Below are 57671 nucleotides of genomic sequence, written 5' to 3' on the forward strand. Positions count from 1 at the left end.
CATGTATTAGGCACGCCGCCAGCGTTCGTCCTGAGCCAGGATCAAACTCTCCGAAGAATGTTTGATATAGCTCTTAAAAGTTTAAAACTTGTTTTGTATTTTCTCGAAAGAAAAATACGCTTGGCGTCTTGTTTCGTTCAGTTTTCAAAGAGCATTTTTTAAAGCGCCTCTCGTAAGAGCGACTTTATTATCTTACCACATCGTCCAATGTGATGTCAATAAGTTTTTTAAAAAATTTTCCGCCGCTTGCGAAAACGGAATGTCTCGCAGCGACGTTTATAAATATATCACCATTTTTATATATGGTCAATACTAAAAAAGCTTTTTTACGATAATTATTTAATAATCATTAGTTACTCGATAATAACGATGAAATATCCCATGTCCCTTTGTTTCAACTTTTTCCACATTAATAATATTTTTCTCAACAAGATATTCTAAAAGCACTTCTAAATCTACCGAATAATATTTAAGGTCCGGATGCTGAGTTAACTCAGAAATGGACCAGGACCCATCTTTACCTTTTAATATATCTACAATATGCTGAGAACCTAAAGGAGTTCTTGAATGAATTAGAAACTCGCTTGCCAGAAATAAAAGTTCAAGTCTTTTCTCAAGTGATTCCTGGCTTGTAACCAATTCTTCATATAGCTTAAATATTTCCGGCCTTATGTGCCTTACCTGATTCCAGACAGTTACTTCAGGATAGAATCCCTGATCGATAATTTCAAGACGAGCCAAATGATGCAGCGAATGAACTATATGATTGTATGCATCAAGAAAATGTCCGTTCTCAAAGAAGGATTTTCCATCTAAATATCTTCTAATCAGTTTAGCAAACTCCACTCCCATTTTTACTTTTCTACCATAGAAGGGGAATTCATGAAGCTCTTTTTTTAATCGCTCAATATATTCATTTCTGTCGAATACAATTTTCCCATTAAAAATCCATTCAAAAATTTTCCGGTTTGACCCAAGCATTATCCATTCTTCCAGCTGTGATTGATGAACGATATGCAGAGCAGCTTTTTGATCCTTATATAGATAATGCTTAATAGAAACTGCTTCTTCTGCTTCATTTACTATAGTAAGCAATATATAGTCAAAGCTGTCGGTAGACGATGTATCATTCGGATTTTTTTCGATAAGTAAAACTCCCATTGTTGATGGCCAGCTGGCTCTTTCCTGATAAATAGGCCGCAATATGTCTTCCATTCTTAACGCCTCCAAAAAAGCTTAATTCAGCTTTTTATGATTCATGATTATCCCACAAAACTACATTCGATAAAAACACCTAGATTCCTGTATTTAATTTATTTCAGACAACTTATTATGATATAGTTAATTATCGGGAGGGACAACTATGGCTAAGTATTCAAATAAAATAAATAAAATTCGTACTTTCGCTCTGAGTTTAATCTTTATCGGTTTTTTTGTCATGTATGGAGGAATCTTTTTTAGAAAATCCCCGCTCATTATGACGATATTCATGGTGCTGGGACTTCTGTTCATTATAGCGAGTACTGTGGTTTACTTCTGGATTGGAATGCTTTCTACCAAAACCGTTCAAGTCCGCTGCCCTAATTGCGATAAAGTTACAAAGGTTCTTGGCAGAGTTGATATGTGTATGTATTGTAATGAACCACTGACTCTAGATAAGAGTCTTGAAGGCCAGGATTTTGATGAAAAGTATAACAAAAAACAAAAAACGGATAAGGTACAATTGTAAGCTGGCCTCTGGCCGGCTTTTTTTAATGGCTGCGTTAACGTTTATTGTTGATTTTGGCACTATGTTGATGGATCGGAAGGTGCGAGACTCCTGCGGGGAAAACGGGTCAAGAGAGACCCCACAGGCGTACAACGCCGAGGAGGCTCCCGGACCGAGTTCCCTTCGCTGCAATCAACAGGTAAGGTTAACAGAGCTAATCAATATTCAATAAAAAAAGATCCGTCATTGGAGACAGATCTTAAGCACTTTCGTCTAGTGAGCTTCTTTTGCGGAGCAATCGGCACATACACCGTAAACTTCTAACCGGTGGCTGTGAACTTTAAAGCCGGCTACGTGTGAGGCAAGATGTTCTACCTCATCAAGGCCCGGATAGTGGAAATCCACAATTTTATTGCAGTTTTGGCAGATAACATGATAATGATCAGTGGTTACAAAATCAAATCTGCTGGAGGAATCTCCGTATGTCAGCTCTTTGACTAGACCAACTTCACGAAATACACGCAAATTATTATAAACGGTGGCAACACTCATATTTGGGAACTTGCCTTCTAACGCTTTGTAAATATCATCGGCAGTCGGATGTGTCATCGAATTAATAAGATACTCAAGTATCGCATGACGTTGCGGAGTAATTCTGACCCCAGTTTCTTTTAAGGCATCTAACGCTTCCTTCAATTGAATATGGGACACCGCCATGCACCTCATTTCTAAATAGGATTTATTTTCAAATTATAATATTTATAAATAGTGTACATGGAATTTCGCATTTTTGTCAACTTTCCTTACTGCTGGCAAGGGTTTAGCCTTCTCTATCATTTTATTCATCCGCCTTTAAAAAATACGGCTTTTCTTATTATTCATGCAAATTAGCTTCCGGTAGTTTTAACTTAAAATTTACATATCTCGCTGCTACAAACAGGTAATCTGAAAGGCGGTTTAAATAGGTTAAAACCATAGGATTCACTTCTTCCCCTATTTCTACTGCATTACGCTCAGCTCTCCTGACAATCGTGCGTGCGAGATGCAGGGCGGCACCTGCTGGGTGTCCCCCGGGCAGAATAAAATTGGTTAACGGAGTTAATTCAGCCTCCATTTTATCAATGGATTCTTCCAGCTCATCAACATGACTCTTTGTTAGTTCCCAGTTAACTTTTTTTCCTGAAGGTGTCGCCAATTCGGCCCCTGCATGGAAAAGGGCTGTTTGTATCCGATGGATGGTTTTTAGTATATCCTCTTTACCGCTGAATTCTTCATGCTTTAAGTGGCTGATGCCAAGTCCAATAGCGGAGTTGGCTTCATCACAGGTTCCATAAGCTTCCACTCGTAAATCCGACTTACTCACTCTCTGGCCGTATATTAGGGAGGTCGTCCCTTTATCTCCTGTCTTCGTGTAGATTTTCATGCATTAATATCCCCTTTCTAAATCAATTAAGTTTATAAATTCATTCGAACCCTTTAGATATTCTTCTAAATTATTTACAAAAATTGCAAACGCCCTCGGTAAATAGTTTTTTGAAATGCTTGAAATATGGGGGGACACTGTGACATTGGCCATATCCCAATAAGGATGATTTGCAGGCAAAGGTTCCTCATGAAATACATCCAGCACAGCATGAGCAATCTGACCGCTCTTTAATGCATGCAGAAGAGTTTTTTCTTCTACCAGGTCTCCTCTGCCTATATTGATAAATACACCTGAGCTTTTCATCCGGCCAAAATGTTCGTCTGTAAGCAGATGTCTAGTTTCTGCAGTGCTTGGCAGAACAGATACAATATAGTCTCCCTGATCAATGATCGATAATAAATCACCTATCTTATATAGCTTATCGATATGATCCGCATTTTTTCCGCTTCTATTTACTCCTATGGTATGCATGCCGAACGCTTTAGCTAACCTGCCAATTTCACTACCTATAGCCCCGGCACCATTGATAAGTATCGTTTTTCCCGTTAATTCTCCATAAGAAAGATTACGGTCCCATTTGTGCTCTTTTTCTTGTTCCCTAAGCTCTCTCATTTTCTTTTCAACTTCAAGAATTCTTCCTATGGTATATTCCGCCATAGGAATTTTATGTATGCCTCTCGCGTTGGTAACCCTAATATTCTTTTCCTTGATAACGTTCAGGGGCATTTTCTCCAATCCAGCTGAAACAACCATGATCCACCTTAAATTAGTTCCATTTAGAATATGTGAATCCTGCAAATCTTCTCCATAAGTAACCAATATTTCGCATTGAGATAAAAGCGGATCATTCACTTTCAGCCCATTTTGAAAGTGGAAGGTTAATTCGGAAAATTTAGCAGTCATTTCCTGCTGCAGATGCTCTGGAGGCATGAAAGTAAATTGAATCAGCATTGTTTATCCCCGCCTATTAAATAAATGTGTAACCAGAGTGTATCACGCACTATTTCTGAAGAAAACTTTAGAAAAAAAAAAGCGGGCCAATTCGGCCCGAATAGTGTTTCCCTGAGGAGGTATTCCTGTTAAAAGGATATGCAGATATAGTCTTTTGGAGTGGACAAATACCCTTTTTCCTGAAAAATAGGCTTTTTCTTATATTATTTTAATCGTTCAGGATTTAACCCTTCAAGCTCAGGAATAACAAACAAGCCGTCTTTTCGAATCAAGATGTCATCAAAATAAATTTCTCCGCCTCCGTATTCCGTCCGCTGAATAAGAACCATATCCCAGTGAATGGAGGAGCGATTTCCGTTATCAGCATCTTCATAAGCTTCACCTGGAGTAAAATGAAGACTGCCACAGATTTTTTCGTCAAATAGAATATCCCCCATTGGCTCTTTTATCATTGGATTCACGCCAATAGCAAACTCCCCTATAAAACGGGAGCCCTCATCTGTATCGAAAATTTGATTGATCTTCTCGGTTTGATCCGAAGAAGCTTCTACTATCTTTCCGTCTTTAAATGTTAAAGTCACATTTCTAAAGGTGATTCCATGATAAGGACAAGGAGTATTGAAAGCGATGGTTCCATTCACACTATCTTTGACAGGAGCAGTAAATACTTCTCCGTCAGGTATATTATTTTCTCCAGCACAAGAAACGGCAGGGATGTCTTTAATAGAAAAAGAAAGATCCGTTCCTGGTGATACAAGCCGGACTTTATCCGTCCTTTCCATCAACGCTTTTAATGGCTGCATAGCCTGATGCATTTTTTTGTAATCAACCGTACATACATCCAGCAAGTAATCTTCAAACCTTCTTGTGCTCATTCCTGCTTTTTGGGCAAGACCTTTAGTCGGATAATTCAATAAGACCCATCTTCTGTTATTAACATAATAGAAAGTGGCAGGTTTCATAATTTCTCCGCGAATTCGATGCTTTTCAGCAGGAATCTCACTAAGTTCCGAGTCATTTTCCTCTCCGATCACAACGATAACGGCATCCACATCTTCATACTTCTTCATCATCCAGGCTGCCTGTGTTTCTAACTGGTCTCTTGAAAAGCCCATCGATAAATGCTTGCTGATTTCTTCATCCATTAATTCAACATACGGGTAAGCTCCCAGCCTGTACGCCTCATCAATCAACTCCAGTATTAAAGGCTGTGTGGCTACACTGCCTCTAATGAGTACTCGTTCTTTCTCTTTAATGGTGACTGAGTGTGTCAGCAGCAGCTCAGCAAGTTTTGTTAAGCGCGAATCTCTCATCGGTTCTCCCTGCTCCCGTTATAAATTTTCTTTTATGTATTGTAAGGCATCATCGACATGTCCTTGAACCTTAACTTTTCTCCACTCTTTAACAAGAATCCCATCCTTATTAATAATGAATGTAGAACGTTCAATTCCCATATATTCTTTGCCAAAATTCTTTTTCAGTTTCCAAACATCATATGCTTTGGCTGCCTCATTATTTTCATCTGCCAATAGAAGAAAAGGCAGTCCATATTTCTCAATAAACTTCCCATGCCGGTTAACCGGATCAGGACTAACGCCAAGGATGACGGTATCTAGGTCTTCGAACTCTGCATGTTTGTCTCTAAAATCACATGCCTCGGTTGTACAGCCGGAAGTCATATCTTTTGGATAAAAATATAAGACCACATTTTTGCCAGCAAAATCTGAGAGACTGACTTTTTTGCCGTTATTGGCCTCTAATGTAAGAGCTGGCGCTTTATTACCAATTGAAAGTGCCAAAATAATTCCCCTTCCCTGCAGCTAAAATCCTGCTGTCCCCATTTAATGAATGTGTTTGCTGCTTAAAGTGCAGTTACCTATTACACATATGGGATTACATACTCATGTAAGCGTAACCAAATTCTAAAGATTGTACAACTAGTTTTATAGAACTATATACATGAAATCATTTCTGAAGTTACTTTTTTTCGGGAGGCTCTACATAAAAGACAGTTCTTACTACAAAGGCCGCAGGCAGCGTATAGCCTATAAAAGCCTGGACAGAAGCAATAAGGCGGCCAATTCCTACCGGTGAAAGGTCTCCATACCCCACCGAAAAAAAAGTAATGGAACTAAAATAAAAAGCGGTCTGCAGCTTATAAAAATAATTCCCCTGAAGAGGATGTCCCATTTCATGCAACACTGTATAGTTTTCCAGCTCCAAAAGCAAGTAAATCATTCCAAATCCGATTGTAACCGTGCCGTATAGCAGAGCCATCCATAAAAAATTCCTTAAGGTTAAATGCCTATCTATTATATATAAAGGAGAAAAAAGACTTTTAAGACTGAAAATCATGCACATAATAACGGGAATTAGAAAACAATAGATCATCCTATTAATCATCCTAACCTGCATTTTACTAATATGTACTGCCTTGCTCCATTAGATATTCATAGTTGGAAAATTAAGCCTGGTACATTACTCTATCCCCTATTTTGCCAAAGTGCTAAAATGAATGAGGAAATAGAGAGCTTAAATTACTGGAGGGCATTATGAATTTCACTAAATCTGAACAATTACATATTGAAGCACAAGAGCATATAGTAGGCGGCGTAAACAGCCCGTCCCGTTCCTATAAAGCCGTAGGAGGGGGCGCACCTGTTGCTATGGAGAAAGCGAAAGGCGCCTACTTCTGGGATGTAGATGGCAATAAATATATTGATTATCTGGCCGCATACGGGCCAATTATTACAGGGCACGCACATCCGCATATCACAAAGGCGATCACTAGGGCAGCTGAAACAGGAGTATTATACGGAACTCCTACCCGCCATGAAGTAACCTTTGCAAGATTGCTTAAAGAAGCTATGCCAGGACTTGAAAAGGTTCGTTTTGTTAATTCAGGAACCGAAGCTGTTATGACCACCATACGAGTTGCCCGTGCTTATACTGGCAGAGATAAAATAATTAAATTTGCCGGCTGCTATCACGGTCACTCAGACCTTGTACTTGTTGCCGCGGGTTCAGGGCCGTCGACACTGGGCACCCCTGATTCAGCTGGAGTCCCTAAAAGTATCGCTAAAGAAGTAATAACTGTACCCTTTAATGAAATTGAACCTCTTAAGGAAGCTCTTGATAAATGGGGACATGAAATAGCCGCGATTCTAGTCGAGCCTATCGTAGGCAACTTTGGAATTGTAGAGCCTAAGCCAGGATTCCTGGAAAAAGTGAATGAACTAGTGCATGCTGCAGGCGGACTCGTGATTTATGATGAAGTCATTACTGCATTTAGATTCATGTACGGAGGGGCACAAGACCTGCTCGGAGTTCAGCCCGATATTACTGCTTTAGGGAAAATTATTGGCGGGGGACTGCCTATTGGTGCTTACGGAGGCAAGAAAGAAATTATGGAAAAAGTCGCCCCATTAGGTCCCGCTTACCAGGCTGGAACAATGGCAGGCAACCCGGCTTCAATGCTTTCCGGCATCGCATGCCTTGAAGTGTTAAAAGAAGAAGGTGTTTATGAAGAATTAGACCGCCTGGGAGCTTTGCTTGAAAACGGAATACATAATGCGGCAGTAAAATACAACATTCCTATTACGATTAACCGTTTAAAAGGAGCTCTCACCATCTATTTTACAAATGAAAAAGTTGAAAATTATGAGCAGGCAGAAAATACTGATGGAGAAATGTTTGCTAAGTTTTTCAAACTGATGCTGCAGCAGGGAGTGAATCTGGCTCCATCTAAATATGAGGCATGGTTCCTTACCACCGCACATACCGACACAGATGTTACTGAAACAATAAAAGCGGTTGAACATGCATTCTGCACCCTTTCAAAACAATAATATCAGAATAAATATACAAAATTTATACAATAATTAAGCTTCCGATTCCGGAAGCTTTTTTTAGTTATTTAAGATTGAAAGCGTTTACACAGCGCCTTGATACACCTTCCCTCTTTAGTTTTTTACTTAAATAGGTATTCAGACCAATGCATAATAATTGATTTATTTTATTTTAACTGGTAATATAAACATACAATTCTGAAAATTTTCTATAAGTATATCCTATTAGGAGGTGAATGGCACTTATAAGGCTCAGGGAGTCCTTATAAAGCCTGACCAATGACTGAAACGTGGAATCCTGCCTTTTTTAAAGAATATTACAAGCATGAACATGATGCTTGCGGCATAGTAGCTTGTATCGAAAAAGAACAAATTCCGACAAGAGAGAATATATATTCTTGTATTAATGCATTAGTTACCATGAACCACCGAGCAGGATTTATTAATAATGAAGGTGATGGAGTAGGGATACACATTGATATACCTAGAGCCTTGTGGAAGAAAAAGCTGGCAGACGCTGGCCAAAATCCAGATTTTGCTTATCACGAAGCTTTTTTTGTCGGACACTTCTTCTTTAACAAATCAGAGGATAAAAAACGTTTAAAGGATACTATTAAAGAAAAATTGATTGCCGAGGGCCTGCATATTTTATTTGAAACAGACAAAGTCCACAACCCCGAAGCACTGGGCCCCATTGCACTTCAGGAAAATCCTTTGTTCTGGCAGATCGCGGGGCTGGCAAACACCGCTTCAAATGCAGAGCGCTCTAAAATACTATTCGAACTCATACCCGAAATTGAAAAAAATGAACATATTCATGTTGCCTCCCTAAGCCAATATCATGCTGTATATAAAGTCATGGGCGCTGGTGACATTCTTCCGAAGTATTATGATGATCTTGCTGATCCGCTTGCAGCATCTACAATGACACTTGGACATAATCGATATTCTACAAATACTCTATCAAGCTTTTTCAGAGTACAGCCATTCAGTGTATTGGGACACAATGGAGAAATTAATACCATTGCCAAACTTAGAGATGAAGCGAAAATGATAGGGGTCCCGCTCGTAAAAAACGGAAGTGATTCCCAGGATCTAAGCCGTACGATTGAAACTCTTATTTCTAGACATGGTTATACTCTATTTGAAGCGATGGATGTATTATTCCCTCCTATCATTAATGAAATGAAAGAGTATCCAGCTCACCTGCAGGATTTGTACACTTATCTGAGAGAAGCCTGGGGCCATTATGCACAAGGTCCGGCTGGAATTATATCACGCTACGGAGAAGAAGCAGTGTTCTCTGTAGATGCTCTTGGGCTTAGACCCCTCTGGCAATTAAGCACGGAAACCTCTTTCCTGTTCTCATCAGAGCCTGGGATCATTTCATCATCCGAGTACACTGATGATCCTAAGCCTTTAGCGCCCGGTGAAAAAATTGGACTCAAATGGGAAAATGGCCGTATACGCGTTTATGCATACAGCCAATACCAGGAAGAAGTATATAAGCTGATTTCAAATAAACTTGTGCTTTCAAATGACCGCAGCAGACTGTTCCCGCCTGCTGTCGAAAAAATAGTAACACAAAACACCGTCGAGAAATTGCATAATGGTCAATATAAATCCTTCGGCTGGGAAAGAGACCATATTCAGCTTGTAGAACAAATGGCCGAAAAAGGAGCCGAGCCAATCAGGTCCCTTGGCCATGATGCTCCGCTGGCCGCAATTAATCCTGAGAGAAAAAATATTGCTGATTTCATCAAGGAAAGCGTTGCGGTTGTAACCAATCCAGCTATAGACCGGGACAGAGAAACAGAACACTTCTCCACCCGCACTATAATCGGAAAAAGGCCTTCGTTATTTGCAGCAGAAAAAGCCGAGTCGGTAGTGGAACTTCTTTCTCCTATTGTTATTGAAGGTATGCATGGCAGTAATTGCAGCCCTATTATAAAACAGCCGAGCTACGAACAGATTGTACATCTCTTTCAAAAAGATAACCTGGCTGCCGTAATATCAGCAGTGATCTTAGAGGACGAGTCTGTTAAGGATGGGATTACTAGAATATCTGAGGAAGCTTCAGCTGCAGTAAAAGAAGGAAAAGTTTTAATCGTTCTTGATGACGGGGAAACACATCAGGAAGGAAAGTATTGGCTCGACCCTCTGCTCGCTGTGTCAGCAGTAGATCGTTCATTGACTGAACAAGGTCTCCGGAGAAATTGTTCTCTATTGTTACGCTCTGCTTCCATTCGATCTCTGCACGATATGATCGTTGCTTATGGCCTGGGCGCCAATGTCATTAATCCGTACTATATGTTTTTGACTGTAAGCGATGAGCAGCCAAAACCTTTGGTTAATCTATATACTGCCCTTGTCAAAGGCTTGGAAAAAGTGATTTCAACAATAGGTATCCATGAATTAAGAGGATACGGAAGGCTCTTTTCAGCGATCGGCCTGCACGAGGAGTTAGCTGAAACTTTGGATATCGTTAATTTCTTTGGATCCAATTCATTGTCCCATAATTTTGCTTTCTTAAAGGAAGATGCTATTAAGCGTGCAGTGGACTATCACAACGAAAAAGAACGAGCCGGAAAAACGTTTCATCTGTTCCCCCGCATTTGGAAAGCGATCGGCGAAGTTGCAGCTACAGGAGATTACGCCGCGTATAAAGAAAAGATTTCAGAACAGGAAAATGAAAACCCTACAACAATCCGCCACCTTACAGGTCTGAGGACTGGGGCCCAGTCATTGGATCCTAAGGGAGTAGATATAAGTGTAGGAGAACACAGTCTGCCATTTATCATTTCATCTATGAGCTTCGGCTCTCAAAATGAAATTGCCTTCAGAGCATATGCAGAAGCTGCAGACCGCTTGAATATGATCAGCCTGAATGGTGAAGGCGGAGAAATCAAGGATATGCTTGGCAAATACCCAAGAACAAGGGGCCAGCAGATCGCATCAGGAAGATTTGGAGTTAATGCAGAACTGCTCAATTCCTCAAACCTGCTTGAGATCAAAATAGGCCAAGGCGCAAAACCAGGTGAAGGCGGACATCTTCCAGGTTCAAAAGTTACTGCTAAAATTGCTGAAGCAAGAAACGCTACCATTGGATCAGATTTAATTTCACCTTCTAATAATCATGATATTTATTCGATTGAAGATCTTGCCCAGATGATCCATGAGCTTAAAACAGCTAATGACCAGGCAAAGGTGGCCGTCAAGGTTCCAGTTGTACCGAACATTGGGACGATTGCAGTAGGAGTAGCTAAAGCAGGAGCTGACATCATTACTCTATCCGGTTTTGACGGCGGTACGGGTGCAGCAAGAATTCATGCACTTCAGCATGTGGGTCTTCCAGTCGAAATTGGCGTAAAAGCAGCACACAATGCTTTATTGGAGGCTGGAATACGAGATACTGTTGAGCTGTGGGCAGATGGTGGAATAAAAAGTGCCTTTGATGTGCTAAAGGTAATGCTTCTTGGTGCTAACCGCGTTGGCTTTGGTACTCTGTCGATGATTGCCGTCGGCTGTACAACTTGCAGAGGCTGCCACTTGGATACATGCCATGTTGGCATCGCAACCCAGATAGAAACAGAAGCACAGGCAAAGGAACACGGCTTACGCCGATTCGTACCTCGTAAATTCGATCTGGCAGTTCAAGGTCTTTCCAATCTGTTTACAGCATTTGGCACAGAGCTGAAACAACTGGCTGCCACAGCAGGCATCAAAAACCTTCAAGACGCTGTAGGAAGATCGGACCTTCTTGTTCAAGTTAAAGGAAACGAAAAACTGGACCTGACATACTTGCTTAAACCGCTTGAGATCAGCCAGATATCCTTTAAAGAAACAGCTGCTGCTATTGAATCAGAAGCCTTGCAGGTTGCTGCTGGTGCTGAATATCTGGACGGAAGAACGGAAGAACTTCATCAGTCCAGAGACTTCGAAGCCGTCACTTCCGAACAGCGTGTTCTTGCAAGCAGAGTTTCCTGCCACCGTGTAAGAAATAGACTGGACGGCTCTTATAAGAAACTTCCGGATATCAAACTTGCCTATAAAAACTCCATACCTGGAAATGGTCTGGGTGCCTATAACAGCTTCGGGATTGATATAGCTGTTTCCGGTGGAGCACAGGATGGAATTGGGAAAACCTCCTTTGGCGGTAAAGTCATGATCTTTAAGTCCAAAGGAAAAGATGGCCAATTCTATAATGGCTCTGTCGGCAAAGGGTTCGGATATGGTGCTCAGGAAGGTCTTCTTATTGCACAGGGCAATGCCGATGCCCGGGCCGGGATCAGGCTTTCAGGTGCTGATATTATTATAGGCGGCCAAATGAAAAAGCCTCTCCCTGAAAGAGAGCATGGAAATATTGGCGTAAATTCAAATATTAAAGGATTTGCGTTTGAATATATGACGAACGGCAGAGGCCTTGTGCTGGGTGATCCTGGGCCATGGATATGCGCCGGAATGACTGGAGGCAGCGTTTACCTTAGAATCCAGCCAGAAATGGGTTTAACTAAAGAAGCGATTGAGCGCCGTATAGCGCTGGGTGCTAAGGTCTCTGCCGGCCCCCTTACAGATCAAGGAGTAAATGATGTTCAAGAACTGCTTGGACAATACATTTCCCTTTTACAGCAGCAAGAGCAGCAAGAGGAAGCAGAAGAATTAACAGCCCTTCTTAGAGTGCCGGCTAACCACTTTATTCAAATTCAGCCGGTAAAAGAACAAGCAGACCCTTCTGTATCCACTGAATGATTTTTTTTTAGGAAAGTCCACCAGGTTGTTTTCACAAGCAGCCCTGGTGGATTTTTTATGTTTAGATTAAAATATGTACAGATGAAATTATAGGCTTTTTTCACCAAAAAGGAATTTAGCTATTGAACTAATCCTCCAAACCTTGTATATTACATTATTGTCTAATAAAAGAATTCATGAAGATAATATACATACAATTTGTGAATTTGTAAGGAAAGGACATGTATACATGAAGCTTGGCGCCCGCATTTTAAAAACGGGAATCGCAATTATTTTAGCTATATATGTTACCCAGTTTTTTGATATGCCATCTCCAGTGTTTGCTGCAATTGCAGCCGTATTTGCAATTCAGCCGACTATATACCGGTCATATATAACCATTTTGGAACAGGTTCAGGCCAATCTGGTTGGAGCTTTTATTGCAGTAACCTTTGTGCTTTTATTTGGGAATGAACCATTTATTATCGGTTTGGCTGCTATCATCGTTATTTCTCTTAACTTAAAATTTAATATGAAAAATTCCATATCCATAGCACTTGTTACTCTTATAGCAATCATGGAAAGCCAGAGCGGCGACTTTTTGGACTTTGCTATGTTACGATTTTTAACCATATTAATTGGAATTATTTCAGCGTTTATCGTTAATTTAATTTTTCTCCCTCCTAAATATGAAACTAAAGTATTTACAAGAATATCTTCTCTTACCGAAGATATTTTCAAATGGATACGGATTAATACCCGCCATGCCAGCGATCATGGACAGTTAAAAAATGAAATTACTCATTTTAAAGAAGAAATTATTAAATTAGAACAGCTTTATATCATGTACAAAGAAGAAAGAAACTACATTAAACATGAAAGCCTGGCTAAATCAAGAAAACTTGTAGTGTACCGCCAGATGATTTCCACGGTAAAGCGTGCCCTAGATACCCTAAAGAGATTACATAGATACGAAAACGAACTTCAGCAAATGCCTGAGCACTTCCAGCAGAAAATCCAGGAGCAAATGGATCTGCTCATTTATCAGCATGAACAGGTCTTGCTGAAATACACTGGAAAAATTAAATCACACAATATAACCCTTGAAGAAAGCGAATATAAACAGGAGCTAGTCACCCTGCTCATTAAAGCTCCAAATGAACCTGACAGTGAAGGACACAGCCTCCTCTACCACATGATCCCACTGGTGGCATCCATCATAGAATACGAAGAAGACATAAACCACCTGGATATGCTCATAACAAGCTTCTACTCCTACCACAGCGAAACAAACGAAGTCACAATCTCTGAAAAAGAGTAGAAAAAAACCTTGCCGCATTGGCAAGGTTTTTGTTAAATTTTTGGGGGACTGTCCCTATTTCCCGATGCCGTGATACCTTGCGGAACTGGATCTTTGGCGGGGACTGTCCCTATTTCCCGAAGGTGGGTACGGCACCTCTGTATATTAGACAATCGTTGTCTGTTGCCTGACCTGCTCACAAATCTGATTTTTTGCTCCCATTTTCGAAAATTTGCTCGTATCCTCTAATTTTGATCGCAACTCTTGAGAAGTTGCTCGCATGACTCTAACCTGCAAGCAAATCTGATTTTTTGCTCCCATTCTCGAAAAAGCTGCTCGCATCTTCTATTTTTTGCTCGTATCTCTTGAGAAGTTGCTCGCTTGATTCTAACCTGCTCGCATGTCCGACTTTTTGCTCCCATTCTGGAAAAGCTGCTCGCATCCTCTATTTTTTGCTCGTATCTCTTGAGAAGTTGCTCGCTGATTCTAACCTGCTCGCAATGTCCGACTTTTTGCTCCCATTCTCGAAAAGATGCTCGTATCCTCTATTTTTTGATCGCATCTCTTGAGAAGTTGCTCGTTTTTCTTCTGCCCGCTCATAGAAAATCGGTTTTTTCTCAGTGATTGTCATAAATCTTTTCCCCTAAAGTGTTTAACAACAATTAACCTTCTCCTCTTTTGCTTCCAAACTGCCATCCGCTGGCATAAAGTCAAACAGCCCACGGAGAGAAATTCACTCTCCATGGGCTGTTCGTCTTTTGTTATGCCGGTCAGGTGTCTGCTTTTCTTACAAGATTGAGGTTATACAGTATAAAGATTATCATTCTGCCTTGTACGACTACTCCGGGGAAAAGCACCGTTCTCCGCTTTTCTTTCTGTCCAGCTCCAAGCTGACACCCTCGAGTCATAAGCCTATCAGTCCATGAGAAGGAAACCGCTTCTCACGGTCTGCTCGTCCTATGCTTGTCGGGTGTCTCCTCCCACTAGTGCTTCGGACCGCTTTACGCTTTTCTAGCTGTCCAGCTGCTGTACCTGGAACAGTCTGTAGTATCCGCCTTGTTTTTTCATGAGTTCGTCATGTGTTCCTATTTCAGCGATTTCTCCATGCTCGATTAAAACGATTCTATCGGCATGTGTGATTGTCGACAGTCTGTGCGCCACAATGAATGTGGTTCGGTCTTTTGCCAGTTCTTCCAAGGCTTCTTGGATGAGGTGTTCACTTTCTAGGTCAAGCGCGGAGGTAGCCTCGTCTAAAACTAGTATAGGCGGGTTTTTAAGGAATACTCTGGCTATTGCTACCCTCTGTTTTTGGCCGCCAGAAAGTTTGACTCCTCTCTCGCCCACTTTGGTTTCATATCCTTCATTTAGATTATTGATAAAGTCATGGGCATTTGCGGCGTGAGCTGCTCTATGCACTTCCTCCTCGGAAGCCTCGGGCTTGCCCATTAGAATATTGGCTCTTACTGATTCACTAAATAGTATGTTATCCTGCAGGACCATGCCTATTTTGTCTCGAAGGCTTCTGACTTTGTAATCTCTTATATCCACGCCGTCTAATAATATTCTTCCACTTGTTACATCATAAAATCGCGGCAGCAAGCTGACTAGCGAGGATTTCCCCCCTCCGCTCATTCCCACGAGCGCTATAGTTTCCCCTTGTTTTACATCAAGGGAAACGTTTTTTAGGATGGCAGCTTCGCCTTCATTGTAGGAAAAGGATACATTTTCAAATTGTATATGCCCTTTTATATTAACAGCCTCTTTTGATTTAGGAGAATCTTCTATATCGTATTTTACATCCATAAATTCAAAGACCCTGTCCATTGAAGCAAAGGCTTGAGTGAGGGTCGTAGACGAATTTACGATCCTGCGAAGAGGATTGTAGAGCCGGTCTATATAGGCAATAAAAGCCACCATAGTTCCTACTGTTAGATCACCGTGAATAACCAGATAGCCTGAATACCCAATTACAAGCAGTGGAGATATATCTGTTATCGTATTAACTACACCGAATGATTTTGCGTTCCATTTTGTTTGGTTCAATGCTTTTGTAAGATAGTTATGGTTTTGTTTACTGAACCTTTCCTGCTCATAATTTTCAATAGCAAAACTCTTGATGACAGGCATTCCTTGTACCCTTTCATGCAGATAGCTTTGGACCTCGGCAAGGGCCTGTGACCGCTCTCTTGTAAGGCTTCTCAATCTCCCAAAGAAATATCTGACCGATAAAGCGTAAAAAGGGAACATAAACAGAGAAACAAGAGTCAGCTTCACATTAAGAGTGAACATAATGGCTGCCACAAAAATGATGGTGGCTAAATCCAGCCAGAGATTCATCATTCCAGTCATAACAAACTCTTTGGTCTGCTCTACATCATTAATAATCCTGGATATAATTTCTCCAACCCGGTTATTAGAATAATATTTAAAGCTTAATTTTTGAACATGTGTGAAAAGATGGTTTCTTATGTCATACAAGATCTTACTTCCTGTCCATTGAGCAAAATATTGTCTGAAGTATTCAATAGGAGGACGCACAACGACAAAAATGAAGGCAACGATTCCCATGGCCCACAATAATTGATCAGTCTTTTCGCCTGTTGATAATTGTTTATTGCCAATGACATCATCGACAACGTATTTAATTAAGTATGGAAGCAAGAGTGGAATTCCAAATTTGACCAGACCTATTGCGATAGTCCCGACGATTTGCCATTTATATAGCTTTACAAATTGCATATAACGCCTTATGCTGCCCAAGATGCTCACCCGCTTTTTTATAAATTCATTAGAAAAGCCTGTTGTACAACCAACAGGCGTAAGAAACTCCAAACACTATAAAATTAATTTTGAATCATAGAAAGATGATATTTGTCCTTTTTCATTTTCGATATGTTAAAAACCGTTCATACCAATTATCAATAAAGTCAGGAGAAAATGGGCCTTTTCTCTGTCTGATCCAATAAATGAGCTGGTCCATATTCCGCCTTAATATCTTATCTATGACTTCTGGATATCTCATTTCTCTGCCATGAAGCTCATATTCATCTTCATCTAATATGTTAAAAGTCATATCAGGATATACCTTAATATCGAGGTCATAATCAATATACTTTAAGGCCTCCCCGTCATATACAAAAGGTGAACTGAGATTACAGTAATAATAAACACCATCTTCTCTTAGCATTCCAAGAATATTAAACCAAAGACTGGAATGGAAGTAACAAATAGCCGGCTCTCTAGTAATCCACGTCCTGCCATCAGATTCCGTTACCATGGTTCTGTCATTTGCAGCGATAACAAGACTTTGTGTGCCCTTTAAGACCGTGGTTTCTTCCCAGATTCGATGGATCCGCCCATTGTGTTTATAGCTTTGTATTTGGATTTTTTCTCCTTCTCCGGGAATCCCCATATTTCTCTCCTCTACTTTCTAAAAATACAGTAAAACTCTCACCTGTGATTTTTTATATGTTACTGACTTTCTGCCAAAACTAAAATAAATATTATTTTAGGTTCTCCCGCTTACATAGCCTTTTACTTTGTACGTTTGTTTATATTCTACTATTATAACGATAAAAAAATTTTTTTAAAACAAAAGAGTCATTGAAATTCAATGACTCCCTAAAAAACTTCATTATTCACTTTCGGCTTCCACTTTTCTTTAAATATTGATATGGGACTGTTGGTAGGATCGAATAACTTCCTCTGTCTGATCTTCAAAGATCTGTTGAATTTCACTCAGGTTATTTTTCATTATCATGATTTCATGCTGCAGGGATTCTAATTCTGCTTCTTCTTCAAGTGAACGGAGCTGCTGTTCAATTTCCTGGCAGCGCTCAATTTCTGATTGTAAGAATAACAGTCTTTCCATAGTTTTTAACTGTTCATTCACCAGCCGGTCAAAATTACTCAAATTGTAGTCCTCCCGCCATAAGCTCTTATACCATATCTATTCTTTCCAAGCATCCTATTCCCTTTGACTTATTCTGTTAGGTTTATGGAAGTTTTGTCGATTCATGGACAAATGAGGATTCTCGCAAGAGGAAAAATATATTTTTGAGGGTTAAATTCAATTTTACAGTGGTTCCAGATATATATTGGCTGCTTGAATAACAGCTTTTTATAGACATTTCGGTAAATTTCAACACCTTTGTCCATCTGAGTCCCAGAAGTTCCACTTTTCATTAAGATAATGACACAGGAAAGGAGGTGACATAGTCACCTCCTAATATCATTAAGACTGTTGTTGGTTGTTTACTCGTTGCGCACTTTGAGCTTGTGCTTGAGCGTTTTGTTGTCTCACTTCTTGTGCATTAGTTTGACGCTCAGTTGCAAATTCAGTGCCGAATTGACCTTGAGAAGCAGAAGCACCCATACCTTGAGAAGCTTGCTGGTTTTGTCTTTTTACTTCAGCAACGTTTGTTTGACGCTCGCTTGCAAACTCAGTGCCGAATTGGCCTTGAGAAGCTTGAGCTCCCATACCTTGAGAAGCTTGAGCATTTTGTTGTTTAACTTTTTGAACGTTAGTTCCAGCTTGAGATTGTCCGAAGTTGTTTGCCATGTTTATCACCTCCACGCTCATTAATGTAACCAAGATGCGCGAGGTATATCCTGTTTTTCCGAGTAAATTTTATCCAATTTAAACGAGCAGCGAACGTCCGCCATCCACAATGATCGTCTGACCGCGGATCATACTTGCTTCTTCAGAAATTAAGAACATAATGGTATGAACCATATCTTCAATTTCAACCATCTTTCCAGCAGGTGTCTGGCTCGCGGCATCTTTGAGAAGTTCTTCACGGTTTGGAAAATGCTTGAGAGCCTCGGTATCAATCGCTCCTCCTGAAACTGCATTCACACAGATATTCTTAGGTGCTAATTCCACAGCCAGATATCTGGTCAGTGCTTCCAAGGCAGCCTTTGAAACACCGACTGAAGTATAGTTTTCGAGAACACGTATAGATCCGAGAGAACTGATGCTCACCATTTTTCCTCCGCCGTTTTTTTCCATAAGCTTTGCGGCTTCTTGGGCACAGAACAAGAACGCCTTGCTGTTGATATCCATTGTCCAGTTCCAATGGGATTCCTCCAGCTCCATAGCGGGCCTTAATACACCTGACGCTGCATTGCTTACGAATACATCTAATCGTCCGAACACATTTTCAATTTCCTCAAACATTCCTCTTATTTTAGCTACGTCCCCAACATTTGCTTTTACAAGAAGAGCTTTTCTTCCTAAAGTCTCTATTTCAGCTGCTACTTCTGCTGCAGCCGACCTGCTTCTAGCATAATTGATCACTATGTCATACCCTTCTTTTGCCAGCCTTAATGCTGTCGCTCTGCCAATTCCTCTGCTGCTTCCTGTAACCAAAGCTACTTTTTGTGTCATCATTTATCATCCTTTCAAAAGTTCCATGAATAATGGCCAGTTAATTTTTAAAAAATAATCCTATTAACTGATAGGAGGTAATAGTATGTACATCGGCCGAGATATGACCGAGCTCTCCATGGTTCCTAAGACAGAATGGAAAGAAAGTGAATTAGCTTATTTTCATCAGTCCCTGCAACAAATGGTACCTTATTTAAATTCAGAAGGACAAGCAATTCATAAGGAAATTGTTAAAGAAATGAAAACCGTGAGGGTTTAAGCAGAGGTCAGGCTGATTATACTCACGGAACTCGAATTACTTTTGATTAAGAAAAAGTGCTGCAGGCTGTTAAGGTTATTTTTTTTCTAAGTAGGCCTTCCATATTTTCTGATGTGAAACAGGAAAAGCATAATGTTCGACTTCCGTTTCAGCAACCCATTTCATTTGCTGTGAAATCAACATATCCTCGGTTATCCCTTCAGCCGTACCGAGATACACATCCATTTTCCAAACAAGATGGGAAAAGATGTGCTCAATGCTTATGAGATGTTCGCCCAATTCCGGGATAACGTGTATCTGTTCCTGAAATTGCTGCCGGAAAGACTCCCTTTTCGTTGTGAGAGAGGCATGATCCTCATAATTAGGAAATTCCCACAAGTCAGCAAGCAAACCTTTAGCAGGTCTTTTTCTGATTAATATCTCTTGACGGCTATTGGTAATAACTGCGGCTGCAATGGGCACATCCCTGCTCCTTTTTTTAAGATTTTTCACTGGGAGCTGGGATTGTACGCCTTCAGCATACGCTTCACAATGGTCTCGAACCGGACATAATAGACAGGCCGGAACACCAGGTGTACAGATCATGGCCCCTAATTCCATTAATGCCTGATTAAAGGCAGAAGTATGGTTATCATCGATTAATCTTCTAACGGCTTCTTCAAAAATTTTTCTTGTTTTTGGCTTGGCAATATCCTCTTCTATCAGCAATATCCGCGACAGAACCCGCATAACATTGCCATCAACAGCCGGCTCCGGCCTTCCATAAGCGATACTTAAAATAGCTCCTGCAGTATAAGGGCCAACTCCTTTAAGTTTCGAAATCTCCTCAAGTGTATCTGGGACAATTCCATTATATTCTTGGGCAACTTCTCTCACTGCACTTTGGAGATTTTTTACCCTAGAATAGTAGCCAAGCCCCTCCCATGCCTTTAGTACCTTTTCTTCATCTGCGTCAGCTAAACTTTGGAGCGATGGAAACCATTCCATAAACCGATTAAAATAGGGAATCACCGTATCCACCCTTGTTTGCTGGAGCATAATCTCTGATACCCAGACTTTATACGGGTCCTGATCCTTTCTCCAGGGCAGGTCTCTCTGCTCCATTTGAAACCAGGAAATTATGTCCTCGCGAAACTGTGGAATATTTATTTTTTCAAGTACATGCAAATTATTCAATTCATCTTTCCTCCAGGATGTTAACTTTTAGCTAGAAAGGGAATATATCAATATGATTTCAATCATTTTTAACAATTAATATTCATTTCGAATATGGTGTTATACCTTGTTTTTTCCGTTTTAGGTTCAACGTGGATAATTCAATTTCGAAACATACAAGATAGTAATAAAGATTAATGAATCAGATAAGGCTTCTTAACTTCATCATTACGAATTGTACTGGCATTAAGAAGTAACAAGTATTGTAAGGAGGTGGCCTTTTGGATACAGGAACACATTTTGTCATGGGAATCGCCATTGGGGGCCTGGCAACACTGGACCCTGCAATCGGAGAACATTCTATTACATCTCAGGCTGTTTTGTTCGGTACAATATTAGGCCAGCAGGCTCCTGATATTGATACCGTATTAAAACTGCGGAATAATGCGGTTTATATAAGAAATCATAGAGGCATAACCCATTCTATACCAGCAGTTCTTTTTTGGCCGCTGTTAATATCTGGTTTCCTCGCGCTTATATTTCCCGATGTTAATTTTCTGCATTTATGGATGTGGACATTCTTTGCCGTTGCGCTTCATGTATTTGTTGATCTGTTTAATGCATATGGAACACAGGCGGTTCGGCCATTTTCATCAAAATGGGTAGCGTTCGGTATCATCAATACCTTTGATCCCGTTATTTTTGGAATTCATATAGCAGGCATCATTCTCTGGGGATTCGGGCTTCAGCCAGGTATAACGTTTTTAACCATGTATTTTATAATAGTCATCTACTATGTCCTTAGGTTTATTGAACAGAGAAAAGTAAAGAACGCTGTTTTAAAAATCCTGCCAGATGCCAAAAAAATTATTATTTCACCTACTTTAAGATTTCATAGGTGGCGTATAGCCATACTTACCGAGAAACATTTCTATGTAGCTAAATCGCATAACCGGGCATTAACCATTCTAGACACCTTCGAGCGTATTCCTTTGCCTGACAGCAAAGTGCTGAATGCAGCAAAGCATGATAAAAATCTATCAGCCTTTTTGTCCTTTTCACCTGTGTACCGCTTTGAAATAAAAGAAGGAAAGGACATCTCAGAGGTCCGTTTTATCGATTTAAGATACAGAAGCAATGGTTATTATCCCTTTGTCGCCGTCGTTCATCTTGACCGGGACTTAAATATTATTAATTCTTATACTGGATGGATTTTCAGCGAGGAAAAACTAAGAAAGAAATTGGATATTCTGCCGGGCTGAAAGACAAACCATTATCGAAGAAAAGGTTGACTCAGGGAAACCAGAGTCAACCTTTTTAATGCACACTATCTTCTGAATCAAGTAAGTGCTTATATTTGGGATTATTAGCCATAAAATCGTGCAGGTTTTCTCCGTAGCTTTCAATGAATTGTCTTACATATTTCTCAGTCATCTCACTGCCCCGGTATTCATGTCCTGCTTTAGCATATGTGGCCTCAAAATCCTCCCAAAGCAATTCCACCCATGTTTTCGCTCTAGCGGAAGATAATTTTTGATTCTTCTCAAGAAGCAGATTCGTAAGCACCTCGATATAATTATTCATACATTATTACACCACCTGTTCCTTATTTTATTAAACATACTTCATTTTGATTAACTCATACTAAGATTAGGCCAGCAGCATTGCAGCTAAGAAGGAGGACAAGTATATGAGCAATAAAGACAGAATCTTCCCGAGTGACGTCCATGGCAATGATGCAGGACCAAGAGCAAAGGCTGAGTACGCCTCTAAACGTGCGGACGGAACCATTAATACTCATCCACAGGAACGTATGAAAGCTTCTTCTTTGAGAGCGCGTTAGAACTTTAACATTGACGGAGAGTGACTTTGTATGAAAGGCTTTCATCATCGGCCGGCCCCATTTAAGCATCGCCATGGTCCAAGACATGCCAAGGCGAGAACTTTTGGCACTGAAAAGCTTCCACAAAATATTCCTGATCTTGATCCTATAACAGAGGGTACACTGAAAAGCTGACCCCTTCACTTTTTAAACCGGCTGTCTGGCCGGTTATTTAATTTCCTTCAACAGTGATATAGGAAGTGCTTCCTCTTGATTGCTCCCGCTTATGCGATATCCCCAGGCAAAAACCCCGTTTAAATATTGAATTTTAAAGTATTCACCGGGGGCACCCTCGATTTCATATAATTCGCCTGCCTTAAACTGTTCCGGATTTAACAGATAAGCTTTGGCCATCGCCGCCTTCCGCTCTAGCACGGCATATTCATTTACCATACCCATCTGTTCAGCTTTTCTTGCTTTTTCACTAAGAGAATTTATTTCCTGCTGTAATTCATATGCTGTTAATTGACTATATCTTTTTTCACTCATAAGTTCCCCTTCTTTCAAGTGCATGGCTTACTAATTTGAGATATCTTCTATTCCTTCATCCATGAACCGGTCAATAAGTTCTGCGGAGAAACCTTTTCGGTATAAAGCCTGCTTCATCTTTTGCCGGTATTCATAACCTGAAAATTTCTGATATCTTCTATGGGCTTTCATCCCCTGAACAAGGATAGCGTCCCATTCATCGTCTGTATCTTTTTCAAATGAGATCCCTTTTACTGCTTCCTGGATAATATCAGAGGAAAATCCTTTTCTCATAAGAGCCATTTCAGTTTTTTGCTTAACTTCCCGCTCGGATGAATTTTTTCCCTGCTTAATCGTTTTTGCTGCTAACTTTCCTGCATTTTCAACTTCTAATTCAAAAGAGTACTCCTTTAAGCCCGTATGAATGTCTTCTTCGGAGATGCCCTTTTCTTTCAGCTCTTTAAAAATAATTCCTTTGCCTTTTATACTGCTGTTCATTTGGGTGCGGACATAGGAAATTGCAAATTGGGTGTCATCTAAATAATCAAAACCATACAGCTTGTGGATGACTTCCTGGATAATATGTTCTCCATACTCCTTTTTCTTCAAAAGGTTCCTTATTTCCGTTTCGGTCCTCATTCGATGGGATAAATAATGAAGAGCATAATTCAACGCTTTCTGAATATCCTCATGAAAACCGATTTCTATGAAATCAAACTCATTTATTTCTTTGCCTTTTTTTAAGTCAAATTTAATGAGGACATCTTCATCAACACTAAAAGCATATTCCTCGCCTTTTCCTTTATCAATAAAAACATTAAAGCGATCCACTCGTTTTTTTTGAGCGGTTATTTTAGAGATTCGGGCCATAGATAACACCCCCTGCTTTTAATGTACCATATTCTTAAAGGGTTTACTTCTTGAAAGCACGAATAAACAATCAGGAGGTTTTGATATGAACATTGTACTTGCCGGAGGGACGGGGTTCGTAGGTAAACAGCTGATCGGCTTACTGTTAAACCAAGGACATCAGCTTTATATACTTACAAGAAATCCGGAAAAATATAAAGAAGAAAAGTCGATAAAATATATTGAATGGCTGACAAGCACCAGCCATCCAGAAAACAGCCTTCAGAATATTGACGCCATCATTAACCTGGCTGGGGAATCGTTAAATGCCAGAAGATGGACTCCTAGGCAAAAAGATAAAATCATAGCCAGCCGGATTTCAACCACAAAGGAGATCAACCGCATCATCAGTCTACTAGACAGGAAACCCGAAGTTCTAATCAATGCAAGTGCAGTCGGCTTCTACGGAACTTCTCTAGATCGCACATTTGATGAAAATTCATTAGAAAGAGGCAGCGATTTTCTAGCAGAAACGGTTTATTTATGGGAATCTGAGGCGAAAAAGGCTGAATCACTTAAAGTGAGAACGGTTTTAGCCAGGTTCGGAGTTGTGTTAGGAAAGGAAGCTGGCGCCCTGCCAAGAATGCTTCTGCCTTATAAACTTTTTGCTGGCGGAAAAATCGGAAGCGGAAAACAGTGGATGTCCTGGATTCACGTTGAAGATGCTGCCCGGGCACTTCTATTTCTGGTAACTAATCGAAACTTAAGCGGGCCGGTCAATCTTACATCACCCAGTCCAGTGCAAATGAGTGAATTTGGTAAAACAATAGGCAAAACAATAAAAAGACCGCACTGGCTGCCCGTTCCAACTGCTGCCTTGAAGCTGGGATTAGGTGAAATGAGCATGCTGGTCCTTGAAGGGCAAAAGGTCATTCCCGGGAAATTGTTATCGAAAGGATTCTCTTACCGCTATCCTCAACTAACGGAAGCACTTAAAGATATCCTGATTAGGAATTAAGAAGTATGATTTCCTCAAGACAGGGAAAAATGGCTACTATCACTCGAAAGGAGATGGAATTTATGGAAAAGAAGCGAAATGACAAACAAAAAAGCCATTTAACCAGTGCCCAGGAAGTCACCTACAAAAGGGAATTTAAGAAAGCAGACCGTGCAGCGGGCTTTACTAAATAACCAGTCCTAATTACCATACATAAGGCAGGGCCTTAGGGAAAACTCTATTAGGAGGAAGACAAAAGTCTTCCAAGCCCATCATTTGGAGGAGGCATTCTAATGGCACGTTCCCGAGGTCGTAACCATAGCAGAAACAAGCAGAATTTACCGCTGACACCAAAAGAACTGAAACATGACGGTATTGATGTAGAGTTTTCTGAAAGCTTAGCCGACACAGATGATCTTGAAGCTCAGGCTCGCTCCAAAGCAGCGGACCAGAGGGCAAAAGCAAGAAATATACGAAACAAATAACGAAGAGCAGGGTGTATCCCCTGCTCTTTCAAGTTTTCTTGGTTCCCTTTTTTATAAAACAAGATAAGATTCTGAATTCTCTGCAATTTTATCCACAGGTATTTGTATAAATGTGGATATATTGAATAACCCCCTGGGGCTAAAGATTTATTTTATAATGGTTATCCACAACTCCCAGACGCTCCCCTTTGTGGATAATGTGAATAACCTGTTGATTACTTTGATTTTCTTACAATGAATCTGTGGATATGTAAGTGAATAACGCTAAGATATCAGCGCCTATTTTTACCCGTTCAACTGCAGATTCCCTATAGAAAGCGCTGGGTTCTCCCGGGTCGATAAACCCTCTAAACCGGGATAGATACAAAGAATTCTTCGTATAGTGATATTACTGCTCTTTTTTCATCCACTTCTTTTACACCAAACATCATGCTGACTTCTGATGAACCCTGGTTGATCATTTCAATATTAACACCTGACCCGGCTAGTGCCTTTGATGCACGGGCGGTCGTACCAACATTGTGCCTCATCCCTTCACCAACCACCATGATAAGGGCAAGATCTCTTTCAATCTTCACTTCATCAGCTTCCAGCTCATTAAATATTCTGCTTATAATCGCCTCTTCGATTTCTTTACCAAAACCATCCTCACGTAAAATAATAGAGATATCATCAATACCCGAAGGAGAGTGTTCATACGAAAGATTATAATCTTCCAGGATGTGGAGGAGCTTTCTCCCAAATCCGAGCTCCCGGTTCATCAAATACTTGCTCACATAAATGCTGCAGAATCCCTTTGCGCTGGCAATCCCGATGACAGGACCGTTTGTATTGGTTCGTGTATTCACAATTTTGGTACCTGGTGCAGATGGGTTGTTGGTATTCTTAATGTTAACAGGAATTCCTGCACGAAAGGCAGGTATTAATGCTTCATCATGGAGAACACTAAAACCGGCATAGGATAATTCTCTCATTTCTCGATAAGTCAGCTCTCGGATTTCTTTCGGATTTTTGACAACGAAAGGATTGGCCGAATAAACAGCATCCACATCTGTGAAGTTTTCATATAATTCCGCTTTTATTGCATTAGCAAGAATGGAGCCGGTAATATCCGAACCACTTCTTGAGAAAGTAAGGATCTGACCGTCTTTACTGTATCCAAAAAAACCAGGAAAAACGAGAATTCCGGATCGCTCTTTTAGAGAAGAAAGATTTTCGTAAGATTCAGGGAGAACCTGAGCATTTCCTGGCTGGTCAGTTACGAATAAGCCGGCTTCAAAGGGGTTAATATAGCAGGCTTCCTTTCCCTGCTCCTTAAAATATGCAGCTAAAAGCCTGGCATTATTGTCTTCTCCGCTTGCTTTTACTTCATCTATATATCTCTCTTCATTCTTGAAATCTTTCTGCAGTTTGGTTTTAATATCTGCTTTAATTTCACTGACTATATCCGTCCGGATCCCCACTTCCTCAGCAATAGAGGAATATCTATTAACGACTTGTTCAAGCAGTCCTTCGTTAATCTCACGGTACTTGAGAAAATACTCTGCATTTTCAATCAGTAAGTCCGTTACTTTTTTATCTGATTGGCTTCGTTTGCCGGGAGCAGATACAACCACTATTTTCCTTGCTGTGTCAGATAGTATAATCTGTAAAACCTTTTTAAACTGTTCTCCTGATGCTAATGAACTCCCGCCGAACTTTACAACTTTCATTTTTACAACTCCCGCCTCAAATATTCTGACAAATTAAACTTAATTATAATCCTTTTAAGGGAAGAATCAAGAGTGAATCCGTTACAAGAAGGCAAATGTTTATTTCAAAAGGACAAAGCACGTAATATGCCAGTAATTAGGTGTTATTTCTTTTTCAAACAGGGTAAAGATAAAGACATAGAGAAAATTAAAAGTACAGGAGGAGAAAAATGGTTATTGTCTATATAAGCCTGGCTGTTATATTGCTATCTCTCGTATTTCTTGGGGTATATGCATTTAAAACTTTTAAATCCGTTAAACCGGCTATCAATTCTCTCTCAGAGACAGCTGCACGGCTTCAGCAGAAAACAGATACCATTAAGGTAGAATCTACTCAATTAACAGAAAACCAGCAGCAAATTATGACAGACATCCAAGTGAAAAAGGAAGCTGTTACATTAACGATCGAGAATGCAAAACAAACACCAAAACCAATTATTCAGCTCTGGAAAAAGTTCAAACCAGCTGCTGAATCAAAGAACAAACAAAACAGTAAGACAAAAAAGCTGCTAGCAAGCTACGGGCGGGGATAATTTCCCCGTTTTTTTTTGCTTATAATGAGAAGTAAATTGTCTAATTATAGGAAAAGATGGCATTATTACGGTAAACCCCCTGAGTTGTCTCTTTTTTGTAACAAAAATAGCAACCCTCTGAAACACTCCTGTTACACAAGATTGGTATTCTATTCCTACGAAACAAATAAAAGGAGAATACAAGTTTTGAAAAAAATATCTATCTATGTAAGTATGATTATGATGTTGACATTTGGAGTCTCTGGAGTTGCTTCGGCTGGATCGAATACATATCAAGTTAAACAAGGAGATACCCTTTGGGGAATCTCAAAAAAATACCATATATCAGTAGGACAGATAAAGAGCTGGAATAAGCTTTCTTCTGACCGAATTAAACCAAAACAAATCTTAAAACTATCTGCTGCTAAAACGGCTGTTAAAAAAGCACAGTCTGCACCTAAGGTAAAGGCAGCTTCATACAAAGAAATCACGGTTACAGCAACAGCTTATACAGCAAGCTGCAGAGGCTGCAGCGGAATCACTGCTACAGGCCTTAACTTAAAAAAGAATCCAAATGCTAAAGCAATCTCTGTAGATCCGCGCATTATCCCATTAGGATCTAAAGTATATGTACCTGGCTACGGATATGCAGTAGCGGCTGACAAAGGAAGTGCAGTTAAAGGGAATAAGATTGATGTCTTTATTTCCAGTAAATCAAAAGCCATTCAGTGGGGCAGAAAAACCGTTAAAATTAAAGTAATGAAATAATATAGATAATAGTCGAGTATACAGCCTGCTGAAAAGCAGGCTTTTTTATTTTGGGTTACTAGAAACCTATCATTTTATTTATTATTTCCCAGTTTGATCGATATTGACTGGCTTTTTGGATTTAGGATTACTTTCTGGACTTCATATGCTTAGGTTTTTCAGTTTTATGCTTTTGTTTTTTAGTTTTATGCTTAAGTTTTTTGATCTTATGATTATGTTTTTGAATTTTATGAATTTGTTTTTCGGTTTTATGATTATGTTTCGGGTTCTTTGCTTATGTATTCAAATTAATGATTATCTCATGGGTTCTACGCCTATCTTTTCGAGTTAATGACTATCTCCTAGATTCCACCCTTATCTCTAAGGATAATGCCTGCTCTCCTAAGTTTTGTGCTAGTATCTTTTTCTCTGCTTTACCTTTTTCAAAAACAGGATATCCCATATAACAGTTTCATTGTAATATAGAATAAAACTCTTTTAAGAAAGGATTACTCCTCCATGGCTCAAGTTCCAATAAATAGATCAGCAAAAAGACGGAAAATCAGTCTCCTCCTTTACTTGATTCCACTAACAATGCTGATAGTCGTCCTCCTGTTTAATTTTTATCCTGTTAAGAAGATTCCTCAGAAGCCTTTTTTTGAAAATAGCAGGCCTCTTGTTATTGCACACCAGGGCGGCGAATTGTTAGCTCCTTCCAATACGATGGCAGCCTTTGATAATGCTGCAAATTTGGGAGTAGATGTACTTGAAACAGACCTTCATATTACGAAAGACGGCCATTTGGTCGCTATACATGATGCTAGTGTAGATCGAACGACGAATGGAAAGGGACTCGTTGCTGATTTAACTTTGAAAGAAATTCAATCCCTCGATGCGGGTTATTACTTTAAAGATTTGAACGGAAATTACAGTTTTCGAGGCAAGGGAGTATATATCCCAACTGCAGAAGAAATCTTTAAGAAGTTTGGGCATATGCGGATTGAGATGGAGATAAAAGATGATAATCCAGACGAAAGATTAGATGAAATGAATGAAAAATTATGGGTATTAATTAAAAAATATCATATGGAGGATAAGATTCTGGTGGCATCATTTGATCAGAATATAATCTCGAGCTTTACAAACTATTCGAAGGGTAAAACGGCCATAGCGGCGGGCAGCCAGGAGGTTAGAAAATTCGTCATATTCCATAAGTTTTTCCTGCCTAATCTGTACAGTCCCCGGGCGGATGTCCACCAGATTCCAACGGCTCAGAGCGGCTTTGATCTTACGGAAGAAAAGGTAATGGACGGTGCCAAGCGTAGAGGACAAAACATACATTATTGGACAATTGACGACAAGGCGACGATGAAAAAACTGCTTTCTTCCGGTGCAGATGGTATTTTAACCAATAGACCCGACCTGCTTTTGCAGCTAGTAAAGGAATAAAATATATTAGCCCTATCATTATGAGATAGGGCTTTGTTGATTAGATGCTAATTGACCTTTTTAAACAAAAACAAGGTTTGATCGTCATATATTTGGTCCTTTTGCTTACGTCTTATTTCGTTATAAAGGGATTGAATAATTTCTTGTGCAGATTTCGATTTATCCACCTGTGACAACAATTCTTTCAGATTATCATTTGAATCTACACCGCTGTTCAGCCGCTCTTCTGTAATTCCATCCGTATATAGTAAGACCATGTCTTTACCATGTAACTGATATTCTTCCGTTAAATAAACGGTATCTTTTGATAACCCCAGAACTGCTCCCCTGGCATTTATATCGAACATCTCGTTTTCTTCATGCTTGTATATGATTCCAGGTTCATGACCGGCGGAAGCATACTGGAACCTGGAAGTCATCACATCGTAAGTACCCATGAACATGGTAACAAACATGGACGGATCCAGATATTTGGCACAATACTGATTCAATTCGTCTAAGATTTCATGAGGAAGAGTATGTTCTTCACTTTTATCCATCGCATATTTAATCATTGACATTAAAATCGCAGCTGCCATTCCTTTTCCTGAAATATCAGCAATTGCAAACCTGATTTGTTCACCATTGCTTACAACATTATAAAAGTCTCCATTTAATTTGCGGATTGGGATGGAAACGACTCCTAAGTCGGTCTGATGCGGCAGGACTAATTTTGAAACATCCGTCAGCAGTGATTTTTGTACATGGGATGCCAGTCTGAATTCAAGCTCAATTTGTTCATGCTCTTTTTTTAACTGTTCGATTCTTAGCTTGTCTGTTATATCAGAAAATGTAATAACCGTACCCGTAATGATACCCTGTTCGTACATAGGGCTGATGGAATACTGAATGGGCATCTCTCTGCCGTTTTTTAGATACAATGTATCCTTTTCCACAACTCTGGAGATTCCATCCTTCAAAGTTTGATTTGCCGGGCAGGTTTGTTCCACTGTTCTATCTGCCATCAGACTCTCTGCCATCCGACCAGCTGCTTCCTGGGGGTTCAGCCCAAGAATCTTCCCTCCTGCTTCGTTTATAAAAAGAATATTCCCTGATTGATCGAGTCCTGCTATACCTTCTGTTACGGAATTAAGAATCAGCCTATTTTGATTGCTCAGACTTTCCACCTGGTTCATATACCGTTTCCTGTCCGTAATGTCTGTCCCGATGCCATATACCCCTGTTACCTTCTGATTTACAATGATTGGGATATTAATAATATTGGCTTCAATTAATCTACCATCATTTCTAATGATGGAGATGTCATAGTTCTGGGCGATTCCTTCCATTGCCTGTTCAAAATGCCAATGTGTATATTCTAGATCATCCGGATGTATGAGTGCAGAATAATTCATTTCAAGCAGTTCTTCCTGGTTATATCCTGAGAGTAATTCGAGCGCTCTATTTGCCGATGTAAAATTGCCCTCATTATTAAATGAGTAGACGGCAGACGGGTTATATTCAAATAATGAGCGGTAGCGCTGTTCGCTCTCCTTCAGCTGTTCCCTCGCCCAAACCCTTTCTGATATATCAAAGGCAATCCCATAAACACCTACAATATTTCCATCCACAATAATCGGCAGATTCGAAACCTGCACGGGCCGATGCTCCCCATTTTTTTCCACGAGTGTGGTCTCATAATGCTGAGGCACTCCCTTTTTTGCCTTCTCAAAATGAGCAGCCGTTCGTCCTAAGTCTTTCGGCGCCACAAATGGAACAAATGACATAGAATTAATTTCTTCCTGGGAATACCCGGTTAATTTATTGAAGTTATCATTGTGGCTGATAAAGTCTCCATTAATGTCAAATGAAAAAACCGCAGCCGGGTTATAATCGAATAAGGATTTATACCACTGTTCATTTATTTTGTATTTTTCTTCAATTAGTTTTCTGTCGGTAATATCACGGGAAACTGTAATACATTCTTTGATTTCCCCTGTTTCTTCGTCCACAATAAAATTCCCTGTGGTTTCCAGCCAAATGTACTGGCCCTCTTTACGTTTAGCTCTATGAGTCAGTTTGTATTCCTGATTACGGCCCATGTCATGCTTATGCTGCTGAAATATAGAGGCAATATCTTCCGGGTGAAAGTGCTCATAGCGGGAATGGCCGATTAGTTCTTCAGGTTCGTAACCTAATAAATGTTTTGAGGCAGGTGACACATATATGAATTTTTCTTCATCTGTCGTATGAAGTGCTATCATATCCAGAGAATTCTCAGATAAAAGCCGAAATCTTTTTTCACTATCATACATTCTTTTTTCTATTTCTTTTTTCTCTGAAATATCTTTAGCAATCCCATAAAAGCCTATTGTCTCATTTCCTTCCATAATTGGTACATATATGACTAATGCAATCAGCATATATCCCCTTTTATGATGAAAGTACACTTCGTACTCTTCTTTTACATTCGAACATACCTTTTGCAGAATTTCCATTCGGTTTGTCAATTGTTCTTCTACGATAATTTCACTAGGATGAAGTGCAATAAATTCTGGGACAGTGTAACCTGTCAGGTCTTTTATGGCTAAATTTGCATCAATATAATTGCCCTCTAAATCAAGAACATAAATGGCATCTGGGTGATTATTAAAAAGAGAAAGATGAGGTCCTTTACCTAACCACTCTGAAAGGTTCTCCTGTTTAGTCTTCACTTGAGCTTCAACTCCTTTTCCCTTAAAGGTATTTCCGTAAAGCAATCTAAACTTTGTGCCTGACAAGAAGTATATAACCCTTTTGACGGCGGATTAGTAATCGAGCTAAGAAGGAATATAAACAGCTGAGAATCTATTGAAAGCGGTTAAAAAACCTTTTGAAAGCTTGTAAAAACTTACACTGATTATACCATTAGATATCAGGTAAAAGTTTACATTCAAAAAATATAAGACCGGCTCCTCACTTTCGGAGCCGGTCTTATGGCGTATCCTACCACACGAATAATCCCACTATCATTGCACTTAGCAGTGATACACCGATACCACTAACTAAAAGCTTCCATACATTTTTTCCGATAATGCCAGATTTCTCTTCACTTAATATGGAATTGTACGTTCCATAAATCATACCCACTGTACTAAAGTTAGCGAAGGAAGTTAAGAACGTAACAGCTACAGCTATTGTATGCTCGTCGAGGTCCTGAATGCGATCCTTCAGATCCAGCATAGCTACAAATTCATTTGTAGTTAACTTGATCCCCATTAACTGGGCTACATATAATGCATCACTGCCGGATAATCCAAGCAGATAAGCAAACGGGCTGAAGATTATAGAGAAAATCTTTTGGATGGTTAAACCATTTATAAAGAATCCCAATATACCATTGAGCGCTGCTGTCAGGGCCACATATCCGATCACCATGGCCGCTATAACAATAACCATGTTGATTCCAACCAGCATACTATTGGAAATGGTTGAAAAAAAGTCTTTTCTTTCCTCTTTCGGCGGTACATAAACAATATCTTCTTCTTTACTCACATCACCGGGATTTAGGATGCTTGCTAGTAATAGTGCATTTAAACAATTTAATGGAATAGCTGCAAATACATACTGGGCCGGAACCATGGATAGATAGGCACCAATGATGGATCCGCTGATACTGCTCATACTCATAATTCCGAAAGTGAGCAGCCGATGTTCTTTTAATACAGATAACTGCTGACGGATGACGGCCAGAGCTTCGGTATTTCCAAGAAACATCATCTGAATGGAGAAAAAGCTCTCAAGTTTTGGCAGTCCGGATATCTTTGATATCACCCATCCTACTTTATCAATAAGCCAGGTTAATATTCCAAAATACGATAATATATCAAAGAATGTGATGATGAAAATAATAGGCATTAATGCGCTGAAAAAGAAGTCAATATTTTCATTAGCCATTGCAGAAGGAAAAACGAATGATATCCCTTGTGAAGCACAAGAAATAAGCCATGTGAAAAATGCTGCAATCTGGTTAATAACCCAGCTTCCTATTCGGGTTCCCAGCATAAACCAGGTAATGAGTGCTTCAACCGCCAATAATACAATAATGGATTTCCATTTTACTTTTTTCTTATTAGGTGAACAGAGGAATACTAGACAAACGACCACAAATACACCTAACAAATTTAATAGAAAGAACATGTTATCAACTCCTGAATTTTATTCTTTCCTACAAAAAAAACTCTTATTCCCATACCTGCACATTGGACAGAGAGATGAGAAAAGAGCTTAATAAATAGACTTGAAATGACCGTTAAACAGATTAAGGAATCTACCGATAATCGGACTCCTAAATCAGCAAGCTGTATCGCTGTAACGTAGAAATGGCAGAGACAAAAAGTAAAATCAGCGAACTGAAACTTTTAAAAATGTTTTTAGAGATTCATGGGAACCTACTTCTACTAATTCTTGTTTGCGGTGCAATTCTCCGGTTCTTGCCATCCAGGGCTCAACACATACGAAATCCTGGTCAGCTTCCGACCATAAATATATGTATTTAAATTCGGGTCCATATTGCATCGTTACATATTTATGCGCTTCTGGCAGCTCGAAACTTATTTCACGGTTGTTAGAATCGATTAAAGCTAAGGATTCCTTTTTATCTGACAGGTCTATTGATTCTGTAATAGAATGCATTTTCAAATCATTGTAGTCAAAATAGTGCTGTGCATCGGTAGTATAATGTAAATCTTTCTGCTTTGTCCAGAAATAAGGATGAAACCCTGCGTAGATAGGCATGCTGGTGTCCGATTGGTTCTGATATTCCTGTGTGATGGTTAGTGTATGACCCTTTAAGGTGTAAGTGAACACCACTTCAAAGTCAAATGGAAATGACTTCTTCATTTCTTCACTACTGCTGAGTTTTAAACAAATGGATGCTTCATTCTCTGTATTTGTTTGAACCACTTCCCACGGATAATTTCGGGCAACACCATGATTATTCATATGATAAGTTTTCCCGTTCCACTCATACTGGCCGCTGTTTAACTGACCAGAAATCGGGAAAAGAATGGGAATTCCTCCTCTTACGTTTACATCGGGATTATGAAAGGTATCTTTGTTAAGGAATAATAATTCTTCACCTTCCACCCCAAACCCAATAATAAGTCCTCCTCTTTCAGGGGCTACCTTCAGCCAAGAATTACAATTAGAATCTGTTAATTTATAAATTTGATATTCTCCATCTTGATATTGTTCAATATGATACATGGTCCGCACCATCCTCCTTTTGAATTTCTTTGATCCTTACGTGTCTTTCATTTGAAAAAAGAAGCCTGCTGGCTTCGTCTTATTTAAACCAGCCTTTTTCTTTGGATTGAGTAATCGCTTCAATCCTGTTTTTTACTTCAAGCTTATCCAGTATGGTAGAGATATAGTTACGGACCGTACCGGTTTTTATCCTAAGCTCATCTGCTATTTCCTTTGTGTTTTTTCCATCTGCTACTAATTCAAGGACTGCCTTTTCCCGGTCAGTCAAAGGGTTTTCTTCCCCATAAACATCATCCATTAGTTCGGGAGCATAAATCCGTTTGCCCGCCGTAATCGAACGAATGGAGCTTGCAAGTTCTTCACTGGGGCTGTCCTTTAAAAGATACCCGCTCACACCCGCTTTAAGTGCACGCTGAAAATAGCCTGATCTTGCAAAAGTTGTCAGGATGATCACTTTGCAGCCAGCCTCTTTAAGATCTTCAGCTGCTTCTAACCCTGTTTTTCCTGGCATTTCAATATCCATAATACATACATCCGGCTTTAATGTCTTTACAAGAGAAACGGCTTCTACTCCATTACCCGCCTTTCCCACTACTTTCATATCATCTTCCAAATTCAGCAGTGAACCTAAAGCACCCAAAAGCATTTGCTGATCTTCGGCAATAACTATGGTAATCATGAAAGCTCCTCCCTATCTGTTTGCTTTGAGTCATTCGGTACTTTTATGATTAGCGTCGTTCCTTCGTTCGTCTTAATGGTAAGACTGCCATTAACAAATTCCAGCCTTTCTTTCATCCCGATCAAGCCGTACCCTTTGGGCAGATTATCTTCTGTGTCCTTAAATTCTCCGTTGTCTCTTACCGTTATCACAATTTCATCCCAGGCTTGTTCAATCGAAATGAAGCAGGACGTAGCACCGCTGTGTTTTACTACATTATTGACTGCTTCTTTCAAACACATGCTGAGGATATTTTCTGTCAGAAGCGACGTTTTTGTCAAAGGGCGTTCCTGCTTAAGCACGAAGTCAATTTCTGCTGCTTTGAGTATTTGCTGAATACGGACGATCTCCTCTTTTAATCTGATACCCCTCATAGAAGATACCATCTTTCGAACCTCATTTAATGCCGTTCTTGCGGTCTGCTGTACATCTTTCAATTCAGTCCGGGCCTGTTCAGGATCTTTATTTAATAATTTTCTCGCTAAATCACTTTTTAATCCTATGAGAGACAGCTTCTGCCCCAGAGTATCATGAAGATCACGGGCAATTCTTTCACGTTCCTCCAATTTAGAGAGCTCTGAAATACGTTTGTTAGCATCCTCCAGCTTTACCTCCAGCTGTCCACGCTCTTTGCGGTTATAGATACTGAATGGCATCAGGATTACACTAATCCAAGCCACTATAACGAACGGGAGCTGTTTTAAAAAAAGCTCATCTCGGAGAACAATACTGTAATTTATTGAAACAGAGGTACTGATCAAATGAATAAAATAAAGAGTAAAAAAGGCGATGCGTTCTTTTATATTGCCAATAAAATACGCAAGAAAAAAAGCAAAATAGACATAACTGAAAAGACTTGTCGAGGTAATGGAAATAGCGATGAGTATCAGGGTCCACAAATAAACCGGCCAGCCTTTAGATATGAAAGCAATGCGGTATAAAATAAAAAAGATAACAGTCAGTAAAATCCCGACAACAATTTTAATAGTGGAGGCCGATTGAAAAATAAAATAGAAAGGCAGTATGCAAAGAACAGTCCATATATAAGGAGATATCCCTGTAGCTTTTTGAAATGTTATATATTTTCTAAACATAAATTCAACCTCGTTTTCAAATAGACTTCAGTTAAGGGAAACTTAGCAAACCCCTCTCTATTAATAATAGCATGTTATCCAGCAGCCGTGTGCCTGCTGAATTTATGCAGCAGGATCCCTTAGATTCTTGGCAGGTCACTATGCTATTAAGAGGCCTTCGGTGAAGGGAAAAGAAAAACACGTCCAGTGAACGTGTTTCTTGGGTTAAAATTTTTATTCTCCAGCCATGCAAGAGCTCACATAAAGGAATGCTTTTCATTCAGTCCTTTATCCAGAGAAGCCAGCTCCATTTCAGCCTTGTTAAGTCTGGTTCTCTCATCCTCCTGAACGAGCAGAGTTTCTTTAAGCTGGAATAATAAGTTTTCGTGAATATTTTTTAAGGAATGAACACTAAGAGAGCCATCTTTAAGAGTATTTACCGCCCTTTTTTGTGCCTCTGATGAATAAAGCTGCCTTAACAGAGATACCGTTGTGGAAATCTGGTTCTTCCATAGGGGAATAATAGTCATGATGGAGGACTGAATTTTCTCCGCCAGCACTTGATTTGAATGCTGAATCATCCGGATTTGGGCGGCGCTCTGAATCGTAAGTTCCCGGCTGATTTTCAAGTCATAGAGGCGCTTATCCAGCAGTTCAGCAAATTGGACCAGACCGCTGGCTTCTTGTTTCTTCATGGGGTCGTCCGTATTTTCCGCTGAAGAGTGAAGACTCGGCATCGTTCGACCAATAAGCTCATTCAGTTTTGTCTCGCCGGCTGTAATATATACATTAAGTTTGTTAAAATACTCCTCGTTACTCTCATAGAGCTTTTCAAGAGCTTTAAATTCGGTAAGAAGAACCTCTTTGCCGCGATCTAACTTAATACTCAGTCTATCTATGGCAGCACTAGCTTTTTGAAATCTAGATAAAACTTCCTCAATGGAGGGGGATTTCCTGCCCAGCAGGCGGGCAAAAAAGGACGGCTGCACAAGCTTCAGTTCTTTCGGATCTACCTCACTCAGCTTATTCATCAGTTCAGCTATAATATCCCCGATCTCACCAATATCCTTTTTCTGTACATTTCTTAGCATCGCATTAGAAATTGTCACTAGTTCTGACTGAACAGAAAGCCCAAATGAGAGGACACTCTGATGATTTCCTATTTTAATTTGTTCTTCAAGCATACCGGTATCTGCTTGTTGAGTTATTTCATTTTGTGTTTGATTCTCCTCATGAGGGAAAGCTCTTCTCTCCGGGAAGAGCCCATTAGTATCTAACAGGGATTTATTTTTGCCGTTCAAGTAATCACCTGCTTTCTCCCATATCAAGGTGTATCATGTGCTGTCTTTATTGTATGCTTGGCCACATCTAACTCGAATTGAAGCTGGTTAACATCCTCAGAAAGAATTTGGTATAAATCTTTTTCAATAGAATGACTTAACTCATCAATTGTCCGCCGGGTTTCCAAAAGAGAATGCTCGATTTCAGCATTCTTTATGGGCTGGGCGGATAGAAAGTTATATCTTTCTGTCAATTCAACGGCAGAATCCAAATGCGAAAAATAGAATTCATTGGCCAGGTAAAATCGTTTTGGTTCCTTTTTTGTCAGGCTATATATTTTCCTGGTGATTCGAATAAGATCTATTCTCTGTCTTATAGAAGGAATATGCCGAATCATTACGAGCGCTTTATTCAAGCGGAAGATTTTTCGTTTAGCTTCATCAAGGTTTTTTTCAATATACTGATATTCTTTCCTTGTAAGTCCGTGTTTTCTTAAGTAACGGATTTTAAACACAGCAGCGCTTAAGAAAAAGGCGGAAACTCCCAATATAAGAGAAATGGCAATGGACAAAAGAAAGGTTTGTTCAAAGGCAAAAAAACTGATTAACAACCCAGCGGCCGCAGTCGGTAAGGCAAGGAACATTGCAGCAAATACAGTTAAAATCCGGTTCATGTAATCGACTCCTGTCATAAACTCTTTTCATATGAATACGTGTCAATGCGGCAAGAGTTTCAATTCATATCATAAAAAAATAAGGGAAATCCTGTATATCTTTAAAGATACACGATTTCAGCCAACTTTTCTATAGACCCATAAATGTAAAATATGCTAAGACTTGAGGCTTATTTACCGACTGAAGACCAACTTCACACACAGGCGTGCATTTGTAATAAAGCCGCATATATCTAAAAAAATGACACTTACGTTCCCTCTATTTTCGAGATGCTGGCATTCGTTTCTTCTACAACTAGAAAAGACACTTATTCATGTATTGCTAACAGAGGTTCTTTGATGCCCTTTTTCATCCATATTCTAGCAAAAGCTTTTCCGATTTAGCTCTTGATACACAGGATAAGATAACAGAATTGGAATTTCTCTGTTCATCGCTTAAAAATTCGTCGTAATGATCTATTTCGCCTTTTAACACCTTTAGCTCACAGGTTCCGCATCGTCCCGCCCTGCATGAATAAGGTACTTTCATTCCTTTTTCAAGAAGCGCTTCCAGAAGGGTTTGTTCTTTAGATACAGGAATGGTTTCCCCATTCAGCAGCTCAATAAGAAAGGGAGCGGCAGATTTAGAAGATCTTGCAGTAAACCGCTCATAATGTACACTTGAGTATGGATACCCAAGCGCAATGGCTGCATCCTTAAAGGACGAAATAAACGATTCAGGACCGCAAAAGTAAACGTGTGTCCCTATAGGATGATGTTGCAGTGACTCATAGGTGAGCTTTTTCGGAGCTTTTTCGCAAGAAAAGTAAAAATGGCACTGCCTCGGAAATTTGGATCTTAAAAGGTGATAAAATGCACAGAATTCCCTTGATTTGGCGGCATAATGAAGTTCAAACGACGCTCCTCTTTCACATAGCTCAGCCATCATAGACAAAAAGGGCGTAATTCCGATCCCAGCAGCATAGAACACATGATGCTTTGCCCTGTAGCTTAACTGAAAATAATTCTTTGGATAACTGATACGAAGCTTATCTCCGATTTTCATGTGCCTGTGCCAGTAACTAGAACTCCCTCTGGATGTTTCGCTTAAATGAATAGAAATCTCATAGCTTTCATTATTGTCTCCATAACTTGTTAAGGAATATGCTCTCTCAAGCAAGCCTTCACTGCCTTCTATATAAGCAGTTATATGGGAACCGCCGCTAAAACCCGGAAGAATATATCCATTCTCCGCTGTCAGTGTAAAACGTTTAACAAACGGAGTCTCTATCTGAATAGTCTTAACCACTACAGGAATCGTATTTTCTTTATACATTCCGCTCCCCTTTCTTAAATAATGGCAGGATATCCGAGATATGCATTTCGTAAAGGAGAGTAATGGCTTGAAACTGTCAGCAGCAAACCACAGCAGCTGCATAGTTGTTCAGCGTGTTTATTTGCCGCTGCGGCCAATTCAGTAATGCTGTGGCAGCGACAGCAAAATAAATGAATTTCTTTGTCACCATATCCTATGAGCTGAACTTCTTCTTCTGAAAACCCGGCTGCTTCTGCAAGGCACATTATTTGATATAGATACTTCCGGCTCACAGCTATGTACAGGTAACATCCCATTTTCTGAGAAGATAACCAAGCCGGTAAGGCACTCTCTTGGTGTGAAAAGTGAAAGATCTCAAAGGGAATATCTTTTGCCCTGATGTCTGCCATGATTTTTTCCAAGAGAGACATCCCTATTTCATCGAAACAGAACAAATATTTCCGTTTGCCGGGAATGAAGGCAGCCATTGGTGTATCCCCTGATTCCTGTTTCACGCTCAGTCTCCTCTTTTCATTTTGTCTTTCAAATATTGTAAAACCTGGTCCTTATACATGGAGAGCCCTTTATACTCTGCAATATATTCTGGAAGTTCAGAAAGAATAGAATAAAATTGCTCGAGCCATTTTCTATTTTGGCAGAATTCATCTAAAGAAAGCAGATACGTATGTATGGTAAAAAGAATTCCGTTGGTCCGCGGCATCCGCAATATTTTCTGTACTTCTACACGAAGATAGACAAATTCACCAGCATTTTCACGGGTTACCTTTTTCCTGTCCTTTCCCCACTGATCATAAGTTTCAAGAGACGTGTCCATTCTGTTTCCTGCCATCAAGGACCAATTTTTTCTTTGCCAGGGGTTTCCCGCTTCAACTCTCAATAGGAAACCTAGAATTCTATCATCCAGTTTCTCTTCCTTAAAACCTGGTATAGGATTATGGATTTCCTTAAATTTCATTCCTAGGTTAAAGGCAAGCGACCAATTGGCTGGAAAGCAAAGCTGCCCTGCATCTAAATATAAATCTCCATCGCGCTGCATCATTAAAATTAAATCTTCCTGCACATGCCTTCCGATAAAATCCAATGGTTCATGTGGAAGAGTCGAATCATCCCCTATAATGAAACTATGATTCTCATTTAATAAAGTGTTGCAAAAAACCCAGTTCTTTCCCTTTTTGTCTAAGGAAAACTTATCAGGATAGCTGTCTGCAAGCTGCTGGGCAACTATCTCAAGAACCTCCCATTGAGCTTTTTTAGCATAAGGCAGGGATTGAAAGCACCGAGCCGGGGAACTCCCTAAAAGCTTCCGTTTGAGATTGATTTCCTCAAGGTAATTCGGTGTTATTTCAACACTGCTGGGCTTATCCATTAGGACTGAGTTATTCGAATAGCGGTATACATCATCGTGAAACGGATATGGAAAGAGGTCTAACTCATTCAGTTTCATAGCTACCACCTTATTTTTTAAATATTCTATAAACTTATTGTAATAAAAAACGGCTGTTATTTAAAGACAGTCTTTCCAGGCAAAAAGAAAAAGCATAGCCTGTTGGATATGCTTTCACAGCTTAAGGGATATATTGTTCTGTAATCTTAATGATCGTTCCGTTTTTCAATTCAATATGGAAAGGGATATCGCGGAATCGCGGCTTTTTCATTTCTTTTTTAAAGGTAGAAAGAGATATTTTTTGCTTCTTAATATCATAGGTTTTCTCTATTTGGTAAGTTACCATTGTGATCACTGCGTTTTTTGCAACCGGAAGAGTACGGATTTTTGGGTTTACGTTTCGGATGTAGTAATCATCCATTGCATAGCATTTGCCCCTGTCCCAGTAGCAGGCTTTATCCTTGTAAGCTTCCTTATTGGCACGTTCTCCTCTGAACCATTGAATGTAATCGGCTTTCACATAAACTCCCTTGCTGTTTGTTCCTGCAAAATTAAAGTATGTGGTTTGTTTTTCAGTTGATGATGCAGCCGTCGAGACAGTTGGCATCATTAAACTAGTTATCACAATGATCACAGTTAGCCATTTTTTCAAAATCGATCCTCCTATTATCAAGCTCTTAATATCATATGAGACTGGCAAAATCATTCATTCCTGTATTTTCTAATTACCCTATTTATTTCAAAATATTCTCTTTACTATAAAGACGAGTTAGAAGAAATTAAGTTTCATGTTTTGATAGCAGCCTTTTAAATATTTTTAAGATAAAATGCTTGCCTCGTCTCCATTCAAGCCGTGATGATTCTTGTATTTTCGACATAAAATATATCAAACGAATGATAAAATAACACCTTTTTTCACATAATAAGGAAAAAAGCAGAGGTGAGTACAGTGGGATTGTTAAGTAAATTCTCTGAATGGAACAATGCAAGACATGAGAAGTTTTTATCTGAAATGCAGGCCTCAGGCTCCTGCCCTGACTGCCGGGGACGTGGTTTTAATTCCTATTCTCCAAATGAGTTTTATTATTCTAACGTGTATGACTGCTCAGGGTGCAATGGCAGCGGATTATATTCTGACTGGGCTGAATCCCAGGGAGAAATGTAGCAAAGGCGCTCTTTTTTGAGCCTCTCCTTTATTAGGAGGGGCTTTTAAAAATGCTTTTCTTTTGCCAGAACCCTGGATTTTATCAGAAAATAGACACAGGCAGGAAAATGAATATACATGTTTATAATATGTTAACGGAGGTTATTAGATGATTGGATTTATCGGTCTCGGCATTATGGGCAGCCGTATGGCAAATAATCTACTTAAGAACGGTTATAAGGTGATCTTATATAATCGTTCAAAGGCTAAAGCAGATCCTCTTTTAAAGGAAGGCGCCATTTGGGCCGACTCCCCCCGGCAGGTTGCACAGCAGGCTGATATCATTTTTACCATGCTTGCAAATCCTCAGGTAGTAGAGTCTGCTGCCCTTGGAAAAGATGGGTTTTTAGATGAGTTTCCAGAAGGCAGGCTATGGGTGGATTGCAGTACAGTAGATCCATCCTTTACACGAAAAATGGCAGAGGAAGCATCGAGACGCCACATCCGTTTCTTAGATGCCCCGGTTGCCGGTTCGAAAATTCCGGCTGAAAAGGGTGAATTGGTGTTCCTCGTCGGGGGAAATAAAGAAGATTTGGAAGAAGCAAGGCCAATGATGGAATTGATGGGTAAAGCCATCCAGCATCAAGGGGAAAATGGAAAAGGCTCTTCTATGAAATTAGTGGTTAACCTCATGCTTGCGCAATCAATGGCAGCCTTTTCAGAAGCCCTGACACTTGGAGAATCAATGGGGCTAGATAAAGAGACGGTTATGAATACTCTGCTTGGCGGAGTTACAGCAGCCCCTTTTCTAAACAGCAAAAGAGACAAACTCCTGTATGGTGACTATGGAGCTGAGTTCCCGCTTGAACATCTGCAGAAGGATTTACAGCTCGTGTCGCAGGCAGCCTACGAACATCAGGTTTCCCTTCCTATTGCAAATGTCACAAAGGAAATTTACGGGTTAGCTAAACAATTTGGCTACAGTAAGGATGACTTCTCTGCCATTTATAAGTTTTTAAATACAAAGGAATAAATCTGAGAGATTGTCCTCTTTGATTTATTTCATGAATAATGAGCCGCCGTCTATATTTATTAAAGCGGCTGTAAGACCGCGATGGTTTTACGGGTAAAGAAATGTATCCATTTTTTCGGAGTAATAAAGCATCAGTTGAGGATTTTAAGGAGTATAGCACAACTAGGCTTGTCTCTGTTGCATTTATGCTTTAGTTTTTGAACTTTATGCTTATGTGTTAAAGTTTTATGCTTATGCTATTAATACTGGGATTAGTCTAATAGTTTATACTTTTGTTTAAAGCTGATGATTTTATCCTCGAGCTAATGCGGATTACTGGTTTAACGGCTGCCATGGTATAGAACTAATTGTTCCTTACTTTTTAAAGTTCAAGTATAAAATTAGAATCCATGAAAATTGGGGCCTCCTTCTTGAAGTCCCCAATTTATTTACTCATTCATCAGTTTCATTCTATAAAGCTCTAGCTTTTTCAACATAACAGTTTGAGCCTGAATATTCGTCCTATACTCGTCCTCCAGAAGCTGCCATAACAGTTCTTGCTTTTCATCAAAAGAAACAGGCAGATCTTTAATTAATGTACGGCAGGTCCCTAAAAAAGCGGTGTATGGTTCCCATGAAGTATCAAACTGTGCATCCAATTCTTTTTTTAGTTTCCGAGTTAGCTTGGGACTTGACCCGTTTGAAGTAACTGCTACCTGCAGATGTCCTCGTCTTACAGTTGCCGGAAAGTTAACATTCCCTTCACCTGATTCGTCTACTACACAAACCAGCTGATGCGGGGGGAGTGAACTGGCGAGGGCGCTGTTTGCGCTGCGGTCATTTGTAGCCAGAATCACAAGCATTGCCTGGTCAAAGTCTTCTGGTACCGCTTTACGCTGGATCAGTGAGCAGCCATTCTCGCGGGAAAGCTCAAGCACTTCTTCTGAAAATTCCGGTGCAATAAAAATAATGTCAGCCTGTTCCTGTTCAAGGACTCTTGCTTTTCTGGCAGCGATACGCCCGCCTCCCGCAATGACCACCTTCTTACCTGACAAATCAATAATCAGCGGCTGCATATACGGTCCCTCCCTCAAGAAAGGTACGTTCAATTACAATATCGGAAATAGCCTGATGGCGGCAGAGGGGGCCTGTATGAAGAATATCCTGCCCCTTCTTCTGCCTCTTTTTTACTTCTATATTTATCTCATTTAAAAGCAGACCAGAAAACAGCAGATATGGAATCACGATAACCCGGCCAGGGCTTTCTAAGCTTATACTCTCTATGCCATCCTGAAATGAAGGTTCTGCTGCAGCCAAATAGCACACTCTGGTTTCATTTACACTGAGCCTGTCCTGAATTCCACTAGTAATCTTTTCAAAGCTTTGATGAATAGCCGGGTCGCTGCTTCCTCGGCCGACAATGAGTATAGAATCCGCTGGAGAAATGCTGCCAGCTGAAGTTTGAACCAGCTCGCAAATTCCGTCCAGTATACGGTCCTGAATTCCAAAAGGATCTGCCATAGAAACACGGACGGCTGGGTATTTATGAATGAGAGGTGCAAGTGCTTCCGGTATATCAAGCTTTATATGCCCGGCTGCTAAAAGGAAAAGCGGCACAACGGATATTTCCGTTGCGCCTCTTTCTATACAGCGTTCAAATCCTTTGGAAATTAACGGAGGAGTCAGCTCTAAAAAACTAATCTCTTGAATGGGAACCTCTACCTGATCCATCACTCTCTGGATAAACTGATTTGCTTCTTCTGCTCCTTTTTTTGACCGTGTGCCATGGCCCACATAAAGAATAGCTTTCAATCTGACGCCTCCTTTTATTAGCCGTGAATGACCGGAAGATGAGGAGCAATCTCTTCATCAAACCAGTGAAGTTTATGGTGCAGGCGGACAACCTCTCCGATAACCATCATGCTTGGATTGGCTATGCCAGCCTCTTTTACTTTCGTTTCAATGGTCTCAAGCGTCCCTGCAACCGTATGCTGGCCGCCCAGTGTTCCCCAGTGGACCAATGCAATTGGGGTTTGCGGTGATTTTCCATTTTGGAGCAGATGCTTAATGATATTAGGCAGATGGGAAACTCCCATGTATACACATATCGTATCAACAGCATGGGCCAGGTGGGCCCATTGATGTTCCGCTTCCTCATCCCCGGCCTGATGGCCCGTTACAAATGCAAAGCTTTTGCTTAGCGTCCTGTGAGTAACAGGAATGCCAGCATAAGCCGGTGCTGCAATTCCTGCAGTTATTCCCGGAACAATTTCAAATTCTACATCATGATTCCTGCACTCTTCTGCTTCCTCACCTCCGCGCCCGAACACAAAAGGGTCTCCGCCTTTTAAACGGACCACAATACTCCCCTTTTTGGCGTATTTAATGAGAAAAGCATTGATCGTCTCTTGCTTCATAGTGTGATAATGAGGCAGCTTGCCGCAATAAATGAGCTGGGCTTCTTTTTTCGCATGCTTAAGCAGTTCAGGATTAACAAGACGGTCATAAAGAATCACATCTGCCTCCTGCAGGCAGCGCAGTCCTTTTACGGTAATTAAATCCGGGTCCCCTGGTCCTGCTCCCACTAAATAAACTTTACCAGCCATCTCATTGCCACCCTTTCTCGTATGCATAAGGGATACCAACGCTATTGTTTACGAAGCGCTGATATCCCATTAAAAGTATGTTTATGATTTCAAGTATACATGAATCAAACTAATGAAGCATCCTAAAAACAGCAGTCTTGCCTCAGTGAGGTTCAAGTATTCCAGCTCTATCAGCTTCTGATCAAGACCCGGCTATTCTAAGTATGCCTGCCTGCCAGCTCTGTAATAACTGGAAAGCTGGGCGTTTTATTAAAAAATGTTCTGCTTACGAAGATAGTCAGAGATCGCCAATACGGCCTGCTCTATGGTCAGCTGATCAGAACGCAATGTAATTTCAGGATTTTCCGGAGCTTCGTAAGGTGAATCAATTCCAGTGAAATCTTTGATCTCACCTCTGCGCGCCTTAGCATATAGCTGCTTTGGATCACGTCTTTCGCATTCATCTAAGGGACAATCCACAAACACTTCAATAAACTCGCCGTTTTCAAAGAGGGCTCTCACCTGATCCCGGTCTGAACGGAAAGGAGAGATAAAAGCGGTTGTAACTACTTTGCCGCTATCGACAAACAGCTTGGCCACTTCACCGATGCGCCGGATATTTTCTGTCCGGTCAGCATCTGTAAATCCAAGATCTCGATTTAAGCCATGTCTTATATTATCTCCATCAAGTACGTATTCGTTAATTCCCTGCTGGTACATATAGCTTGAAAAAGCATTTGCAATAGTAGACTTTCCAGAGCCTGATAATCCTGTAAACCATAATACACAGCTGCCGTGCCCATTTTGGATGCGGCGGTCTTCTTTAGTAATTGAGGCTTCGTGCCAGGTTATATTCGTTGCTTTTGTCATCACGATCCTCCTAAACAGTTGCTTTGTCTTTTAGTCCTTTAATTAATACTTCGACTACTTCCTTGCGGCTGAATGTGGATGGCGGCAGTTCTCCTGCACGCAGCAATTCACGAACCTTTGTACCTGATAGAATCACACGATCTTCTTTCCCATGCGGGCAGGTCTTATTAGAAGCCATTCCCTCACACGCATTGCAATAAAAGCTGTGTTCAAAAAATAAAGGTTTTATACCAAGTTCCTCTTCTGTAAACTCATTGAATATATACTGAGCATCATATGTTCCATAATAATCACCGACTCCAGCGTGGTCACGCCCAACTATAAAATGTGTACAGCCGAAATTTTTTCGGGCGATCGCATGAAAAATGGCCTCCCGCGGCCCAGCATATCTCATAGCTGCCGGGTAGACTCCAAGCTGAACTCTTTCCGCTGGGTAATAATTGTCTAAAAGAACGCGATAGCTTTCAAGTCTTATATCAGCAGGAATATCATCTGATTTAGTTTCTCCAACAAGCGGATTCAGGAAAAGGCCGTCAACGGTTTCAAGCGCTGCTTTTTGAATGTATTCATGAGCACGATGTACCGGATTCCTCGTTTGAAATCCAACCACTGTTTTCCAGCCTTTTTCTGTAAATAAAGCACGAGTATGCTCAGGCTCAAACCAAACATCGCTTGCTACACCCTTGTCAGATTTTTTAATAAGGGTGACTTTTCCCGCAACATAGAAAGATCCTCGTTCAAACAGGCGTTTAACACCCGGATGGGCAATCTCTTCTGTTTTATATACTTCACGGGCTTCTTTGCTAAGATCCGGTTCGTATATTTCAGAAACGGTGATTACACCTACCGCTTCTTCCTTATAGGAAAGTTTAATCGTTTCTCCGATTTCAAGACCGGCAGCTGTTTCAGCTGAAACTGGGAGTGTAACAGGAATAGACCAGACAGTGCCATTTGATAGTCTCATAGTTTCCACTACAGATTCATAATCTTGTTTTCCAAGAAAACCTTCGAGCGGACTGAAGAGGCCTACGCCGATTAATTCCAAATCACTATAGGCTACAGCATCTATTGCAATTTCCTTTTGAGCTTCCGTTAAATTATATGAAGGATTATAGGCGGAAACAAGCTTTCCTCCATGAGGGTTTGGCAATGACATCAATGATCAACCTTTCTTAATAAAAAAATTTTAATGTTCTTCAGAAAGAAGTATTTTTCCTGTCTCGGATGGCTTTTTCATTAAAAACTTAATACCAAATACGGAGATAAGGACTCCAATCATGACGATAATAGGATATATATTCTTTTCAATAATTAATTGAATGATTGTGAAAGAAAGCACCATGGATAAAACCGGCGATACAATCCATACCGCTAGCAGTTTGATCACAATATCTTTTTTAAGCACTTCTTTACCATGCTTGGCAAAACCAATTCCTACTATGGAAGAGGTTGTTATCTGGGTTAAAGGTACCGGAATTCCAAAAATCGAAGCAGCTGTAACGATTCCTGCTCCTGTACCTGAAATAATGCACCCTTCTTCAAGCCGGAGAGTAGTGATTTTTTTTCCGTTTGTTTCGAGCACTCTTCTCCCCAGGAAAATGGCTCCTAATGATACAAATAATCCTCCCCATAGTATTCCGCTGCTTGTAGTGATCAAGTTTGCCCCAACCAGCGGCCCTACAGCATTTGCGACATTATTCATCCCTGCTGAAAAGGCTTCAAACAAACCCATCAGAACCACTAGTACAGAAAGAACACGTGCTGCCCCCGGAGCTTCCACCCATACTTTAACCAACCGGCTTTTTAAAAGCGTTGCTGCCAAAATGGCAATAAAGAAAGCCGCAATGGGTGTCAGCAGCCAGAACATGAAAATCCATGCCAGCTTGCTTGCATAAACTGATTGATAAACCATTCCGGCTCCTATCACTGAACCTACTGTTACTTCGCTGGTGGAAAGAGGAATGCCGAAAACATTAGCCAAAAATAACGACAGCGCAGCCGATGTCAGTACAATAAGAGCGATGGCTGTAGTAAATGTATGTTTGGGAACAATGCCATTTCCTATCGTTTTAACGACCTCGCCGCCCCCGAGCCAGGCTCCAAAGAACACGGCTATTCCACACAGGATCAATGCAGTCAAAGGCTTCTTGATCACTCCTGCTCCATAGGATATTCCCATGGAAGCCGCTGCACCGCTGGCTCCTATATTCATTGCAAAAAACAATCCAACGGAAACAGCAAAGATTATGAGCATAATTTCATCCCCCTTTATCTAGTATGCAGGCCGCATTCCGTTTTTCCCGTTCCAGTCCAGCGCCCAGCCCTGCTGTCTCCGTCAGCTCCAACAGCTTGAGTACAAGGGAAGCATCCTATACTTGGATATCCATGATCGTGCAGCGCGTTATAAGGCAGATCTTTTTCTCTGATATAGTTCCATACTTCATCCCACGTCCAGTGGATAAGCGGACATATCTTAATATTATTAAACTTCCCGTCCTCATTAAGAAATTCTGTAGCAGCCCTTGTAGGGGACTGTTCTCTGCGAAGTCCGGAAATCCAGGCTTCTTTTGTAGATAAGGTTTCTCTTAACGGAATTACCTTTCGGATATTGCAGCAGCTGTTAGGCTCGCGTTTCCAAAGTGCTGTTCCATGCTGGGCTGCCTGCTCATCCAGTGTTAATGCAGGCAGTTTTCTCTCAATCTGTAAAGTCGGGAACCGGGCTTCTATTTGATTAATAACTTCATATGTTTCCGGGAAGTGCAGGCCAGTATCAAGAAATACGATATGTGCATCAGGCTTCACTTGATGAATTAAATCAATCAATACAATGGCTTCCGCACCGAAGCTGGAAGCATACACAATTTTATCTGATTCAAAATGGCTATAAGCCCATTCCAGTACATTTCTTGCTCCCTTAGTTTCGTTATCGGCCTCAAAGCTCTCAAGTATGGTTTGCAATCCATTTAATGCAGGTACTGTCATATTCGCAGTGCTCCTTTTCGTTTATGATGCCTTTAGCTGCACCTTTTCACTTTTATTAATCTAAAAAAGGCAGTCTTCTACCTATATTAGGTAAAGACCGCCTCTAGTTTGTCTAGTCAGCTGGTTTTATTCGGTTGAAGACGAACCTTTTCGTTTTTCTCAATTTGAATCACTTTGCCATCTTGGATCACTAAAGTAATGGAACCGTATTTCACTTCGGCAAGCATTCGCTCAATATGAGCTGCTAACTCTTCCCATTCAGATGGTTTCAGAACTGCCCGCCTCCTTTTTGCCTTTTTAATCTATTAAGGGGCAAAGAGCCTAAACTAATTAAGACCTTAAAAAAGCACCTTTCCCCGGATGAGAAAGGCGCACTTATTTGCACGAACCTTATCTCTCAAAACAATTCACATTTTGCTGGAATTGGCACCTTGCTTAGCAGGTTGCCGGGCGTCAAAGGACCAGTCCCTCAGCCTCTCTAGATAAGAATATATAAGTTTAGTTGATTTTCATTTATAGCCTAGTTTTTAGGTGGGAATTAACTATTGAAATTAATCCTACCATACCCATAAGATTTGTCAACAAGTTTTAAATAAAGATTATGAACATTGTAATAATTAGTATATTATGCCTAATAGCCTCATAATGTTTCTTCATTTTTATTTCTTACAAAAGCAAAAAAACCTGGCTGGATAAGCCGCCGGGCTTGGTATAATGACTGGTCTGCAAATGAAGAAGCAGGTTGCATTCATTTAAAGTAAAATCATTCAAGTAATATCCAATACATAAGGTACTAACCAATAGTACTTTTACAGAACTTATAGGCATTCTACTTTTATTGGAGCAAGTGAGGTGTTGCAGCAATAATACATAAATGAATGAGTTAGTAATTTAGCAGGCTCATCAAAGATACAAAAGGTGAGTTTTTTATCTTTTATCCCTCTTCTGAAGATTCAGCTTTTACTGTACGGAGAGTGCAAGCCTTTCACATAACAAACCCATAAAATAAAAAAAGTTATGCACAAGAACATGGAAAATGAAAAGGTTTTTCCCTTACAAAGCTGCCCACATCTTATGCACAACTTTTTATAATCTGCTTTTTTATTTTATTCGAAAGTTATTGTTTTAAAACAAGCTGTGTGACACTTTCCACCCGTTCAAAGTGTATGTGGCAACACAATAAAATGCTGGTGAGTCCATAACAAAAAATCCCTCAAACTCTAAGTCTGAGGGAGCCTAAAACGTACTTCAATATTCACATATTATCAGCTAAAAATTTTCTTGCAGGCAATCTGAAATAATTAGTATATTCCCACCGAATCAAATCCAGACTGAACTGCAGCCTCTTCCTCGCTGCCTTCACCATAAATATCGATTGCAGATTGCACAATAGCCTGACGTGCGTCGCTAAAATCGGAATTAGAGGTTAAATAAACAGTTAAAGCACGATAGTAAATTTTTCCTAATTTTTCCCTTCCAAGTTCTTGTCCAATCAAGTATGCGGCATGGTTTGTAATGGAGGAGTTAACATGGACTCCGCCGCCATCTACCGAAGTTGGCATGTTATAAAACTCGTCCATGTGGTCTGGATAGACTCCGCCATTAGTACTATACGCCCTTCTTTGCTCGTTGCTGACGACAACACTGTTTGGTTTACTTAAGCTGCGCAATACTGTTACACCGTCAGCTTTAGCAGCCGGTGCCATAATATCCTCACCCATTTCCCAATCACTATCGTCAACGAGTGCACCAAAGACGTCAGCAAACGATTCATTTAGTGCTCCAGATTGATTGCGGTATACTAAATTTGCTGAATGAGTGATGACACCATGAGTCATCTCGTGGGCAGCAACGTCAAGACCAGCTGATAGAGAAGTCATGAATATACCGTCACCATCGCCATAGGTCATCCAACGCCCATTCCAGGAAGCATTGTTGTAATTGGTACCATAGTGTACTTTAGAAATGATCGCCATTCCATTTCCATCAAGGGAATTGCGGCCATGTTCATTTAGAAAATAATCATAAACTTTTTCGGAATTATAGTGTGCATCGACAGCCGCCCGATCATAGTCGCTGATGAATGCAGCAGAATTCCCCACATAGAGAGTATCGTTACTAGCGGTGTTATCATTTTTAGCATCATACGTTTCGATGCCGCCAAGGTTCTCATGAGCGTAATCTGCTAACGCAAACTGGGTTCCAGAATTCGGTTCCTTCACTTTGGTAATATGTAATTCCCTATGTTCGCCATGTACACCTTTTCCGGAACCTTTCTGTGTTTTCATTTCATCCGCATGCATTAACCCATTATACTTATCAATTACTTCCCCCGTTTTTGCATCCACAAAGACAAACCAGTTTCCAGGCTCATCTCCCATGAAGTTAACATTCACTTTATAAGCTGTATAATTTTTCCCTTCAAAAGGAAGGACAACAAGCTCAGAAGTTGGCTCATATGTCAGCTCTTCGGGTGCATTGACTGAGGATAATGCCGTCTTTAGTGCAGCATTACTGCTTAAAGAGGTAGTCGTGTTTACTGCATCATCGGTAATCGTTTCATTTATTCTTCCGTTGACGGATACGACTTCATTATTCTTATCAAAATGTACAACAACCTCGGAACCTTCTACGTTCACTCCATTTACTGACTGATTAAATCGGACGTGAGTCATACCCAGTTCATCTTTTTGAACATTTTTCACTTTTAATTTTTTCTCCGGGTCACTAAGTCCAGTTTTTTCCTGTTTTTTCTTCAAATAATTTAATGCATTGGCAGCGGTGCTGGAAGAGAATTTCTCTGCAAACCGCTCCTTCAGAAATACAGGAACACTAGCTTTCTCATTCCACTCCTTAGAAGCTTGTCCACTACTTACTACGCTCGAATTAACCGGCTGCGCTAATACACTACTAACTTGGATAGAACCTGACATCATTACTGACGACAGAATTACAGGCACAATAAACTTTTTCTTCATTATTTTAGTCCTCCCATCAATTTCCATTCACTTTATTATAGATTGATAGTAAATAAATATCATGAATAGTTTGAATTATTTGAATACTATAAAATAGTGGATAAATTAGCCTAGTAGGCACATTAAGATAGGTATAAAACACTATTAAGCAAGCTATAAAAAAACCTTAGTACAAATGAAAAACAGGAAATAACAGACAGAACATGGATTGGACAAGAAAAAGACCCTGTTTTCGTAAAAACTTTTACGAAAACAGGGTCTTTTTTTGATAAACATTGGGGTTATCTCTTTTGTTCAATGAAAATAAAGTCCTGCTACTCTACCAAGCCTCAACCCGCATCATTACGCCATCCAAATTACTCCCATTAAAATAAAGTCATGCACAAATCACTCTTTCCCACGATTTTCTTCTCTCTTTTTTCTGCCACAACTTTTTTATTTTGAAAATAAAGTTATGGTATTTCTCCTGCTTTTCTTCCTGCCTTTTTCTCCTGCTTTATTACGCTCTTTTTTCAGGCTTTTGGGGTTCTTAGAATCCCTCTCGCTTTCATTCAAGCGTTGATTTATCAGTATTTCCACTGCTTTATTTCCGATTTTATTCGGTCATTAAAGACACAAAAAAGGATGGGAATCCTGTTCCCACCCTCTTTGTCCTCATTCTTTTCAAACCTGTTTATCCACACTTTTTCCACAGCAATATCAAGACTTTGTTTTGATTATGGCAAGGGTTTGTTATGAATGTCAGGAGTTTATTTTGGCTTTACATCTTTAATAAGAGTTGTACGACGCACTCAACCTGTGCTGTCTGAGGAAACATATCAACGGGCTGTATATATTCAATCTTATAGAATTTACTTAAAAACTCCAGGTTCTTCGCAAGCGTCGAAGGATTACAGGATACATAGACGATTTTTTTCGGCTTCACTTTTATAATGGTTTGAAGGAGTTTATCGTCAAGCCCTGATCTCGGCGGATCGACCACCATAACGTCCGAATTCCAGCCTTCTTTGGACCATTTAGGCAGGATATCTTCTGCTTTTCCTACTTCATATTGTGCATGTTTCACTCCATGGCGGGCTGCATTTTTCTTCGCATCCAGAATAGATTCTTTTATGATATCCATTCCACGGATTTCTTTAGCGCCATCCGCCAGCCATAACCCAATGGTTCCGACACCGCAATAAGCATCTACGACTCGTTCTTTCCCGGTTAGAGAAGCTGCTTTTTTCACTTCATCGTACATTTTAACAGTTTGAACAGGATTCAACTGGAAGAAAGTCCGGGCAGACAGTTCATAAGACATATCTCCTAATGTCTCTCTTATTACATTTTCGCCTGCCAAATGAATCGACTTTTCACCGAAAATTAAGGATGTATTTTTCGAATTGATATTTTGGATTACGGATTTAACCTCTGGGAGCTGTTTTTTGATCTGAGTAATAAGCTCTTCTTTATGCGGAAGAGCTTCCGCAGCTGTTATTATGACTACCTGGAGTTCACCCGTTTCAAAGCCCACCCGGGTCACAATCGTTCTGACTACCCCTTTTTTCTTGCGTTCGTTATAAACAGGGATTTGCAGTTTCGCAATAATTTTCTTTACGGTCCTTGTCGCTCGGTTACTTTTTGGATGCTGTACGATACATTCTGGAATATCAATCAAACGGTGAGTGTTGAGAGCATAGAGGCCCGCGATAACCTGTCCGTTTGGATTCGTTCCAACTTGGAATTGACTTTTATTCCGATAATGCCAGGGATGGTCCATTCCAATGGTCGGCCTGATATCCATGCCTGGTATAGTAAACCTAGTATGTCTTTCCAGAGCTTGAATAACGATATCCCGCTTTTCATGCAGCTGCCTTTCATAGGTGATGTGCTGTAGCTGACAGCCACCGCATTCATAATAGACTGGGCAGGGCGGTTCAGCTCGATGCTCAGATGGTTTGCGAATTTTTTTGATCTTTGCCTCAGCGAATTTTGGCAAAATGTTGGTTGCTTCGGCTATGACTTCTTCCCCAGGAATGGCTCCATGTACAAAAACAACCTGCCTTTTAAAATAACCTACCCCTTCTCCATTAATTCCGAGGCGTTTGATAGTCAAAGGAAAGGTTTGTCCCGTCTCAAGCTTTGCTTCTTGCTGTTTCACTTATTTCTCACTCCGTTTATCAATACTTCTCCATAAATAAAGAGAAGCATAGCTTAAATATGGGTCCCAGTTTTGGCTAAAGACTTCCATTTCTTCTTTTGTCGGCTTTTGTTCTAATTTATATAATTTCTTGAGAGCATTCTGAATTCCAATGTCTGCCACCGGAAAAAGATTCGGTCTTCCAAGGCCAAACAGCAGGAAATTCTCTGCAGTCCAGCGGCCGATTCCTCTTACTTTCACAAGTGTGTCAATAATCTCTGTGTCTGACTGTCCCTTCAGTTCTTCGAGGTCCAGCTCCTTATTAACAATTAGTTGTGAAAGCCCAATTAAATATTCCGCTTTTCGAGTGCTGAATTGCAGTTCGCGAAGCTGTTCGACCTCTAAACGGGCAGCCGTTTCCGGTAATGGGTAAAACCAGGCTCCATCCATTTCAAATCCATATGTTTTCACATACTGGGCGGTTAATGTATAGGCAAATGACAAATTAAGCTGCTGATGGACGATACATTTAACCAGGCAGCCATAAGGGTCGAAATCTAATATTAACGGCGTTCCCCGATGCTCTGAGAATATATCTTTTAACATGGTGCTTTCAAAGTGCTTATGAATATGTTCCAAAGGAAGATTCCACTGAAAAATGTCCTTAATCCGATCGACCGCTGCTTCCTTATGTTCACCGAGCGATCCGGAGAGCCTGAAGGATGGGGCATCTGTACTTCCCAATGCCTCTACCTGTATGACCATAGGTATAGTTCCAGAAAATATAGGAACTTTGATACTTCTATTATGAAAATCAACCACATGAAGAGGATCATTCGACAGCCTGTCTAAAACTAAATCAAAATTATAAGGTCCAATCACGTCAATAGATTCCGTCCACACAGATACTCATCCTTTGGCATTTTCCCCGTATTATAGCATGTTTTGTACTATTTTTCTTTATATACTACGGATCTCAAATGCGAATGACAGTTTAGTGGAGCTGTATGCGTAAAGTTAAAGGCTTATGGTCAACTTGATTTTTTGCAGGTTCATGGAAAGGACGCCTCAATTTTAGGATTCTTTCACAACCCTAAAATAACATGGGATCCTTTAATTCTTGGCTGATCATGAGATCGTCCAGCGACTTAAAAGTATATCCCTGTTTTTTTAAATCCACAATAATACTTTCTAATGCATCGGCATTATCTTTTGAAATAGTATGCAGCAGAAGGATGGCTCCTGGATGGATCTGGCTCATCACTTTGATATAAGAATATTGTGCACCTTTTTGGTCATCCACGTTCCAGTCGACAAAAGCAAGCGACCAAAAAATATGCTTATACCCAAGTTGATTGGCGACAGCCATGGTTCTTTCACTAAAAACGCCTCTTGGAGGACGCAAATATGCCATTCCTTTCTGCCCTGTAAGCCGTTCCGTTTCTGTTCTGACTGAATTAAGTTCTTTTGCGATTTCTTTATCGGAATTGGTCGTTAAATCTGGATGATACCAGGAATGGTTACCCACAATATGACCCTCATTGACCATTCGCTTAGTTAATCCCGACGCAGTTTCCAGATAATGACCTGTCACAAAAAAGGCTGCCGGCACTTGATGCTTTTTCAGTACATCTAATATCTGCCCTGTATATCCATTTTCATAGCCGTTATCAAAGGTCAAATAGATGTCTTTCTTTGTGATATCTCCCTTATATACAGCACCATGTCTCCTCAGCATATCATCCATCTTTTTACCGGCTTCTGCCGGCCTTCCGTCTCTGCCCTTTGAGAAACCCCAGTTATAACGAGCGTTTGAATAGAATGCGGAAGCTGAATAATTGCACGCAAGCCACATAACTAAAGCAGTTAGTATCAATACATATTTTTTCACTCTTACAACCTCCTGTGAAAGTTTTTTCCTTTTTATTGTTTTACCTAAGGGTAAAAACATGACAGGTGAAAATTTACCAATAAGGGCTGTTAAATTAGAGTTTAAGAAGCCTTTGGGCTGCATCTTTAAAATCAATGTTCTAGACTAGAAAATATCAGATGTACTGACAGTGTTTTAAGCAGACTGCTTGATAAATCAGCATACCTCTCATGACTTACGCAAGAATACCAAATCTAAAGCATACATAAGCATAAATACTTAAACCTTGATCATAAACTCCAAAAACTTAAGCATAGAAATCTAAATCTTAAGCATAAAATCTAAAAACATAAGCATAAATTGTGTAGGCACTAAGCAAAATTGCCATAATGTATTATATAAGTTGGCTTTCCATTGCTTCTCCCCTTAATTCCACTGCTTTTATACGAAAATCCGCTAATATTTCCTATATTCGACCCATTTACAGCCTCCGTTTCCCCAAAAAATATCAGCTCGTTTGCCCGGCACCAATCT

55 protein-coding genes, 1 pseudogene and 1 riboswitch are annotated in these 57671 nt (G+C 40.1%); of the genes and pseudogenes, 15 read left to right on the plus strand and 41 right to left on the minus strand.

Going from position 1 to position 57671, the window contains the following annotated elements:
* Positions 1-339: 339 nt before the first annotated feature.
* Positions 340-1215 (minus strand): nucleotidyltransferase-like protein, encoded by an 876-nt coding sequence (locus JOC77_RS14565; RefSeq protein WP_204544409.1) that lies wholly within the window; start codon positions 1213-1215, stop codon positions 340-342.
* 148 nt (positions 1216-1363) lie between these two features.
* Here JOC77_RS14565 and JOC77_RS14570 point away from each other — a divergent pair, with 148 nt between their 5' ends.
* Positions 1364-1729 carry a YgzB family protein gene (locus tag JOC77_RS14570; RefSeq protein WP_204544410.1) on the plus strand — a complete coding sequence of 122 codons (366 nt, stop codon included), beginning with the start codon at positions 1364-1366 and terminating at the stop codon, positions 1727-1729.
* Positions 1730-1981: 252 nt separating this feature from the next.
* On the opposite strand, the gene perR is transcribed toward JOC77_RS14570, so the two are convergent.
* The 6 genes from perR to JOC77_RS14600 form a co-directional block, all read right to left on the minus strand.
* Positions 1982-2425 (minus strand): peroxide-responsive transcriptional repressor PerR, encoded by a 444-nt coding sequence (gene perR, locus JOC77_RS14575; RefSeq protein WP_239558769.1) that lies wholly within the window; start codon positions 2423-2425, stop codon positions 1982-1984.
* A 157-nt stretch (positions 2426-2582) separates the two neighbouring features.
* Positions 2583-3131, minus strand: a complete 549-nt coding sequence (locus JOC77_RS14580; protein WP_204544423.1) for a cob(I)yrinic acid a,c-diamide adenosyltransferase — start codon at positions 3129-3131, stop codon at positions 2583-2585.
* Between the two features lie 3 nt (positions 3132-3134).
* On the minus strand, positions 3135-4085 hold the full coding sequence (locus JOC77_RS14585; RefSeq protein WP_204544424.1) for a D-2-hydroxyacid dehydrogenase: 951 nt from the start codon (positions 4083-4085) through the stop codon (positions 3135-3137).
* A gap of 203 nt (positions 4086-4288) precedes the next feature.
* The gene (locus JOC77_RS14590) at positions 4289-5398 is read right to left on the minus strand and encodes an aminopeptidase (RefSeq protein WP_204544425.1); all 1110 of its coding nucleotides are present in this window, start codon (positions 5396-5398) and stop codon (positions 4289-4291) included.
* An 18-nt stretch (positions 5399-5416) separates the two neighbouring features.
* Positions 5417-5884 (minus strand): thioredoxin-dependent thiol peroxidase, encoded by a 468-nt coding sequence (bcp, locus tag JOC77_RS14595; protein ID WP_204544426.1) that lies wholly within the window; start codon positions 5882-5884, stop codon positions 5417-5419.
* Between the two features lie 178 nt (positions 5885-6062).
* Positions 6063-6362 carry a potassium channel family protein gene (locus JOC77_RS14600; RefSeq protein ID WP_239558770.1) on the minus strand — a complete coding sequence of 100 codons (300 nt, stop codon included), beginning with the start codon at positions 6360-6362 and terminating at the stop codon, positions 6063-6065.
* A gap of 275 nt (positions 6363-6637) precedes the next feature.
* On the opposite strand from JOC77_RS14600, the gene JOC77_RS14605 reads away from it, so the two are divergent.
* The 3 genes from JOC77_RS14605 (at position 6638) to JOC77_RS14615 (ending at position 13982) form a co-directional block, all read left to right on the plus strand.
* A complete protein-coding gene (locus JOC77_RS14605) occupies positions 6638-7933 on the plus strand; it encodes a glutamate-1-semialdehyde 2,1-aminomutase (protein WP_204544429.1) in 1296 nt (431 codons plus the stop codon).
* 279 nt (positions 7934-8212) lie between these two features.
* The gene (locus tag JOC77_RS14610; RefSeq protein WP_204544431.1) at positions 8213-12682 is read left to right on the plus strand and encodes a glutamate synthase-related protein; all 4470 of its coding nucleotides are present in this window, start codon (positions 8213-8215) and stop codon (positions 12680-12682) included.
* 229 nt (positions 12683-12911) lie between these two features.
* Entirely contained in the window at positions 12912-13982 is a 1071-nt protein-coding gene (locus tag JOC77_RS14615) for an FUSC family protein (RefSeq protein ID WP_204544433.1), read from the plus strand.
* A gap of 424 nt (positions 13983-14406) precedes the next feature.
* On the opposite strand, the gene JOC77_RS14620 is transcribed toward JOC77_RS14615, so the two are convergent.
* The 6 genes from JOC77_RS14620 to fabL all read right to left on the minus strand — a co-directional run bounded on the left by JOC77_RS14620 (position 14407) and on the right by fabL (position 19350).
* Positions 14407-14592: a hypothetical protein gene (locus JOC77_RS14620; protein WP_204544434.1), complete on the minus strand. Its 186-nt coding sequence runs from the start codon at positions 14590-14592 to the stop codon at positions 14407-14409.
* A gap of 380 nt (positions 14593-14972) precedes the next feature.
* Complete coding sequence (locus tag JOC77_RS14625; protein WP_275585083.1) at positions 14973-16721, minus strand: ABC transporter ATP-binding protein; 1749 nt, start codon at positions 16719-16721, stop codon at positions 14973-14975.
* 121 nt (positions 16722-16842) lie between these two features.
* Positions 16843-17373 carry a nucleoside tri-diphosphate phosphatase gene (ntdP, locus tag JOC77_RS14630; RefSeq protein WP_204544435.1) on the minus strand — a complete coding sequence of 177 codons (531 nt, stop codon included), beginning with the start codon at positions 17371-17373 and terminating at the stop codon, positions 16843-16845.
* Positions 17374-17622: 249 nt separating this feature from the next.
* Positions 17623-17874, minus strand: a complete 252-nt coding sequence (locus tag JOC77_RS14635) for a YgaB family protein (RefSeq protein WP_204544436.1) — start codon at positions 17872-17874, stop codon at positions 17623-17625.
* 321 nt (positions 17875-18195) lie between these two features.
* Positions 18196-18522 (minus strand): gamma-type small acid-soluble spore protein, encoded by a 327-nt coding sequence (locus JOC77_RS14640; protein WP_204544437.1) that lies wholly within the window; start codon positions 18520-18522, stop codon positions 18196-18198.
* Positions 18523-18600: 78 nt separating this feature from the next.
* A complete protein-coding gene (gene fabL / locus JOC77_RS14645; RefSeq protein ID WP_204544441.1) occupies positions 18601-19350 on the minus strand; it encodes an enoyl-[acyl-carrier-protein] reductase FabL in 750 nt (249 codons plus the stop codon).
* A gap of 85 nt (positions 19351-19435) precedes the next feature.
* Between fabL and JOC77_RS14650 the strand changes: the two are divergent.
* Positions 19436-19659: pseudogene (locus JOC77_RS14650) on the plus strand (hypothetical protein).
* Positions 19660-19684: 25 nt separating this feature from the next.
* On the opposite strand, the gene mutY reads toward JOC77_RS14650, so the two are convergent.
* On the minus strand, positions 19685-20785 hold the full coding sequence (mutY, locus tag JOC77_RS14655; RefSeq protein WP_204544442.1) for an A/G-specific adenine glycosylase: 1101 nt from the start codon (positions 20783-20785) through the stop codon (positions 19685-19687).
* Positions 20786-21045: 260 nt separating this feature from the next.
* Between mutY and JOC77_RS14660 the strand changes: the two genes are divergently transcribed.
* Complete coding sequence (locus tag JOC77_RS14660; protein ID WP_204544443.1) at positions 21046-22026, plus strand: metal-dependent hydrolase; 981 nt, start codon at positions 21046-21048, stop codon at positions 22024-22026.
* Positions 22027-22081: 55 nt separating this feature from the next.
* Here JOC77_RS14660 and JOC77_RS14665 read toward each other — a convergent pair whose 3' ends face one another.
* A complete protein-coding gene (locus JOC77_RS14665; protein ID WP_204544444.1) occupies positions 22082-22348 on the minus strand; it encodes a YfhJ family protein in 267 nt (88 codons plus the stop codon).
* A 106-nt stretch (positions 22349-22454) separates the two neighbouring features.
* Here JOC77_RS14665 and sspK point away from each other — a divergent pair, with 106 nt between their 5' ends.
* Positions 22455-22607 (plus strand): small, acid-soluble spore protein K, encoded by a 153-nt coding sequence (sspK, locus tag JOC77_RS14670; protein ID WP_204544445.1) that lies wholly within the window; start codon positions 22455-22457, stop codon positions 22605-22607.
* Positions 22608-22814: 207 nt separating this feature from the next.
* Here the strand turns inward: sspK and JOC77_RS14675 are convergent, their stop codons facing one another.
* Positions 22815-23135: a YfhH family protein gene (locus tag JOC77_RS14675; protein ID WP_204544447.1), complete on the minus strand. Its 321-nt coding sequence runs from the start codon at positions 23133-23135 to the stop codon at positions 22815-22817.
* Positions 23136-23165: 30 nt separating this feature from the next.
* Entirely contained in the window at positions 23166-23984 is an 819-nt protein-coding gene (gene recX, locus JOC77_RS14680) for a recombination regulator RecX (RefSeq protein WP_204544449.1), read from the minus strand.
* An 85-nt stretch (positions 23985-24069) separates the two neighbouring features.
* Here recX and JOC77_RS14685 point away from each other — a divergent pair, with 85 nt between their 5' ends.
* From JOC77_RS14685 to JOC77_RS14695, 3 genes are all read left to right on the plus strand, one after another.
* Positions 24070-24981, plus strand: coding sequence for a TIGR01777 family oxidoreductase (locus tag JOC77_RS14685; RefSeq protein WP_204544450.1), 912 nt, complete (start codon positions 24070-24072; stop codon positions 24979-24981).
* 62 nt (positions 24982-25043) lie between these two features.
* Positions 25044-25154, plus strand: a complete 111-nt coding sequence (locus tag JOC77_RS14690) for a YfhE family protein (RefSeq protein ID WP_204544451.1) — start codon at positions 25044-25046, stop codon at positions 25152-25154.
* A 99-nt stretch (positions 25155-25253) separates the two neighbouring features.
* Positions 25254-25445: a YfhD family protein gene (locus JOC77_RS14695; RefSeq protein WP_204544455.1), complete on the plus strand. Its 192-nt coding sequence runs from the start codon at positions 25254-25256 to the stop codon at positions 25443-25445.
* Positions 25446-25792: 347 nt separating this feature from the next.
* On the opposite strand, the gene JOC77_RS14700 is transcribed toward JOC77_RS14695, so the two are convergent.
* Entirely contained in the window at positions 25793-27157 is a 1365-nt protein-coding gene (locus JOC77_RS14700) for an aspartate kinase (RefSeq protein WP_204544463.1), read from the minus strand.
* 209 nt (positions 27158-27366) lie between these two features.
* Here JOC77_RS14700 and JOC77_RS14705 point away from each other — a divergent pair, with 209 nt between their 5' ends.
* From JOC77_RS14705 to JOC77_RS14715, 3 genes are all read left to right on the plus strand, one after another.
* Entirely contained in the window at positions 27367-27729 is a 363-nt protein-coding gene (locus tag JOC77_RS14705) for a DUF948 domain-containing protein (protein ID WP_204544465.1), read from the plus strand.
* A 186-nt stretch (positions 27730-27915) separates the two neighbouring features.
* A complete protein-coding gene (locus JOC77_RS14710; RefSeq protein ID WP_204544468.1) occupies positions 27916-28476 on the plus strand; it encodes a 3D domain-containing protein in 561 nt (186 codons plus the stop codon).
* A gap of 498 nt (positions 28477-28974) precedes the next feature.
* Positions 28975-29904: a glycerophosphodiester phosphodiesterase family protein gene (locus tag JOC77_RS14715; protein ID WP_204544470.1), complete on the plus strand. Its 930-nt coding sequence runs from the start codon at positions 28975-28977 to the stop codon at positions 29902-29904.
* A 47-nt stretch (positions 29905-29951) separates the two neighbouring features.
* Here JOC77_RS14715 and JOC77_RS14720 read toward each other — a convergent pair whose 3' ends face one another.
* The 11 genes from JOC77_RS14720 to JOC77_RS14770 all read right to left on the minus strand — a co-directional run bounded on the left by JOC77_RS14720 (position 29952) and on the right by JOC77_RS14770 (position 42226).
* The gene (locus JOC77_RS14720; protein ID WP_204544472.1) at positions 29952-32597 is read right to left on the minus strand and encodes a PAS domain S-box protein; all 2646 of its coding nucleotides are present in this window, start codon (positions 32595-32597) and stop codon (positions 29952-29954) included.
* 271 nt (positions 32598-32868) lie between these two features.
* Positions 32869-34062 (minus strand): nucleoside transporter C-terminal domain-containing protein, encoded by a 1194-nt coding sequence (locus tag JOC77_RS14725; RefSeq protein ID WP_204544474.1) that lies wholly within the window; start codon positions 34060-34062, stop codon positions 32869-32871.
* 204 nt (positions 34063-34266) lie between these two features.
* Positions 34267-35130, minus strand: coding sequence for an aldose epimerase family protein (locus JOC77_RS14730; RefSeq protein ID WP_204544476.1), 864 nt, complete (start codon positions 35128-35130; stop codon positions 34267-34269).
* A gap of 79 nt (positions 35131-35209) precedes the next feature.
* Positions 35210-35809, minus strand: coding sequence for a response regulator transcription factor (locus tag JOC77_RS14735; protein ID WP_204544478.1), 600 nt, complete (start codon positions 35807-35809; stop codon positions 35210-35212).
* Positions 35806-36942: a sensor histidine kinase gene (locus JOC77_RS14740; RefSeq protein WP_204544480.1), complete on the minus strand. Its 1137-nt coding sequence runs from the start codon at positions 36940-36942 to the stop codon at positions 35806-35808. Before JOC77_RS14740 ends, JOC77_RS14735 begins: the two co-directional genes overlap by 4 nt.
* A 236-nt stretch (positions 36943-37178) precedes the next feature.
* Positions 37179-38222, minus strand: coding sequence for a toxic anion resistance protein (locus JOC77_RS14745; RefSeq protein WP_204544482.1), 1044 nt, complete (start codon positions 38220-38222; stop codon positions 37179-37181).
* Between the two features lie 23 nt (positions 38223-38245).
* Entirely contained in the window at positions 38246-38875 is a 630-nt protein-coding gene (locus JOC77_RS14750) for a 5-bromo-4-chloroindolyl phosphate hydrolysis family protein (RefSeq protein ID WP_204544484.1), read from the minus strand.
* A gap of 349 nt (positions 38876-39224) precedes the next feature.
* The gene (locus tag JOC77_RS14755; RefSeq protein ID WP_204544486.1) at positions 39225-40190 is read right to left on the minus strand and encodes a PDR/VanB family oxidoreductase; all 966 of its coding nucleotides are present in this window, start codon (positions 40188-40190) and stop codon (positions 39225-39227) included.
* 14 nt (positions 40191-40204) lie between these two features.
* On the minus strand, positions 40205-40684 hold the full coding sequence (locus JOC77_RS14760; RefSeq protein WP_204544488.1) for a hypothetical protein: 480 nt from the start codon (positions 40682-40684) through the stop codon (positions 40205-40207).
* A gap of 2 nt (positions 40685-40686) precedes the next feature.
* Positions 40687-41634 (minus strand): heme-dependent oxidative N-demethylase family protein, encoded by a 948-nt coding sequence (locus JOC77_RS14765; RefSeq protein ID WP_204544490.1) that lies wholly within the window; start codon positions 41632-41634, stop codon positions 40687-40689.
* A gap of 121 nt (positions 41635-41755) precedes the next feature.
* Positions 41756-42226, minus strand: coding sequence for a hypothetical protein (locus tag JOC77_RS14770; protein ID WP_204544492.1), 471 nt, complete (start codon positions 42224-42226; stop codon positions 41756-41758).
* A gap of 288 nt (positions 42227-42514) precedes the next feature.
* Between JOC77_RS14770 and JOC77_RS14775 the strand changes: the two genes are divergently transcribed.
* Together JOC77_RS14775 and JOC77_RS14780 are read left to right on the plus strand one after the other, a co-directional pair.
* The gene (locus JOC77_RS14775; protein ID WP_239558784.1) at positions 42515-42739 is read left to right on the plus strand and encodes a methionine aminopeptidase; all 225 of its coding nucleotides are present in this window, start codon (positions 42515-42517) and stop codon (positions 42737-42739) included.
* Positions 42740-42887: 148 nt separating this feature from the next.
* A complete protein-coding gene (locus JOC77_RS14780) occupies positions 42888-43751 on the plus strand; it encodes an NAD(P)-dependent oxidoreductase (RefSeq protein WP_204544494.1) in 864 nt (287 codons plus the stop codon).
* 428 nt (positions 43752-44179) lie between these two features.
* Here the strand turns inward: JOC77_RS14780 and JOC77_RS14785 are convergent, their stop codons facing one another.
* The 12 genes from JOC77_RS14785 to pdaA all read right to left on the minus strand — a co-directional run bounded on the left by JOC77_RS14785 (position 44180) and on the right by pdaA (position 57158).
* Complete coding sequence (locus tag JOC77_RS14785; RefSeq protein ID WP_204544496.1) at positions 44180-44806, minus strand: precorrin-2 dehydrogenase/sirohydrochlorin ferrochelatase family protein; 627 nt, start codon at positions 44804-44806, stop codon at positions 44180-44182.
* Positions 44787-45542, minus strand: coding sequence for a sirohydrochlorin chelatase (locus JOC77_RS14790; protein ID WP_204544498.1), 756 nt, complete (start codon positions 45540-45542; stop codon positions 44787-44789). The genes JOC77_RS14785 and JOC77_RS14790 overlap by 20 nt, the downstream gene beginning before the upstream one ends.
* A 17-nt stretch (positions 45543-45559) precedes the next feature.
* Positions 45560-46336: a uroporphyrinogen-III C-methyltransferase gene (gene cobA, locus JOC77_RS14795; RefSeq protein WP_204544500.1), complete on the minus strand. Its 777-nt coding sequence runs from the start codon at positions 46334-46336 to the stop codon at positions 45560-45562.
* A gap of 249 nt (positions 46337-46585) precedes the next feature.
* Positions 46586-47185 carry an adenylyl-sulfate kinase gene (gene cysC, locus JOC77_RS14800; RefSeq protein ID WP_204544502.1) on the minus strand — a complete coding sequence of 200 codons (600 nt, stop codon included), beginning with the start codon at positions 47183-47185 and terminating at the stop codon, positions 46586-46588.
* A 10-nt stretch (positions 47186-47195) separates the two neighbouring features.
* Entirely contained in the window at positions 47196-48341 is a 1146-nt protein-coding gene (gene sat / locus JOC77_RS14805) for a sulfate adenylyltransferase (RefSeq protein WP_204544504.1), read from the minus strand.
* 30 nt (positions 48342-48371) lie between these two features.
* Entirely contained in the window at positions 48372-49439 is a 1068-nt protein-coding gene (locus JOC77_RS14810) for an inorganic phosphate transporter (RefSeq protein ID WP_204544506.1), read from the minus strand.
* Between the two features lie 14 nt (positions 49440-49453).
* Entirely contained in the window at positions 49454-50167 is a 714-nt protein-coding gene (locus JOC77_RS14815) for a phosphoadenylyl-sulfate reductase (protein WP_204544508.1), read from the minus strand.
* Positions 50168-50283: 116 nt separating this feature from the next.
* Positions 50284-50394, minus strand: a complete 111-nt coding sequence (locus JOC77_RS14820; protein ID WP_204544510.1) for a YezD family protein — start codon at positions 50392-50394, stop codon at positions 50284-50286.
* A gap of 160 nt (positions 50395-50554) precedes the next feature.
* A riboswitch (SAM riboswitch) is annotated at positions 50555-50656 on the minus strand.
* Positions 50657-51468: 812 nt separating this feature from the next.
* Positions 51469-53145, minus strand: a complete 1677-nt coding sequence (locus JOC77_RS14825; RefSeq protein WP_204544512.1) for a M4 family metallopeptidase — start codon at positions 53143-53145, stop codon at positions 51469-51471.
* A gap of 760 nt (positions 53146-53905) precedes the next feature.
* Positions 53906-55288, minus strand: coding sequence for a 23S rRNA (uracil(1939)-C(5))-methyltransferase RlmD (rlmD, locus tag JOC77_RS14830; RefSeq protein ID WP_204544513.1), 1383 nt, complete (start codon positions 55286-55288; stop codon positions 53906-53908).
* Complete coding sequence (locus tag JOC77_RS14835; protein ID WP_204544514.1) at positions 55289-56170, minus strand: DNA glycosylase family protein; 882 nt, start codon at positions 56168-56170, stop codon at positions 55289-55291.
* A 190-nt stretch (positions 56171-56360) separates the two neighbouring features.
* Positions 56361-57158 (minus strand): delta-lactam-biosynthetic de-N-acetylase, encoded by a 798-nt coding sequence (gene pdaA, locus JOC77_RS14840; RefSeq protein WP_377337209.1) that lies wholly within the window; start codon positions 57156-57158, stop codon positions 56361-56363.
* Between the last annotated feature and the right edge of the window lie 513 nt (positions 57159-57671).

Origin of the sequence: Peribacillus deserti (assembly GCF_016909175.1) — a bacterium.
In the GTDB taxonomy this organism is placed as follows: domain Bacteria; phylum Bacillota; class Bacilli; order Bacillales; family DSM-1321; genus Paraperibacillus; species Paraperibacillus deserti.

Coding starts and splice junctions, on each gene's coding strand:
- JOC77_RS14565 (WP_204544409.1), bottom strand. CDS start 1,215: ATGGAAGACATATTGCGGCCTATTTATCAGGAAAGAGCCAGCTGGCCA.
- JOC77_RS14570 (WP_204544410.1), top strand. CDS start 1,364: ATGGCTAAGTATTCAAATAAAATAAATAAAATTCGTACTTTCGCTCTG.
- perR (WP_239558769.1), bottom strand. CDS start 2,425: ATGGCGGTGTCCCATATTCAATTGAAGGAAGCGTTAGATGCCTTAAAA.
- JOC77_RS14580 (WP_204544423.1), bottom strand. CDS start 3,131: ATGAAAATCTACACGAAGACAGGAGATAAAGGGACGACCTCCCTAATA.
- JOC77_RS14585 (WP_204544424.1), bottom strand. CDS start 4,085: ATGCTGATTCAATTTACTTTCATGCCTCCAGAGCATCTGCAGCAGGAA.
- JOC77_RS14590 (WP_204544425.1), bottom strand. CDS start 5,398: ATGAGAGATTCGCGCTTAACAAAACTTGCTGAGCTGCTGCTGACACAC.
- JOC77_RS14600 (WP_239558770.1), bottom strand. CDS start 6,362: ATGGCTCTGCTATACGGCACGGTTACAATCGGATTTGGAATGATTTAC.
- JOC77_RS14605 (WP_204544429.1), top strand. CDS start 6,638: ATGAATTTCACTAAATCTGAACAATTACATATTGAAGCACAAGAGCAT.
- JOC77_RS14610 (WP_204544431.1), top strand. CDS start 8,213: ATGACTGAAACGTGGAATCCTGCCTTTTTTAAAGAATATTACAAGCAT.
- JOC77_RS14615 (WP_204544433.1), top strand. CDS start 12,912: ATGAAGCTTGGCGCCCGCATTTTAAAAACGGGAATCGCAATTATTTTA.
- JOC77_RS14620 (WP_204544434.1), bottom strand. CDS start 14,592: ATGACAATCACTGAGAAAAAACCGATTTTCTATGAGCGGGCAGAAGAA.
- ntdP (WP_204544435.1), bottom strand. CDS start 17,373: ATGGGGATTCCCGGAGAAGGAGAAAAAATCCAAATACAAAGCTATAAA.
- JOC77_RS14640 (WP_204544437.1), bottom strand. CDS start 18,522: ATGGCAAACAACTTCGGACAATCTCAAGCTGGAACTAACGTTCAAAAA.
- fabL (WP_204544441.1), bottom strand. CDS start 19,350: ATGACACAAAAAGTAGCTTTGGTTACAGGAAGCAGCAGAGGAATTGGC.
- JOC77_RS14665 (WP_204544444.1), bottom strand. CDS start 22,348: ATGAATAATTATATCGAGGTGCTTACGAATCTGCTTCTTGAGAAGAAT.
- sspK (WP_204544445.1), top strand. CDS start 22,455: ATGAGCAATAAAGACAGAATCTTCCCGAGTGACGTCCATGGCAATGAT.
- JOC77_RS14675 (WP_204544447.1), bottom strand. CDS start 23,135: ATGAGTGAAAAAAGATATAGTCAATTAACAGCATATGAATTACAGCAG.
- recX (WP_204544449.1), bottom strand. CDS start 23,984: ATGGCCCGAATCTCTAAAATAACCGCTCAAAAAAAACGAGTGGATCGC.
- JOC77_RS14685 (WP_204544450.1), top strand. CDS start 24,070: ATGAACATTGTACTTGCCGGAGGGACGGGGTTCGTAGGTAAACAGCTG.
- JOC77_RS14690 (WP_204544451.1), top strand. CDS start 25,044: ATGGAAAAGAAGCGAAATGACAAACAAAAAAGCCATTTAACCAGTGCC.
- JOC77_RS14695 (WP_204544455.1), top strand. CDS start 25,254: ATGGCACGTTCCCGAGGTCGTAACCATAGCAGAAACAAGCAGAATTTA.
- JOC77_RS14700 (WP_204544463.1), bottom strand. CDS start 27,157: ATGAAAGTTGTAAAGTTCGGCGGGAGTTCATTAGCATCAGGAGAACAG.
- JOC77_RS14705 (WP_204544465.1), top strand. CDS start 27,367: ATGGTTATTGTCTATATAAGCCTGGCTGTTATATTGCTATCTCTCGTA.
- JOC77_RS14715 (WP_204544470.1), top strand. CDS start 28,975: ATGGCTCAAGTTCCAATAAATAGATCAGCAAAAAGACGGAAAATCAGT.
- JOC77_RS14725 (WP_204544474.1), bottom strand. CDS start 34,062: ATGTTCTTTCTATTAAATTTGTTAGGTGTATTTGTGGTCGTTTGTCTA.
- JOC77_RS14730 (WP_204544476.1), bottom strand. CDS start 35,130: ATGTATCATATTGAACAATATCAAGATGGAGAATATCAAATTTATAAA.
- JOC77_RS14735 (WP_204544478.1), bottom strand. CDS start 35,809: ATGATTACCATAGTTATTGCCGAAGATCAGCAAATGCTTTTGGGTGCT.
- JOC77_RS14740 (WP_204544480.1), bottom strand. CDS start 36,942: ATGTTTAGAAAATATATAACATTTCAAAAAGCTACAGGGATATCTCCT.
- JOC77_RS14750 (WP_204544484.1), bottom strand. CDS start 38,875: ATGAACCGGATTTTAACTGTATTTGCTGCAATGTTCCTTGCCTTACCG.
- JOC77_RS14755 (WP_204544486.1), bottom strand. CDS start 40,190: ATGTATAAAGAAAATACGATTCCTGTAGTGGTTAAGACTATTCAGATA.
- JOC77_RS14765 (WP_204544490.1), bottom strand. CDS start 41,634: ATGAAACTGAATGAGTTAGACCTCTTTCCATATCCGTTTCACGATGAT.
- JOC77_RS14780 (WP_204544494.1), top strand. CDS start 42,888: ATGATTGGATTTATCGGTCTCGGCATTATGGGCAGCCGTATGGCAAAT.
- JOC77_RS14785 (WP_204544496.1), bottom strand. CDS start 44,806: ATGCAGCCGCTGATTATTGATTTGTCAGGTAAGAAGGTGGTCATTGCG.
- cobA (WP_204544500.1), bottom strand. CDS start 46,336: ATGGCTGGTAAAGTTTATTTAGTGGGAGCAGGACCAGGGGACCCGGAT.
- cysC (WP_204544502.1), bottom strand. CDS start 47,185: ATGACAAAAGCAACGAATATAACCTGGCACGAAGCCTCAATTACTAAA.
- sat (WP_204544504.1), bottom strand. CDS start 48,341: ATGTCATTGCCAAACCCTCATGGAGGAAAGCTTGTTTCCGCCTATAAT.
- JOC77_RS14810 (WP_204544506.1), bottom strand. CDS start 49,439: ATGCTCATAATCTTTGCTGTTTCCGTTGGATTGTTTTTTGCAATGAAT.
- JOC77_RS14815 (WP_204544508.1), bottom strand. CDS start 50,167: ATGACAGTACCTGCATTAAATGGATTGCAAACCATACTTGAGAGCTTT.
- JOC77_RS14820 (WP_204544510.1), bottom strand. CDS start 50,394: ATGCTTGCCGAAGTGAAATACGGTTCCATTACTTTAGTGATCCAAGAT.
- JOC77_RS14825 (WP_204544512.1), bottom strand. CDS start 53,145: ATGAAGAAAAAGTTTATTGTGCCTGTAATTCTGTCGTCAGTAATGATG.